This window comes from Bacillus sp. GW823-FHT06B01, assembly GCF_058952315.1.
Genome location: NZ_JBXAHR010000003.1, coordinates 1 through 56,447, shown reverse-complemented (window position 1 = coordinate 56,447; position 56,447 = coordinate 1). Strand labels below are relative to the sequence as shown.

63 protein-coding genes, 15 tRNA genes, 2 pseudogenes and 4 riboswitches are annotated in these 56,447 nt (G+C 35.9%); of the genes and pseudogenes, 18 read left to right on the top strand and 62 right to left on the bottom strand.

The window, feature by feature from the left end:
* Positions 1–171: 171 nt before the first annotated feature.
* Both AC1Q8N_RS13385 and AC1Q8N_RS13380 read left to right on the top strand, forming a co-directional pair.
* Entirely contained in the window at positions 172–1,161 is a 990-nt protein-coding gene (locus AC1Q8N_RS13385; protein WP_493521203.1) for an NAD(P)-dependent alcohol dehydrogenase, read from the top strand.
* A 510-nt stretch (positions 1,162–1,671) separates the two neighbouring features.
* Entirely contained in the window at positions 1,672–3,327 is a 1,656-nt protein-coding gene (locus AC1Q8N_RS13380) for a Na/Pi cotransporter family protein (protein WP_097844509.1), read from the top strand.
* A 34-nt stretch (positions 3,328–3,361) separates the two neighbouring features.
* On the opposite strand, the gene AC1Q8N_RS13375 is transcribed toward AC1Q8N_RS13380, so the two are convergent.
* A complete protein-coding gene (locus AC1Q8N_RS13375) occupies positions 3,362–4,360 on the bottom strand; it encodes a YhdH/YhfP family quinone oxidoreductase (RefSeq protein WP_493521202.1) in 999 nt (332 codons plus the stop codon).
* A 314-nt stretch (positions 4,361–4,674) separates the two neighbouring features.
* Here AC1Q8N_RS13375 and AC1Q8N_RS13370 point away from each other — a divergent pair, with 314 nt between their 5' ends.
* Positions 4,675–5,883 carry an LCP family protein gene (locus AC1Q8N_RS13370; protein ID WP_141520098.1) on the top strand — a complete coding sequence of 403 codons (1,209 nt, stop codon included), beginning with the start codon at positions 4,675–4,677 and terminating at the stop codon, positions 5,881–5,883.
* A 148-nt stretch (positions 5,884–6,031) separates the two neighbouring features.
* The gene (locus tag AC1Q8N_RS13365) at positions 6,032–6,472 is read left to right on the top strand and encodes a hypothetical protein (RefSeq protein WP_000642361.1); all 441 of its coding nucleotides are present in this window, start codon (positions 6,032–6,034) and stop codon (positions 6,470–6,472) included.
* Positions 6,473–6,505: 33 nt separating this feature from the next.
* Here AC1Q8N_RS13365 and AC1Q8N_RS13360 read toward each other — a convergent pair whose 3' ends face one another.
* From AC1Q8N_RS13360 to AC1Q8N_RS13315, 10 genes are all read right to left on the bottom strand, one after another.
* Positions 6,506–7,270 (bottom strand): sulfite exporter TauE/SafE family protein, encoded by a 765-nt coding sequence (locus AC1Q8N_RS13360; RefSeq protein WP_098080559.1) that lies wholly within the window; start codon positions 7,268–7,270, stop codon positions 6,506–6,508.
* Positions 7,271–7,303: 33 nt separating this feature from the next.
* Complete coding sequence (locus AC1Q8N_RS13355) at positions 7,304–7,783, bottom strand: DsrE/DsrF/DrsH-like family protein (RefSeq protein WP_098080561.1); 480 nt, start codon at positions 7,781–7,783, stop codon at positions 7,304–7,306.
* Between the two features lie 72 nt (positions 7,784–7,855).
* Entirely contained in the window at positions 7,856–8,152 is a 297-nt protein-coding gene (locus AC1Q8N_RS13350; protein WP_098080562.1) for a rhodanese-like domain-containing protein, read from the bottom strand.
* 14 nt (positions 8,153–8,166) lie between these two features.
* The gene (locus AC1Q8N_RS13345) at positions 8,167–8,526 is read right to left on the bottom strand and encodes a rhodanese-like domain-containing protein (protein WP_098642593.1); all 360 of its coding nucleotides are present in this window, start codon (positions 8,524–8,526) and stop codon (positions 8,167–8,169) included.
* A gap of 30 nt (positions 8,527–8,556) precedes the next feature.
* Positions 8,557–8,787, bottom strand: coding sequence for a sulfurtransferase TusA family protein (locus AC1Q8N_RS13340; RefSeq protein WP_098847897.1), 231 nt, complete (start codon positions 8,785–8,787; stop codon positions 8,557–8,559).
* Between the two features lie 26 nt (positions 8,788–8,813).
* Positions 8,814–9,944, bottom strand: a complete 1,131-nt coding sequence (locus AC1Q8N_RS13335) for an MBL fold metallo-hydrolase (RefSeq protein ID WP_098080566.1) — start codon at positions 9,942–9,944, stop codon at positions 8,814–8,816.
* 38 nt (positions 9,945–9,982) lie between these two features.
* Positions 9,983–10,543, bottom strand: a complete 561-nt coding sequence (locus AC1Q8N_RS13330; RefSeq protein ID WP_098204073.1) for a sulfurtransferase TusA family protein — start codon at positions 10,541–10,543, stop codon at positions 9,983–9,985.
* A gap of 241 nt (positions 10,544–10,784) precedes the next feature.
* Positions 10,785–11,048 (bottom strand): metal-sensitive transcriptional regulator, encoded by a 264-nt coding sequence (locus AC1Q8N_RS13325; RefSeq protein ID WP_000456206.1) that lies wholly within the window; start codon positions 11,046–11,048, stop codon positions 10,785–10,787.
* Between the two features lie 191 nt (positions 11,049–11,239).
* Entirely contained in the window at positions 11,240–11,824 is a 585-nt protein-coding gene (locus AC1Q8N_RS13320; RefSeq protein ID WP_098642594.1) for a DUF3238 domain-containing protein, read from the bottom strand.
* 131 nt (positions 11,825–11,955) lie between these two features.
* On the bottom strand, positions 11,956–12,540 hold the full coding sequence (locus tag AC1Q8N_RS13315) for a DUF3238 domain-containing protein (RefSeq protein ID WP_098080570.1): 585 nt from the start codon (positions 12,538–12,540) through the stop codon (positions 11,956–11,958).
* Positions 12,541–12,683: 143 nt separating this feature from the next.
* On the opposite strand from AC1Q8N_RS13315, the gene AC1Q8N_RS13310 reads away from it, so the two are divergent.
* Positions 12,684–13,157, top strand: coding sequence for a MarR family winged helix-turn-helix transcriptional regulator (locus tag AC1Q8N_RS13310; RefSeq protein ID WP_098048690.1), 474 nt, complete (start codon positions 12,684–12,686; stop codon positions 13,155–13,157).
* Between the two features lie 62 nt (positions 13,158–13,219).
* On the opposite strand, the gene AC1Q8N_RS13305 is transcribed toward AC1Q8N_RS13310, so the two are convergent.
* The 5 genes from AC1Q8N_RS13305 to AC1Q8N_RS13285 all read right to left on the bottom strand — a co-directional run bounded on the left by AC1Q8N_RS13305 (position 13,220) and on the right by AC1Q8N_RS13285 (position 18,189).
* A complete protein-coding gene (locus AC1Q8N_RS13305; RefSeq protein WP_098080115.1) occupies positions 13,220–13,606 on the bottom strand; it encodes a DUF2606 family protein in 387 nt (128 codons plus the stop codon).
* The gene (locus AC1Q8N_RS13300; protein ID WP_141520068.1) at positions 13,572–14,543 is read right to left on the bottom strand and encodes a trypsin-like serine peptidase; all 972 of its coding nucleotides are present in this window, start codon (positions 14,541–14,543) and stop codon (positions 13,572–13,574) included. The genes AC1Q8N_RS13305 and AC1Q8N_RS13300 overlap by 35 nt, the downstream gene beginning before the upstream one ends.
* A gap of 175 nt (positions 14,544–14,718) precedes the next feature.
* The gene (locus tag AC1Q8N_RS13295) at positions 14,719–15,990 is read right to left on the bottom strand and encodes a neutral/alkaline non-lysosomal ceramidase N-terminal domain-containing protein (RefSeq protein ID WP_098080113.1); all 1,272 of its coding nucleotides are present in this window, start codon (positions 15,988–15,990) and stop codon (positions 14,719–14,721) included.
* 108 nt (positions 15,991–16,098) lie between these two features.
* Positions 16,099–17,514, bottom strand: coding sequence for a stage V sporulation protein SpoVR (gene spoVR, locus AC1Q8N_RS13290; RefSeq protein ID WP_001202729.1), 1,416 nt, complete (start codon positions 17,512–17,514; stop codon positions 16,099–16,101).
* A 114-nt stretch (positions 17,515–17,628) separates the two neighbouring features.
* Complete coding sequence (locus tag AC1Q8N_RS13285; protein WP_048545762.1) at positions 17,629–18,189, bottom strand: nitroreductase family protein; 561 nt, start codon at positions 18,187–18,189, stop codon at positions 17,629–17,631.
* 232 nt (positions 18,190–18,421) lie between these two features.
* Between AC1Q8N_RS13285 and AC1Q8N_RS13280 the strand changes: the two genes are divergently transcribed.
* From AC1Q8N_RS13280 to AC1Q8N_RS13240, 9 genes are all read left to right on the top strand, one after another.
* Entirely contained in the window at positions 18,422–19,018 is a 597-nt protein-coding gene (locus tag AC1Q8N_RS13280) for a hypothetical protein (protein WP_048545764.1), read from the top strand.
* A 125-nt stretch (positions 19,019–19,143) separates the two neighbouring features.
* Positions 19,144–20,661: a spore germination protein gene (locus tag AC1Q8N_RS13275; protein ID WP_048545766.1), complete on the top strand. Its 1,518-nt coding sequence runs from the start codon at positions 19,144–19,146 to the stop codon at positions 20,659–20,661.
* Positions 20,658–21,740 carry a spore germination protein GerYC gene (gerYC, locus tag AC1Q8N_RS13270; RefSeq protein WP_098080111.1) on the top strand — a complete coding sequence of 361 codons (1,083 nt, stop codon included), beginning with the start codon at positions 20,658–20,660 and terminating at the stop codon, positions 21,738–21,740. The genes AC1Q8N_RS13275 and gerYC overlap by 4 nt, the downstream gene beginning before the upstream one ends.
* Before the next feature lie 12 nt (positions 21,741–21,752).
* Entirely contained in the window at positions 21,753–22,862 is a 1,110-nt protein-coding gene (locus AC1Q8N_RS13265) for a GerAB/ArcD/ProY family transporter (RefSeq protein ID WP_098080109.1), read from the top strand.
* Between the two features lie 45 nt (positions 22,863–22,907).
* Positions 22,908–23,417, top strand: a complete 510-nt coding sequence (locus AC1Q8N_RS13260) for a PCYCGC domain-containing protein (RefSeq protein ID WP_048545771.1) — start codon at positions 22,908–22,910, stop codon at positions 23,415–23,417.
* A gap of 120 nt (positions 23,418–23,537) precedes the next feature.
* Complete coding sequence (locus tag AC1Q8N_RS13255; protein WP_001195461.1) at positions 23,538–23,786, top strand: YhdB family protein; 249 nt, start codon at positions 23,538–23,540, stop codon at positions 23,784–23,786.
* 164 nt (positions 23,787–23,950) lie between these two features.
* Complete coding sequence (locus AC1Q8N_RS13250; protein ID WP_048545773.1) at positions 23,951–24,370, top strand: disulfide formation protein C; 420 nt, start codon at positions 23,951–23,953, stop codon at positions 24,368–24,370.
* 12 nt (positions 24,371–24,382) lie between these two features.
* Positions 24,383–24,835, top strand: a complete 453-nt coding sequence (locus tag AC1Q8N_RS13245) for a thioredoxin family protein (protein ID WP_000738449.1) — start codon at positions 24,383–24,385, stop codon at positions 24,833–24,835.
* Between the two features lie 72 nt (positions 24,836–24,907).
* Positions 24,908–25,123: a DUF1540 domain-containing protein gene (locus tag AC1Q8N_RS13240; RefSeq protein ID WP_001115398.1), complete on the top strand. Its 216-nt coding sequence runs from the start codon at positions 24,908–24,910 to the stop codon at positions 25,121–25,123.
* Between the two features lie 33 nt (positions 25,124–25,156).
* On the opposite strand, the gene AC1Q8N_RS13235 is transcribed toward AC1Q8N_RS13240, so the two are convergent.
* The 3 genes from AC1Q8N_RS13235 to AC1Q8N_RS13225 all read right to left on the bottom strand — a co-directional run bounded on the left by AC1Q8N_RS13235 (position 25,157) and on the right by AC1Q8N_RS13225 (position 27,210).
* On the bottom strand, positions 25,157–25,408 hold the full coding sequence (locus tag AC1Q8N_RS13235) for a hypothetical protein (protein WP_000834190.1): 252 nt from the start codon (positions 25,406–25,408) through the stop codon (positions 25,157–25,159).
* 102 nt (positions 25,409–25,510) lie between these two features.
* On the bottom strand, positions 25,511–26,275 hold the full coding sequence (locus AC1Q8N_RS13230; protein WP_098048703.1) for a L,D-transpeptidase: 765 nt from the start codon (positions 26,273–26,275) through the stop codon (positions 25,511–25,513).
* 68 nt (positions 26,276–26,343) lie between these two features.
* Entirely contained in the window at positions 26,344–27,210 is an 867-nt protein-coding gene (locus tag AC1Q8N_RS13225) for an SDR family oxidoreductase (RefSeq protein ID WP_048545777.1), read from the bottom strand.
* A 201-nt stretch (positions 27,211–27,411) separates the two neighbouring features.
* On the opposite strand from AC1Q8N_RS13225, the gene AC1Q8N_RS13220 reads away from it, so the two are divergent.
* Positions 27,412–28,713, top strand: a complete 1,302-nt coding sequence (locus tag AC1Q8N_RS13220) for an NCS2 family permease (RefSeq protein ID WP_000482728.1) — start codon at positions 27,412–27,414, stop codon at positions 28,711–28,713.
* A gap of 61 nt (positions 28,714–28,774) precedes the next feature.
* Here the strand turns inward: AC1Q8N_RS13220 and AC1Q8N_RS13215 are convergent.
* The 8 genes and pseudogenes from AC1Q8N_RS13215 to AC1Q8N_RS13180 all read right to left on the bottom strand — a co-directional run bounded on the left by AC1Q8N_RS13215 (position 28,775) and on the right by AC1Q8N_RS13180 (position 34,426).
* Positions 28,775–29,042 (bottom strand): annotated as a pseudogene (locus tag AC1Q8N_RS13215) (sugar ABC transporter ATPase).
* Between the two features lie 55 nt (positions 29,043–29,097).
* Positions 29,098–29,301: pseudogene (locus AC1Q8N_RS13210) on the bottom strand (hypothetical protein).
* Positions 29,302–29,333: 32 nt separating this feature from the next.
* Positions 29,334–29,984: an ABC transporter ATP-binding protein gene (locus tag AC1Q8N_RS13205; protein ID WP_098080105.1), complete on the bottom strand. Its 651-nt coding sequence runs from the start codon at positions 29,982–29,984 to the stop codon at positions 29,334–29,336.
* Entirely contained in the window at positions 29,985–31,217 is a 1,233-nt protein-coding gene (locus AC1Q8N_RS13200; RefSeq protein ID WP_098080103.1) for an ABC transporter permease, read from the bottom strand.
* Between the two features lie 9 nt (positions 31,218–31,226).
* Positions 31,227–32,300: an ABC transporter permease gene (locus AC1Q8N_RS13195; RefSeq protein ID WP_098080101.1), complete on the bottom strand. Its 1,074-nt coding sequence runs from the start codon at positions 32,298–32,300 to the stop codon at positions 31,227–31,229.
* Positions 32,301–32,387: 87 nt separating this feature from the next.
* The gene (locus tag AC1Q8N_RS13190) at positions 32,388–32,783 is read right to left on the bottom strand and encodes a hypothetical protein (RefSeq protein ID WP_141520067.1); all 396 of its coding nucleotides are present in this window, start codon (positions 32,781–32,783) and stop codon (positions 32,388–32,390) included.
* 198 nt (positions 32,784–32,981) lie between these two features.
* Positions 32,982–33,836, bottom strand: coding sequence for a patatin-like phospholipase family protein (locus AC1Q8N_RS13185; protein ID WP_098080097.1), 855 nt, complete (start codon positions 33,834–33,836; stop codon positions 32,982–32,984).
* Positions 33,837–33,964: 128 nt separating this feature from the next.
* A complete protein-coding gene (locus AC1Q8N_RS13180; protein WP_098080095.1) occupies positions 33,965–34,426 on the bottom strand; it encodes a MarR family transcriptional regulator in 462 nt (153 codons plus the stop codon).
* Positions 34,427–34,567: 141 nt separating this feature from the next.
* Here AC1Q8N_RS13180 and AC1Q8N_RS13175 point away from each other — a divergent pair, with 141 nt between their 5' ends.
* Positions 34,568–35,749: an MFS transporter gene (locus AC1Q8N_RS13175; protein WP_098080093.1), complete on the top strand. Its 1,182-nt coding sequence runs from the start codon at positions 34,568–34,570 to the stop codon at positions 35,747–35,749.
* 22 nt (positions 35,750–35,771) lie between these two features.
* On the opposite strand, the gene kdpDN is transcribed toward AC1Q8N_RS13175, so the two are convergent.
* The 18 genes from kdpDN to tenA form a co-directional block, all read right to left on the bottom strand.
* Entirely contained in the window at positions 35,772–36,926 is a 1,155-nt protein-coding gene (gene kdpDN, locus AC1Q8N_RS13170; protein WP_088110144.1) for a KdpD-like non-kinase potassium sensor, read from the bottom strand.
* 56 nt (positions 36,927–36,982) lie between these two features.
* On the bottom strand, positions 36,983–37,564 hold the full coding sequence (gene kdpC / locus AC1Q8N_RS13165; protein ID WP_048545788.1) for a K(+)-transporting ATPase subunit C: 582 nt from the start codon (positions 37,562–37,564) through the stop codon (positions 36,983–36,985).
* Between the two features lie 16 nt (positions 37,565–37,580).
* Positions 37,581–39,671 carry a potassium-transporting ATPase subunit KdpB gene (gene kdpB, locus AC1Q8N_RS13160; protein WP_141520066.1) on the bottom strand — a complete coding sequence of 697 codons (2,091 nt, stop codon included), beginning with the start codon at positions 39,669–39,671 and terminating at the stop codon, positions 37,581–37,583.
* 13 nt (positions 39,672–39,684) lie between these two features.
* Entirely contained in the window at positions 39,685–41,352 is a 1,668-nt protein-coding gene (kdpA, locus tag AC1Q8N_RS13155; protein WP_493521201.1) for a potassium-transporting ATPase subunit KdpA, read from the bottom strand.
* A 19-nt stretch (positions 41,353–41,371) separates the two neighbouring features.
* Positions 41,372–41,452, bottom strand: a complete 81-nt coding sequence (kdpF, locus tag AC1Q8N_RS13150; protein WP_098080087.1) for a K(+)-transporting ATPase subunit F — start codon at positions 41,450–41,452, stop codon at positions 41,372–41,374.
* Entirely contained in the window at positions 41,449–41,553 is a 105-nt protein-coding gene (locus tag AC1Q8N_RS13145; RefSeq protein ID WP_000887892.1) for a SipW-dependent-type signal peptide-containing protein, read from the bottom strand. Before AC1Q8N_RS13145 ends, kdpF begins: the two co-directional genes overlap by 4 nt.
* Positions 41,554–41,647: 94 nt before the next feature.
* Positions 41,648–41,793, bottom strand: a riboswitch (cyclic di-AMP (ydaO/yuaA leader).
* A 259-nt stretch (positions 41,794–42,052) separates the two neighbouring features.
* Positions 42,053–42,283 carry a hypothetical protein gene (locus AC1Q8N_RS13140; RefSeq protein WP_098080085.1) on the bottom strand — a complete coding sequence of 77 codons (231 nt, stop codon included), beginning with the start codon at positions 42,281–42,283 and terminating at the stop codon, positions 42,053–42,055.
* A gap of 14 nt (positions 42,284–42,297) precedes the next feature.
* Positions 42,298–42,684 (bottom strand): hypothetical protein, encoded by a 387-nt coding sequence (locus tag AC1Q8N_RS13135; protein WP_048545796.1) that lies wholly within the window; start codon positions 42,682–42,684, stop codon positions 42,298–42,300.
* Positions 42,685–42,777: 93 nt separating this feature from the next.
* A riboswitch (cyclic di-AMP (ydaO/yuaA leader) is annotated at positions 42,778–42,925 on the bottom strand.
* Between the two features lie 85 nt (positions 42,926–43,010).
* Positions 43,011–43,832, bottom strand: coding sequence for a bifunctional hydroxymethylpyrimidine kinase/phosphomethylpyrimidine kinase (gene thiD, locus AC1Q8N_RS13130; RefSeq protein WP_098080165.1), 822 nt, complete (start codon positions 43,830–43,832; stop codon positions 43,011–43,013).
* Between the two features lie 6 nt (positions 43,833–43,838).
* Positions 43,839–44,858 (bottom strand): thiazole biosynthesis adenylyltransferase ThiF, encoded by a 1,020-nt coding sequence (gene thiF, locus AC1Q8N_RS13125; RefSeq protein ID WP_098642603.1) that lies wholly within the window; start codon positions 44,856–44,858, stop codon positions 43,839–43,841.
* Entirely contained in the window at positions 44,851–45,621 is a 771-nt protein-coding gene (gene thiG / locus AC1Q8N_RS13120; RefSeq protein WP_000931990.1) for a thiazole synthase, read from the bottom strand. The genes thiF and thiG overlap by 8 nt, the downstream gene beginning before the upstream one ends.
* A gap of 2 nt (positions 45,622–45,623) precedes the next feature.
* Positions 45,624–45,827: a sulfur carrier protein ThiS gene (gene thiS / locus AC1Q8N_RS13115; RefSeq protein WP_001049512.1), complete on the bottom strand. Its 204-nt coding sequence runs from the start codon at positions 45,825–45,827 to the stop codon at positions 45,624–45,626.
* Positions 45,828–45,842: 15 nt separating this feature from the next.
* Positions 45,843–46,952, bottom strand: a complete 1,110-nt coding sequence (gene thiO, locus AC1Q8N_RS13110) for a glycine oxidase ThiO (RefSeq protein ID WP_098080083.1) — start codon at positions 46,950–46,952, stop codon at positions 45,843–45,845.
* The gene (gene tenI, locus AC1Q8N_RS13105) at positions 46,945–47,565 is read right to left on the bottom strand and encodes a thiazole tautomerase TenI (RefSeq protein WP_048545810.1); all 621 of its coding nucleotides are present in this window, start codon (positions 47,563–47,565) and stop codon (positions 46,945–46,947) included. Before tenI ends, thiO begins: the two co-directional genes overlap by 8 nt.
* 10 nt (positions 47,566–47,575) lie before the next feature.
* Entirely contained in the window at positions 47,576–48,577 is a 1,002-nt protein-coding gene (locus tag AC1Q8N_RS13100; protein ID WP_098080081.1) for an ABC transporter substrate-binding protein, read from the bottom strand.
* Positions 48,574–49,326: an ABC transporter permease gene (locus tag AC1Q8N_RS13095; protein ID WP_098080117.1), complete on the bottom strand. Its 753-nt coding sequence runs from the start codon at positions 49,324–49,326 to the stop codon at positions 48,574–48,576. The genes AC1Q8N_RS13100 and AC1Q8N_RS13095 overlap by 4 nt, the downstream gene beginning before the upstream one ends.
* Entirely contained in the window at positions 49,326–50,075 is a 750-nt protein-coding gene (locus AC1Q8N_RS13090) for an ABC transporter ATP-binding protein (RefSeq protein ID WP_048545814.1), read from the bottom strand. The genes AC1Q8N_RS13095 and AC1Q8N_RS13090 overlap by 1 nt, the downstream gene beginning before the upstream one ends.
* The gene (tenA, locus tag AC1Q8N_RS13085) at positions 50,044–50,739 is read right to left on the bottom strand and encodes a thiaminase II (RefSeq protein WP_000666832.1); all 696 of its coding nucleotides are present in this window, start codon (positions 50,737–50,739) and stop codon (positions 50,044–50,046) included. Before tenA ends, AC1Q8N_RS13090 begins: the two co-directional genes overlap by 32 nt.
* 82 nt (positions 50,740–50,821) lie before the next feature.
* Positions 50,822–50,924, bottom strand: a riboswitch (TPP riboswitch).
* 60 nt (positions 50,925–50,984) lie between these two features.
* Positions 50,985–51,096, bottom strand: a riboswitch (TPP riboswitch).
* A 269-nt stretch (positions 51,097–51,365) separates the two neighbouring features.
* On the opposite strand from tenA, the gene AC1Q8N_RS13080 reads away from it, so the two are divergent.
* Both AC1Q8N_RS13080 and AC1Q8N_RS13075 read left to right on the top strand, forming a co-directional pair.
* Positions 51,366–52,520, top strand: coding sequence for an SH3 domain-containing protein (locus tag AC1Q8N_RS13080; protein ID WP_048545817.1), 1,155 nt, complete (start codon positions 51,366–51,368; stop codon positions 52,518–52,520).
* A 5-nt stretch (positions 52,521–52,525) separates the two neighbouring features.
* Entirely contained in the window at positions 52,526–52,864 is a 339-nt protein-coding gene (locus AC1Q8N_RS13075) for a hypothetical protein (RefSeq protein ID WP_048545818.1), read from the top strand.
* Between the two features lie 228 nt (positions 52,865–53,092).
* Here the strand turns inward: AC1Q8N_RS13075 and AC1Q8N_RS13070 are convergent, their stop codons facing one another.
* From AC1Q8N_RS13070 to AC1Q8N_RS12990, 17 genes are all read right to left on the bottom strand, one after another.
* Positions 53,093–54,244, bottom strand: a complete 1,152-nt coding sequence (locus tag AC1Q8N_RS13070; protein WP_098048711.1) for a DUF3965 domain-containing protein — start codon at positions 54,242–54,244, stop codon at positions 53,093–53,095.
* Between the two features lie 295 nt (positions 54,245–54,539).
* Positions 54,540–54,959: a CBS domain-containing protein gene (locus tag AC1Q8N_RS13065; protein WP_048545823.1), complete on the bottom strand. Its 420-nt coding sequence runs from the start codon at positions 54,957–54,959 to the stop codon at positions 54,540–54,542.
* 129 nt (positions 54,960–55,088) lie between these two features.
* A tRNA-Glu gene (locus AC1Q8N_RS13060) sits at positions 55,089–55,160 on the bottom strand.
* Between the two features lies 1 nt (position 55,161).
* A tRNA-Asn gene (locus AC1Q8N_RS13055) sits at positions 55,162–55,236 on the bottom strand.
* Positions 55,237–55,244: 8 nt separating this feature from the next.
* Positions 55,245–55,321, bottom strand: a tRNA-Ile gene (locus AC1Q8N_RS13050).
* Positions 55,322–55,332: 11 nt separating this feature from the next.
* Positions 55,333–55,403, bottom strand: a tRNA-Trp gene (locus tag AC1Q8N_RS13045).
* Positions 55,404–55,409: 6 nt separating this feature from the next.
* Positions 55,410–55,482 (bottom strand) — tRNA-Thr (locus AC1Q8N_RS13040).
* Between the two features lie 9 nt (positions 55,483–55,491).
* Positions 55,492–55,567, bottom strand: a tRNA-Phe gene (locus tag AC1Q8N_RS13035).
* An 8-nt stretch (positions 55,568–55,575) separates the two neighbouring features.
* Positions 55,576–55,651: transfer RNA gene (locus tag AC1Q8N_RS13030), tRNA-Asp, on the bottom strand.
* A gap of 3 nt (positions 55,652–55,654) precedes the next feature.
* Positions 55,655–55,731 (bottom strand) — tRNA-Met (locus AC1Q8N_RS13025).
* Positions 55,732–55,753: 22 nt separating this feature from the next.
* A tRNA-Ser gene (locus AC1Q8N_RS13020) sits at positions 55,754–55,846 on the bottom strand.
* A gap of 59 nt (positions 55,847–55,905) precedes the next feature.
* Positions 55,906–55,998 (bottom strand) — tRNA-Ser (locus AC1Q8N_RS13015).
* Positions 55,999–56,018: 20 nt separating this feature from the next.
* Positions 56,019–56,091: transfer RNA gene (locus AC1Q8N_RS13010), tRNA-Ala, on the bottom strand.
* A 15-nt stretch (positions 56,092–56,106) separates the two neighbouring features.
* A tRNA-Pro gene (locus AC1Q8N_RS13005) sits at positions 56,107–56,180 on the bottom strand.
* A gap of 10 nt (positions 56,181–56,190) precedes the next feature.
* A tRNA-Arg gene (locus AC1Q8N_RS13000) sits at positions 56,191–56,264 on the bottom strand.
* Positions 56,265–56,267: 3 nt separating this feature from the next.
* Positions 56,268–56,356: transfer RNA gene (locus tag AC1Q8N_RS12995), tRNA-Leu, on the bottom strand.
* Between the two features lie 16 nt (positions 56,357–56,372).
* Positions 56,373–56,447: transfer RNA gene (locus AC1Q8N_RS12990), tRNA-Gly, on the bottom strand.

The window sequence follows — 56,447 nt, the reverse complement described above, 5'->3', positions numbered from 1 at the left end:
TCTATTTCAAAGTAATTAAACTAAAACATCATATATAAAAAAATGCAAAAGGCAGTGGATTCTCCAAAAATCACACTGCTTTTTGCATTGTATTGAAAGGTGAACCACTGTTCTATTTATTCATGTTGTTCGTATGATATTAACATATAGAACGAATTGGAGGAAATATTAATGAAAGCAATAGTATATACAGAATACGGTCTCCCCGACGTTCTTCAACTGAAAGAGATAGAAAAACCTGCTCCTAAGGACAATGAAATACTAGTAAAAATAAAAGCGACAACCGTAACAGCAGGAGATATTCGCTCAAGAAGTTTTACAGTTCCCTCTTCTGTTTGGCTACCTGCTCGCATTGCCCTTGGCTTTAAGCAACCGAAAAAACAAATACTTGGAATGGAATTGGCCGGTGAAGTTGAATCAGTAGGAAAAGACGTTACTCGTTTTAAAATAGGAGATCAAGTTTTTGCTGCTACCCAAGCAAATTTCGGTTCTTATGCTGAGTACATTTGTATAGCCGAAGATGGACCAGTATGTATGAAACCCTCCAATATAACCTATGAAGAAGCCGCGGCCATTCCAATCGGGGCACGTACAGCCTTATTTTTCCTGAGGAAAGCTAATGTTCGAAGCGGTCAAAACATTCTTATTTACGGAGCTTCTGGAAGTGTCGGAAGTTATGCAGTACAAATTTCCAAGTATTTCGGCGCAACAGTTACAGGTGTGTGCAGTAGCTCCAATTTAGAATTGGTCAAATCTCTAGGAGCTGACGAAGTAATTGATTACACCACAAAAAATTTTTCTACTACAGACGAAACTTATGATGTTATCTTTGAAGCGGTAAACAGGAGCTCCTTTTCAGAGTGTATTAAAATGTTAAAGGAAGATGGTACCTATATAAATATTGTTGAACCGTTACCAAGTGCTCAAATGTTCTGGACTAAATTGACAAGTCGCGTGAAACTCATATTAAGTCAAAACGCACCTGAAACTTCCGAAGCATTAAATTTCCTTAAAGAACTTGTTGAGGACGGTAAAATAAAAGTGGTCATTGATAGGCAATACAATTTTGAGGAAATTATTGAAGCTCACATATATGTTGAAAAAGGACATAAGAGGGGAAATGTCGTCATAACTATGGAGCATAATGACGATTCTAAATAAAGAAAAAACACTTTGCATAATTGTTAAAATGCAAGGAACCGAAAGTTTTTAACATAAAAAAGCAGAGCAAATTCATATGCGAATTGCTCTTTTTTATTGTTGCGAGCACCTCAAAAGAAAACAGTTTAAAACAATTTAATCGTTTTTTACTTTCATTAAATAAATCCATTTCAAACCTCCCCCGTTTCCCTACATATTTTTCTAACTTTAATCAAAAAATATGCAAAGAACCATCATCATAACAAAATAAAATTCCAATCCGCATACCCAGTTGGGTAGTTTCCCTTCACCTATTTTTACTATCAATAAATAGTGTGACAAATGTGACTTCTTTACAAACCAATTAGATATATCATCTAAAAAGCCAATTAAATCCAGGTGTTTCTTTAAAGGTTTGTAAACTTTTTATCACTTTGTAAATTTAGTGTAAATTTTACTGATAAACCGTTTACAGTGCCTCAAGGTTTAGTTAATAATTACATCGTACATGAAATTTAAGGAGTGGAATGCGTGGAATACAATATTCAAGATATGATCTTCCAGTTCATTGGTGGATTAGGTATTTTCTTATTCGGTATTAAATACATGGGCGATGGACTGCAACAAGCAGCTGGAGATCGTCTTCGCGATATTTTAGATCGCTTTACAACAAACCCACTTATGGGTGTACTAGCAGGTATGTTAGTTACTGTATTAATCCAATCAAGTTCAGGAACAACCGCTTTAACAGTCGGACTTGTAAGTGCCGGATTTATGACATTAAGACAAGCAATCGGTGTTATTATGGGTGCGAATATCGGAACGACAGTTACTGCATTTATTATCGGAATTAAAATCGGAGAATATGCGCTCCCAGTTATGGCAGTTGGAGCGATTTTACTATTCTTCTTTAAAAATAAAAAAGTACATTCTGTAGGTCAAGTTGTATTCGGTTTTGGTATGTTATTCTTCGGTTTAGAATTAATGAGCGCAGGTATGAAACCTCTTCGCTCTTTAGAGTCATTCCAAGAGTTAATGGTTAGCATGAGTGACAATCCAATTTTAGGAATTATTGTCGGTACAGTGTTCACTTTAATTGTACAAAGCTCAAGCGCAACAATCGGTATTTTACAAGAACTATTCGGTCAAGGTGCTATTGATTTACAAGCTTCTCTTCCTGTATTGTTCGGTGATAACATCGGTACAACAATTACAGCAGTATTAGCAGCAATCGGTACTTCAATTGCCGCAAGACGTGCAGCATTAGTTCACGTTATCTTTAATATTATCGGTACCATTATCTTTACAATTTTATTAGTACCATTTACAAGTTTAATCCAATATTTCCAAACGTCATTAAACTTAAATCCAGAAATGACAATTGCATTTGCACATGGAACATTTAACGTAACAAATACAATCATTCAGTTCCCATTTATTGCAGTATTAGCATGGATCGTAACAAAAATCATTCGTGGTGAAGATTCATCTATTAACTTCAAACCACAACATTTAAATCCAATCTTTATTGAGCAATCTCCAGCTATTGCTTTAACTGAAGCTCAAAAAGAGGTTGTGCGTATGGCTGAATTTTCATTACACGGCTTAAAAGAAGCGAATCAATATTTAAATACACAAGACAAAAAGCACGAAAACATGGCTACTCAATTAGAAGGAGCTATTAACAATTTAGATAAAAAAATTACCGAGTATTTAGTTTTACTATCAGAAAAGCCGCTTTCACCTTCAGACTCTGAAAAACACTCCGTTTTAGCTGGTGTTGTTGGAGATATTGAACGTGTTGGTGATCATGTAGAAAACCTAGTAGAACTTGTAGATTTCCAAATTTCAAACCGCGTTTCACTATCAGACGAAGCACTAGCTGAACTAAATGAAATGCTTGAATTAACGATTTCAACATTACAAGACGCAGTCGAAGCTTTAACAAACTTCGATACTGAACTAGCACAAACTGTTATTGCAAAAGAACGTAAAATCGACCAAATGGAACGTGTTCTTCGTAAACGTCACGTATTACGTCTAAACGAACGTAGCTGTTCAGGTGATGCAAGTATCATCTTCGTTGATATGGTAAGTAACTTAGAGCGTATCGGTGATCACGCTGTAAATATTGCTGATGGTGTTTTAGGTGAACAAGGTAAAATCAATTTAAAACAATCATTATAATAGAAAAGAGACGCTAACTTAAGCGTCTCTTTTCTTATTTCATATTTACAACCGTTCTTCCTTTTAACTTTCCTTGCAATATAAGTGTAAACTTTTCATCTAACTCTTCCAATGTACATTCTTCTGTATAAGATAGTAACTCATTATTTTCCCATTCACTTGCTAAGAGCGTCCACACATCTCTTCTCACATCCACTGGGCATTGCACAGAATCTATTCCTAAAAGACTTATGCCTCGCAAAATAAACGGATATACCGTTGTTTGTAATTCCTGCCCTGCCACATTACCGCATGTTGTTACACAACCACCATACTTTACCGTTTTTAAAGCTGTTTCTAGCATATGTCCACCTACAGTATCGATAACTCCAGCGTATATCCCTTTTAACATTGGCCTTCCTGATTCATCATACAATTCCGTACGATGAATCACTTGTTTCGCTCCTAGACGTAGTAGCATCTCTTCCTCTTCCATTTTCCCTGTCGCTCCTACTACGTTAAATCCTAGCTTACTTAAAATACTAACAGCTACACTCCCTACGCCGCCTGTTGCACCCGTTACTAAAACATCTCCCATACTAGACGTTATGCCTGCTCCAATAAGCTTATATACTGATAAAGCAGCTGTAAAACCTGCTGTCCCGTACATCATACTTTCCTTTAATGACATTCCCTCTGGTAAAGGGATGATCCAAGATGCTGGCACGCGAATATATTCTCCGAAACCACCAGAAGTATTCATACCTAAATCATAACCCGTTACGATGACTTGGTCTCCTACCTTAACGGCTTCATCTGCACTACTCACAACCATTCCTGCTGCATCAATCCCTGGCGTATGAGGATATGTTCTCGTAACACCTTTATTACCCGTGGCTGAAAGAGCATCTTTATAATTTAATGAAGAATAATGAACCTGTATTAATACGTCTCCCTCAGGTAAACTACTTACTTCTCTCTCTACAACGTTTCTTACAAACTGCTTACTTTCTGTTTCGTTCACAACGATTGCTCGGAATGATGTATGATTCATTATGCTCGCTCCTTTATCCGTAAATTTCTTCTTTATTATATAGAAGAAATAAGTAAACCTACTCATTTCTTCTTGGCTATATTTCAACAAATCTTACTTCTCTATTACTTTCTCACAATACATATTTTCATTTCTACTAAAACAACTTATACTTATTCTACATCTCAAAAATAAAATATAAAAAATCTGACTTTTTATAAATATATTGAATTTTTACGAAATGTAAATGATTTGTAATGTTTTTTTTCGTCAAATTTCATTATAATAAGTGGATATGAGTGTCGTATTTCAATTCAAATGAAGGAGTACAAGAAATGGAGCAAAACCCATCTTTGCAAGAAAATACACGCAGTAAACCGAAAAAAGGTAAGAAAAAAACAAAAATTATTATAAGCGTTATTCTATTCTTTTTAATAATAGGTGGCGGTTATACTTGGTTTTTAGTAAATAAAGCATCTTCTGCTGTTCGAAATGCCGCACACGATTTAGCACGCGGTGATAAATCTGATTTACGTGATAAAGCTGTAAAACCTATCGCAAATAACGTCTCTGTCTTAGTCATGGGTGTTGATGAAAGCGATGTCCGCGGGAAAGAATATGGTGAAGCTATAAGAACGGATGCACTATTACTTGCAACGTTTAATAAAGATAGCAAAACTGTAAAACTATTAAGCATTCCACGAGATACATATACTTATATCCCAGTGGAAAAGAAAAAAGATAAAATTACACACGCTCATGCATACGGTTCTACTAAAAACGGAAAAGATGGTGGACCCCAAGCAAGCATTGATGCAGTTGAAAAATTAATGAATGTTCCCGTTGATTACTTTGTAAAGTTTAACTTCAAGTCATTTATGAAAATTGTCGACGATTTAGGTGGTATTGAAGTCGATGTACCAGTTGAATTTACTGAACAAGATAGTAATGATACTGCTGATGCGATTCACCTGAAGAAAGGTGTTCAAAAGCTAAATAGTGAAGAAGCTCTTGCCCTTGCTAGAACGCGCCACATCGATAGTGATGCAATGCGTGGCCAACGCCAACAGCTCGTTATTGAAGCTATTTTAAAGAAACTAACAAGCGTTGGATCTGTAACAAAAGTTGGTAACATCATTGATGATATTAACGGCCAATTCGTTACGAACTTAACATTCGATGATATGCTTTCATTCTATAAGTACGGATCGGATTCGGAAATTGAGAAATTACAAATTCAAGGTGAAGACTGCTATATGGAAAAAGGTGACGATACATGTAGCAAATCTGCTGGTGGCGGCCGAACATATTACTACAATCCAGATAAAAAAGAATTAGCAACTGTTACAAACGAACTTCGTACTCACCTTGGATTACCTGCATATACAAAAACAGACTCTGATTCAAAGAAAACAAGCACAGAGAAAACAAAAGAATCTAAGTCGGAAAATTCAAGTGAACGTGAATCAAGTAACAATGAATCTAAAAATAAGAATAAAAATAGCAGTGAAGATACAGAAACATCATCTAACGACAATGAATAAAAAAGAAGCAGTTCTCTATGGAGGTAGAGTACTGCTTCTTTTTATTTCTTCGGAATTAAAAATCAGAACTTTCTAACTATCTTTTTTAATATTTTTAAATTATAATAAATAGTAGCAATCTATTCCAATTATCAGGGGGCTCATACATATGAAAGCTGCAGTAAAACATAACATCTCAGATTTTAAAGACTACTTAAAATCCAACGATATATACATGGAAGAAAATATAGATGAAAATGACGGTTCTGTTCATTTTTCGGTAGGATTAGAGACCGAAGCTGGCGCAAAAATTCAACTTATCGCTGCATTCCAAAACGAACATCCTACTGTGGATATATACTGCTTCAATGTTGCTCACGTACCTGATGCAACATCAACAAATGATATTTTGCATGTCATCAATGAATTAAACACATCTTACCGATTTGCAAAATTCACGTTAAATAAGCAAAATGCAATTGATATTTCAGCATCACTTGCATTCTCAGAACCAAATTTCAATCCAGCACTTGTCTTTGAACATACGAGAATGCTATATAAATTAGCAAATGACGAATATAAAAACTTAATGAAAGTTATTTGGGCATAAATAAAAGGATGGGCTGCAAGCAGCGCCATCCTTTTATTTCGATAACATATCAATCCACATCTTAACAGCAGTGCCTACAATCAAAATCGATAACATATATTGCAATGCTTTTTGATTGATCCTCTTCCCAACTTGAGCTCCAAGCGGCGCAGCAAAGATACTTGCAATCGCAATAATAAGAGCTGGAATTACAACTACTTGCCCAGTTATCACTTTTCCAGTCGTAATCCCTATTGAGGAAATAAACGTAATAGTGATAGATGTTGCTATTGTTGTACGTATCGGCAATTTTAAAATAACTAGCATAATAGGAACTAATAAGAAAGAACCTCCAGCACCTATAATGCCTGATGCGCCTCCTACAATAAACGCTAACAAGCTTGCTAACCATTTATTATATGTCACTTCACCACTATTATTTCGTTTCGGTACGAACATCATAATAGCAGCTATTGTTGCTAACGCTGCATAAACAACATTGACCGTATGTTCCGCTAATACGTTAGCACCAAAACTCCCTATGAAACTTCCTATTAATATACTTGCTCCCATATAAACAACTAGCGTTTTATCCATATCATTACTTTTCCGATAGGCCCATGCCCCTGCAAAAGTTGCAAAGAATACTTGAACCGCTGTAATACCACTTACTTCATGTGACGTATAACTAGTAAATCCTAGCAATACAGGAATATATAGGATCATTGGATAATTAATAATCGCACCGCCAATTCCAACCATTCCTGATATAAACGATCCTATAAACCCAATTATAAAAAGTAATACGACTAAACTCATCTTACATCCCCTCCCTTCTAAAAAGAAGGTGAACTAAATGAATAAGTTTACATTCCCATCCGAAGCATCTGCTAAATAAGCTCCTACTCCTGCAAACTCTACCCCTTCCATAATCTCTTCCTCTTTTAACCCTAATAAATCTACTGTCATTTGACAAGCTACAAGTTTAATCCCCTGTTCTTTCGCCAAATCGATTAAATCTGGTAAAGACATAGCATTATGTTTTTTCATAATACCTTTAATCATCTTTGGTCCCATACCCGCAAAATTCATTTTCGATAATCCCATCTTGTCTGCACCACGCGGCATCATTTTTCCAAATACTTTTTCTATGAAAGTTTTCTTCACCTTCACATGCTCATCTTTCCTTAAAGCATTTAATCCCCAAAAAGTATGAAAAATAGTTACCTTTTGATCATACGCCGCTGCACCATTTGCAATAATATAAGCAGCCATCGCTTTATCATAATCTCCGCTAAATAAAACGATTGTTGTTTTCTTCTGTTGTTCCATGTTGTTCTCCCTCCGATTACCTATAGGGGTATTTTATCATTTGTAAAAAGGCTCAAATCATTTATCTCTGTACTATACGATTTTACCTTCCCACGCTAACATACCACCTACCATATTGATTGCTTGAAAACCGTAGCTCTCTAAAAACTGAACTGCTCGTGCACTTCTTCCGCCAGAACGACAAACGATAATATATTCTTTGTTTTTATCCAACTCATGCATTCGAAACTCTAATAGTCCTAGTGGAATGTTACTTGCTTCTGGAATTTTCCCCTCGGCTATTTCTTCTACTTCACGTACGTCTACAATATTTACTGCTTCTTTACGTAACAATTTTTCTTCTAATTCTTTTACTGTCATTTCTTTCATTTTAAATTCCCTCCTCACAAACCATTCATACCACCTGAAACATTGATAACTTGCTGAAACCCTAATTTCTTTAATACTTTTGCTGCTTGCTTACTTCTCATCCCGCTCTGACAAATAACGATTACTTCCTTATTTTTATCTAACTGATTTGCTTTACTAACTAACTCATTTAACGGGATATTCTTAAACCCTTTCATATGATTTCCTCTATATTCACCTACTGTGCGAACATCGATAAATTGTTTCTCCTTTTTCCCCGCTATACTCTTTAATTCTTTTCCACTTATATTTTGAACATCTTTTACCGGTAAAAAACGTGAAATAACAAACACTGCAGCAAGTACAATGAAGAGCGTACTTAATATTGTATTCATATAACCAACCTCTCTACATTTATAAACATGCTACGCCTTCTTAATCCAAAACTTCAGCATATCAGCTTCTTCTACATGCTTTACGATGTCATGACCACTTTTATTTGCCCACGCTGGAATATCCTTAACTGACCCTTTATCCGTTACATGTACTTCTAACACTTCTCCAGTTTGTAAAGTATCCATCGCCTTCTTCGTTCTTACAATCGGCATCGGACATGCTAAACCTGTCGCATCTAATACTTGTTTTACATCCATCATCTATTCCTCCATTTTTTATTTATTTCTTATTCGTGAACTGCACAACGATTTGGACCAATCTCCATTTCACGCTCTTCATCTACACTCGGATGAATCTTCCCCATATTCGTTTGACGAATTTCTTCGTAAGCATTCGGCTGAGGTGGTAAGTTCTCCGTTACAGCTTTACGAAACTCTCCCTCACTCTCAATATTTAGTCCTGCATTATACGTAAATAAATCTTTTAACTTTGCGCTCACAACACCATTCTCATCCATTTCACTTATTTTTGAATAATGAGCTGGTAACACAATCAATTGTTGAGATAATACTTTATATCGGTTATATAGAGTTTCTCGTAAATCACTCACCCAATCCTCAGCCTTTCCAGCAAGATCTGGACGCCCGATTGAATCTACAAATAAAATATCGCCTGATAATAAATAGGAATCATCTACAATAAATGATGTACTTCCAATCGTATGCCCGGGTGAGTATAATGCATCAATTTCAATTTTAGTCCCCCCCACCGTAATGACAGATCCTTCAACGAGCGGTTTATATGAGAAAACAACTTCCTCCGCATCTTTTGGCGGTAACCAATACGTACCATCTACTTTTTCCGCTAACTTACGTCCTCCAGAAATGTGGTCTGCATGTAAATGTGTATCCATTACATTCGTAATCGTAACGCCATGCTCTTTCGCAAACTCTTCGTATGCTTCAATTGTTCTTACTGCATCAATAACTGCTGCTTCACCGTTGGAAACGACCATATAAGATAAACAGCCTTTTCCAAGGCGGTTAAATTGATATATACTCCCGCCATTTTTTAAATCTCCAACTTTTATAGGCTTTACATATTCACTCCATGCCTTCATACCACCAGCTAAATAATAAATATTTTCTAATCCAGCCTCTGTTAATTGCTCTGCCACAAATATAGAAGACCCTTCTTTTGCACACACTACTAAAACATCTTTATCTTTAGGTAATTCACTTACAATATGATCTACACCATCTAACAAATCAAAATACGGTTTATTTATAGAAGAAATTTGTTTCCCTTCAATTTTCCAATCTTCATAATCCGTCTCATTACGAACATCTAAAATAAATAACTCTCCGAATAAAACTTTCTCTGCAACATCTTTTGCTTGTAACGGTTTAACGTTCATCTCACTACCCCCATAGGTATATTTTCAGTTAAAAAATTTTATTTTCCCACATTTCCTTGCCACTCTAACATACCTGGAATGACATTTGTCACATTTAAATACCCTTTATCTTTCAACATTTGGCAAGCTACATCACTACGGTTACCAGTTCGGCAAATAACATATATTTGCTTCGTCTGAGCTAATGCTGCACTGTCTAGTTCGCCTAATGGAACTGAAATAGCCGCTGGAATATGACCAAAAGCGAATTCCGCCGCTTCACGAACATCTACTACAATACACTCTTCACCACTTAATAATATCTCTTCCAATTCCGAATTCGTAATCGTATGAGGATATTTCACTACTTCATTCACTTCATGCTCGTGTGCTTTTCTAACGTAATGCATCAATAGATCACCTTCGCGTTTCGTCCCGATATACTGATGACCTACTTTACTCGCCCAACTTTGTATATCTACAGTAGACCCTTTATCTGTTGCCTGAACTTCAATCACTTGCCCTGATGTCAAACCTTCCATCGCCTTCTTCGTCTTCACAATCGGCATCGGACAGGCCAAACCTTTACAATCTAAACTCATATCCACTTTTATACTCATAGTCGATTCCTCCATAATTTATCCCGCATTAACGGGCAGTAAGACCCCCACCTCAAAATTCAGCGAAAGCAAAGAAATTAGGCGGGAGTGGGGCTGCCCGTAAAAGCCCGATTGGTGAGGGCTGATAATCAGTGGGGGATGAACAAAAACCCCACTGATTAAAGTTTCACTTTATATACTTATACCTGTAGGGGTATATTAAAATGTTTTTGAAAATCTGTCAACACTTATGTTTGACAGATTATCGGCTTTTTACAAGTAATTGAACAGCTTCTTTAATTAACTCTTCATTTGAACCATTACCGCTTTCAAACTGCTCACGCAAACATTGCTCTAAATTCGTTCCCACAACAAGTCCAATTGTACGATCAAGTGCAGAACGAGATGCCGTTAACTGTGTAATAACCTCTCGGCAATCTTTTCCTTCTTCCATCATACGAAGCACACCACGAACCTGACCTTCAATACGTTTCAATCTATTTTTCATATCTTGATTATATTCCACTGTAAACCACCTCCGTATTTATAACTATATTATACATTACTTTGTAACTTTGTATAATACAATATACCCTATAGGGTACATTGTAAAGGGTTTTGTTTTTTGAAACCCTCTAAGGTATATTAAAAATACAAAAGCCACTGATTTTATTGACTTTTTCATTTCTCACCTACACTGCATTATTATCTTACTTCTTATAAACTCTTTGTAAAACTATAATCCATTTCTCCACCTAGTGCTGCAGCTGTATCACCAGTTTCTCTAAAATCATGTGTATATATTTTTTCAAATGAACCGAAATCTACTTGCTTATAAAATTCGAAACAAGGGAATCCATCATGCTCTCCTTGCATATCAATACTACCATCCTTTTTCACACATACATGTAATACATAATCTACAGGAGGTGCATATATATTTAACGGATTACTTGCACTCGCACTCATTTTAAATTGCACACTATCAGGGTTCCATACGATATTCGTGCACACAATATTTTCAGTACTCGCTTTTCCTGTTCTTTTATTCACAGAACCATCTGGATTCGTAATCTTCTCTGTCGTAATACCTGTGTTCGCATATGAAAACACTTCTTCTTTATAAAAATCCACTACTACCTCTTGCTCAACTCTAGAGCGCATAGTATTTACCGCATGTGGTGTAAATTCACGGGAATCACCTTCAAATTGAATTATTTTTCCTGTTTCCATATCCTTTCTCGGTTCTGTCCAAGGCATTGGAATAAATACGTTAGCTCTAATTTTTACGATATTAGTCATAAAAAACACCTCTATAATTCTAATTTTATACACTGCATTATTTAATCAAAAACACTATTTCAGCCATATAATTAAAATCTTTCTTTTTTACGTTGGCTACTTCCTTCTTACAAATGATGCTATATTTATAGCTAGATTTTCGTTTTAAAACTATATTCCATTTCTCCAGCTAATGCTGCTGGGGCATCATTTGTTTCTCTGAAATCATGTGTATATATTTTTTCAAATGAACCAAAATCTATTTGTTTATAAAATTCATAGCAAGGGAAACCATCATGTAAACCTTCAATATACACAATGCCACTTGTATTCACTCGTACAGCTAAAAAATAATCTGCTGCGGGTGCCGCCGCATTTAACGGATTACTTGCACTTGCTCTCATTTCAAAGGAAACCTCATCCTCGCCCCATGCAATATTAGTGCATACAATGTTTTCTGTACTTGTTTCTCCTTTTTGATACTCAATTGAGCCATCTGAATTTGTAATTTTCACAGTAACGATGCAAGCATCTACATATATGAAAATTTCTCTTTTATAAAAATCAACAATCACTTCTTGTTCTAATCTTGAACGCTTTGAATTTACAGCGTACGGTGTAAATTCACGTGCATCTCCGGCGTATTCAAAAACTCTTCCTGTTGCAGCATCCTTAATAGGTTTCAGCAACGCATACGGTGCAAATACACTCCCTCTAATTTTTACGATATTAACCATATGAAACCTCCGTTAACTCTATTTATATAAATTATTATTTGTACTATACAGGATATAGTCAATTTGATTGACTATATCCTGTATAGTACAATAGGTTTCATATGTAGTCAACTTAATTGACTATAGTTTCGGAGGTTATATACATGAATCATCAAACATTTAACGAACTAGACCTTACTTCACTTTTATCATTATCTTTCAGTACATTAATTACTGAACTGCATGACAGATTAAGTGAATTGGGATTTGAAGATATTAGGCCAGCACATGGTTTTATGTTCAAACGCATTCTTCCTAATGGAGCAACAGGTATAGAATTAGCTGAGTATTTAGGGGTTTCTAAGCAAGCTGTAAGCAAAATGATCGATTCTCTTGAAAACAGTGGTTATGTCACGCGCAAAAAACATCCTACTGATAAAAGAGGCAAAATCATTATTTTAACCGAACGTGGTTTAGCCGTAATGAAAGCGAAAGAAGAAATAGTAGCTGAAATAGAGCAACGATGGATTGAAAATATAGGCGCTGAACGAATGCAAATGCTCAAAGAAGACTTAACAACATTCGTTACTAAAGAAAACACAGGGAAATTATCATCAAATATACGACCCGTTTGGTAAACAAAAACTCCATATAAAAACGAATCCATTTTGATTATTCTTTTTCAAAATGGATTCGTTTTCTACAATACTATATTTATTACTCTCGTTTCATCTCTATCATTAACCCTAACTATTTGCGTCTCACCATTTGGAAAAAATATGATATAATTTCCCTTTCTCACATTCCTCCAAATAACTTTTCCTTCTTCATCCGTTCTCCCTATGGAAATCCCAATTTCTTTACTGGGCTCAGGTGATGCATCTTTCATAAGTATAATTTCAAAATCTTTTACCGACTGTTTCTCTTTATTTTTAACATGAAAAGTTACGGAATCAACAACCTTACTATCATTCTCCTCATTATTTGCTATAGAACCAGAAATTATAGTTATGACCAGTACACAACATAAAATCCATATAAGCTTACTATATTTATTCAGACCATTTTTTAAGATTATTAAAGACATTGTCTGTTACCCGATTTCCGAAATTCCAAGAATTACTTCCTGCTGTATGGACAGCTATTACTGTTGCACCCGTACGAGAATAGTCATGATATACAGGTGCTCCACTTTGACATCCATAAGTGTCCATCCTATACGTTAAAATTCTAGGACTTGTGCCTTCAATTGGCCCATAATCTGTCCACATAGTATATGCTTCATTTCCTAATTTATCACATGGATACCCTGGGACTACTGCAAGTAAACCTTTTGGTGATTCTACATTAGTAGTTCTATATCCTAACCAACCCGTATAATCCCCAGGAGATCCATCTAGCCTAATAGCTCCATAATCAAATTCCGAATCTCCGTCATCAGTCCATCCACTTACTGAATAGAGTTTTTTCCAACTAAAGGGTAGATACGGTGCCTGGTTTCCATTTCGACCAGGAGTCGCAATAACATTTGTTGCCCATCCACCAAGCTTTTTATCGTAAATACAGTGTCCAGCTGTAAGCACTGTATCTTTACTAATCAATGCTCCTGTACACCCATAAACCTCTTGTCCATTAAACTGAATTACTAAATGCACCATAGTCCGATAAGGATACAAAGTTGTATCAATAACTCTAATTCGATCATCTCTTCCTATTACAGAATGTGTAAGGATATTAGATGAATATTTAAAGTTAGTGTCTCTTAATAAATATCCCCAATCCTCTCCTCGATGTTTACGACCTTCAAAAGGATCTGAAATAAGCTCTCTCCTATCTTCATCCTTAATACGCAAAGAATGTTCTTCAAACAGCACCCTGTCTCTCTCATTTGAAACTGATGTCCAAGGTACATCTTCTGCATACACCTTCTGATTCACCAAAAATACTGTACAAAAAAAGATAAAAAGAACACCAAAACTATAAAGAGCCAACCTACATCTTATAGAAATAAAGCTATCCAACATAACTTACCTCCTATACAAATGATAGCGAACAATTGAAGATCCCCTTTATAAATTCTAGTTTTTCTTTTTTTAGAAGTCAATGTAATTAATAATGATTATCATTATTAATTACATTGACTTAACAAAATCAAACAATGAGTCATATTCTTTACTCTGCGTTCAAAAATATGTCTCATTAAAGGTTCCCTTTATTACATAAACCCGTAACCTTCTTCACAATCAGCTCCGCAGTATTCTCCTCCGGTGGCATCAACAAGTTTGTAACCGTTCCATACACAATAGGGTTTAATTCCACTTCATACCCACCATATGCAAACTCTTCCTTTGTCGGTAAATAACCAATATATCCATTCGTATATCCACCAAAGAAAGCTAGTTCATTTTGAAGACTCTCTTTCACTTCTAACGCGGTTTCTGAAAAAGGTTCCATCGGTATACCAAAGAACATGCCATCATTAACTTGAAACAGTTGAACTTCTAAATCAATACGTAACTCCCGAATACCTTGCTTATATTTCTTTAAAACGATAGTAAGCCATTCATCCGTATTCACACCCCACTGCTTCTCTGCCAATTGAGCCATGCTTCTTATCTCATTCATTTCAGGAATATCTTTCAACTTCATTTGCATCGTACTCGAAACTGTTCTTACATTTACAATTGGGCTATATGTAACTGTTGGCAACATCGTTAATACATGTCCACTAAGTGTGTAAGCCATTTGCTTTACTGCTTCCCTTGAACCGCGATACTTCGCATTTACATTACCAGCAGCTCCTTGCACAATAATAACAGGACAGTTTACGATTTTCTCAAGAATCTCCCTCGTCATTCCAGGATAATCCGCTGATAATACATCGCTATCACCTTTTAAAACATTCGGATGCGCAGTACAAAATACTACAATCCCAGATAGCTCCTTCGTTTCAGCATCTCTTATGGCTAACATACCAATTCGTTTATCTACAATACCCTCTATATTTGTTCCCATCTTTGCTCTTCCATCAGATGTTCTCTCTCTTCGGTTTATCCCTATATCACCTATCGTAACACCCCAACCAACTTCACATAGCTCCAAGTTATTATTTGCAGTAACAGCACCATGCACTACATTATTTAGTAAAATCGTTTTATACGACTTTACTAAAGATTGCTCACCAACAGTTTCCGGACCAGAGTGTGTATGTGTATAAACAACTGTTATTCGCTCAAATGGCACATGAAGTCTACTCGCTACTTGCTCACGAATCATATTCGTATCTTCTACTAACATCCCAATATTATCGATGCTTATAAACACAGTTTTCATTTCATCTTTTTCAAATACAAAAACGGTCCCATAAATACGCTCTTCAATATTATTTATTCCTGTCTCTCTATGGTATCCAACAAAATCAATACCGACAGGCGGCGTAATATCCACCTTACATACCCCTATTTTGCTCATTTAAATCGCTCCATTTCTATATATAACTCCCTTTTTTCAAGAATAGCATATTTGACCTTGTTCCAAATAAAAAAGAACGGACATAGCATTCTATGTCCGTTCTTTCCATCACACATACTTCCGATGCACCATCTTCCCATCATAAGAAAACACAACGCCCTTACTCTCCACAATCGACTCCATATGCACCGTTCTTCCCCATAATTGATGAAGGTATGGCAATACTTTTTCTAAGTATTTTAAATCGAGCTCGATCCCTTCGTAACTATGTTTAATGTACAATTCTCCGTTCTTTAAGTAGTCCCCGTCTTCTACTACTAAGTACGGGAAGCCGCCATTTGTTCGCATATTTACGAGCTGATCACGCACATGTTCCCACTCTTTATCTATTACTTTATATTCTTTTCCTTGGCGCTGGAATAAGTACATATCTTCTCTCATTACGAGATCTTTATTTAAATAGTTTCTTAAGAACGATACATCCCATTCGATTTCGCGTACTTCAAAGATTTTGTCACGACCAGATCCTGGTTTAACGCCTCTTCGTTTCATTTCTTCTGTCGGATTGTTGTAGCGTTCTTCAATATCTTCAAACATTTTAATACCGAGGTAGTATGGGTTAATACTTGTTTTTGATGGCTGAACTACACCTGCATTAAGCTTTGCGAATTCAATCGCTTCAGAAGATGTTAAGTCCATTTCACGGAGTATGCGTTGATGCCAGTACGAAGCCCAACCTTCGTTCATGATCTTCGTTTCAAGCTGCGGCCAGAAATATAACATTTCCTCGCGCATCATCGTTAATATATCGCGCTGCCACTCTTCTAGCTCACGGCTATATTCTTCAATAAAGAGAAGTAAATCTTTTTCTGGCTGCGGTGGGATTTTCTTCTTTTTATGCATATTAGGTCGTTCCCTCTTTTTGTTTCGATCATCTAAATTCCATAAATCATCGTACTGTGATATCTTTTTCTTTTCTACATCCTCTTCTAAATCTCCAATACTCCAAGCAAGTTTCGGACGCATAAGCGATGGATCAATATGTTCTTGAATGGCAAGCACTGCATCCAAGAACGTTTCTACCTCTTCTCTTCCATACTTATGTTCATACGCCTTCACACGATCTGCTGTCGCTGCCATACTCTCCACCATATCGCGTTTCGTATTAGAGAAACGAATATTATTTTTGAAGAAATCACAGTGCGCTAAAACGTGCGCCACGATTAATTTATTTTGAATTAAAGAATTCGTATCTAATAAAAAGGCGTAACATGGATTAGAGTTAATAACGAGTTCATAAATTTTACTAAGTCCTAAATCGTATTGTAATTTCATTCTGAAAAATTGCTTTCCAAAACTCCAATGCGAAAACCTCGTCGGCATCCCATATGCACCAAATGTATAAATAATTTCCGCTGGACATACTTCATAACGCATTGGATAAAAATCAAGCCCAAATCCAGTCGCAATTTCCGTAATTTCCGCAATCGCATATTGCAGCGCTTTATCTTCACTTGCTCTCATTATTTTCCCTCCTTACACTTTCCCTTAAGAAAGTGTATGATGAGGAACAAGCTTTCATGAGGATTGATTGCATAATAAAAAGACATCCTCATAAAAACGAGAATGTCTCATCTATTAACCTTCAATAATCTCCATCTTCTCCGTAATCGATGTACGAGCTTTTCCTTCTGGTGCTTTATCGAAATAGCCAAGGTGAAGAATTCCAACGATGCGTTGACCTCTTGTTAAACCAAGTCCTTCTATAAATAATGGATTGTAGTTTAATCCGCCTGATTTCCAAACGCAACCTAAGCCACGTTCCCAAGCAAGTAGTTGGAAGTTTTGCATAAATGCACATGTTGCAGCGTAATCTTCGTCGCGTTGAATTTGACGTGGATCTTCATTAATATAAACAACAATTTGTGCAGGCGTGCTTAAGAAACGATCTGATAAAATTTTACCGCGTTTCGCTCTTTCTTCTTCTGTGAAAGAGTTTAATACTGCGTCTACTAATTTTTTGCGACCTTCTCCAATGTATAATTTACAATTCCATGGTTCACGGTGTTTATGATTTGGTGCCCACGTTGCGTCGTTTAATAGTTCAATTAATAACTCTTTATCTACAACTTTATCTGTGAATGTACGTACAGAGCGTCTTTCTTTAATCACATTTGCGATGGAAGTATATGTAGTCATATTTTTCTCTCCCTTATTTTCATCTATATGTATACGTTTGTTATTGATATTGATTTTCAATTTCGATTATACCTTAGTTTTTTACTATTAATCAATGTTTTATGTTGGAAAACTTCCAAAAACGTCATTTTATACTGTGAATAAAAAAACTTAACTTATTCACAAGTATTTCACATTTTATGGAAATGATATGTGTACAGTTTTCCACATTATCCATCTAGGAGGAGTTTATATGTACAAAAAGATCGCAGTAAGTATGACCATGGCAACATTATTATTCGGGGCAACCGTCTTCCCTACTTTCGCTGCCACGCCAAAAGAAGTAACATTGCACCATCATAAGCCTATTTCAGAAGAAGAAATGCAGTCGCTCGAAAAGCTCGGCTATAACAAACATGAAATTTGGAAAGCTGCTCATATTGCAAAAATGAGTAAAAAAGAAATAAAAGACGTTTTAGCTTACTATAAACAAAATAAATCTTGGGAGAAAACAGCCCAGCATTTCGGTGTAGATCCAAGTAAGTTGAAAAAGCATCATATGAATAAAGAGACAAAAAAAGCACTGCTGCAAGAATTAGCAAATATGCAAAAAGCTACACCAGACGGACTCAAACAAAAAATGAAAGAATATAATATCGGATTACGTCAACTCACAGTATTAACAATCATCTCTCAAAAAAGTAATACCCCTCTCGATGATGTACTAAAAATGAAAAGAGATGGAATGGACATTAAGCAAATTGCAGAAAAACTAAACGTGAAAAAAGAAGATATACGAGCAGAAATGATTAAATTAGTGAAGTCTATTAAAGAAAAGAACACAAATTAACATGCCAAAAAGGAAGAGATATTTAATACTCTTCCTTTTCTTTATGAACTTTCAATTTTCAAGTATAAATTCCCGTCTTTCCCAAAAACTAACATAAGTAAATGATATATGTCAGGGGTGAGAAAATGTTCGGTTTATCATCTAAGAAATCCAAAAAGACTAATACAAAAACAATTTGTTCTATTCCAGAATTTATAAAAACCATGAAAGAATCTAGCGATTTTTCCTCTTATAATGTCATAGAGGATGGGGCATTATGTTTGTTTTATTATAAATCCACAGTAGAATCACTTATTATTAATCGATTCATTTTAACACCTATCAAAAAAGAATTAGATCGCATTCAAAATATAAATGACATAGCAAATATCGTCACACTTGAGGAGATTATCATCAATCCTTCTATTGATGATATACGTGAAAAACTATTAGGTGGCCATGTACTCTTGCAGCTAAAAGTTGATTCCCAAACAGCCGAATATGCACTGATTCGTGCTGAAAGTTTAGCTTTAGGTACACGATTATATAACGACACAGAAAATGAATATAGTGTCATCGGTCCCAAAATTGGATTCGTTGAGAATATTGATACGAATATACATTTACTTCGGCGAAGCATTGTAACAGAGCAATTGGTTTTCAAAGAAGTTATAGTTGGCTCTATATCAAAAACAAAGGTGATAGTTGCTTACATCGAAGGCATTACAAATGAACAACACATCAATACTGCAATGCAGCGCTTACAAGATGTTGACTTTGATGTTCCTTTTGATGCAACTATGATTGAACAGTTTATTAGCGATAATAGTAACTCACCCTTCCCTGTTTTACTACCTACAGAGCGGTTAGACCGCTCTGTGTACGCATTACTGAATGGAGGCGTTGTTATTTTAACAGACGGTTCACCTTACGCATTAGCTGGACCAGCGACGTTACTTGATTTCTTCGTCTCGCCAGAAGATTATTATTTACCATGGATAGCAGGCTCATTTCTTCGAATGGTTCGCTTTTTCGGAGCAGCATTCTCGCTATTTTCATCAGCTATTTATACAGCTGTATTAACGTATCACTATCAAATGATTCCTGTGGATTTACTAGGTCCGATTATTTTTTCAAGAGCTAATGTACCCTTTCCGCCCATTTTAGAAGCACTTTTTTTAGAAATCACAATCGAATTGCTCCGTGAAGCTGGAGCACGATTACCTACAAAAGTTGGACAAACAATCGGCATCGTTGGCGGTATTGTAATTGGCCAAGCATCTGTTCAAGCTGCTTTAACGAGTAACATTTTATTAATTGCAGTTGCTTTATCAGCACTCGCTTCTTTTACAACACCAACTGTAAAAATGTCTTCTACTATCCGGATACTACGATTTCCACTTATTCTTTTAGCTGGTGCATTTGGGGGCTTAGGTCTTATTGTAGGATTCGTACTCATATTAGCTCATTTAATTCGCTTAAAATCACTTGGATCACCTTATTTATTACCTCTATATCCATTTCGCGGTTTAGGGACAGCAGAAGGACTCTTTCGTCTTCCATTTAGTCAAACTGCAGGACGTGCATCTTTTCTAAGACCAAAAAAGAAATGGCGCTATGATCCAAACAAAGCGAAAGAAAAACATGACGGTGAAGAGAAATGAAAAATATTTTATTATGCTTTTCCATTATCATTTTAATTTTTCAATCTGGTTGTACAGAAACAAATATAGTTGATACACAGCGAATGATTCACGTAGGTGGATTCGATATAATGAAAGATAAAAAATTTCGCGGAACAATTTTATATCCCGATTACACAAAAGGAGTACAATCGAAACCAGAAACTCAATCAACTCATGCAGGTACAATTGAAACAATCTCTTCCCTTCTAAACGCCAAATCTCCACATACGATCGCTGTAGGTCAAATGCGTGTTGTCCTATTTGGACAAGCATTTGGTGAACATGGACTTGGAGATGTTATTAACAACTTACAACGTGATCCTAACATTGGCCGTGATGTGCAGCTAGCACTTGTAGATGGTTCAGCAGAAGAATTACTGAAACATGTCAGAATAAATGGATCACTTTATTTATCTGATTTATTGGAGCAAAATATAAAAAACGAGACAATCCCGCGGACAGCTTTAAATATTTTTTTATATAACTTCTATTCATCTGGATGCGATCCATTTCTTCCTTACATTCAAGTATCAGAAGACAAATCTGCTTCCATTAAAGGACTAGCTTTTTTAAAAAAGGATAAAGTGGCTATGTATACAGATAAGAAAAGGTCTTTTTTATTTAAATTACTCATTAATCCAACGAAAAATGGGCGTTACGAAGTTCCGATACGTCAAGGTAAACATAAAGGATTGATTGCTACTCAAAACTTATCTGGAAAAAGTGTATGTTCTCTTTCACCAAACGGTGATATTCCGAAAGTTAACATACACTTAAAATTAAATGGACTCATAAAAAATGCTCCTAGTTGGCTTGATTTATCAAAGAGTGAAAATGTAACTTACGTAAAAAGACATGTAGAAAAAACACTTGAGAAGGATTTAAACGAATTAATACAAACATTCCAAGAAAAAAAAATCGATCCAATCGGTATACGTGAAGAAATTCGTAGTCATTCAAGAAAATGGAGCATGAAACAAATTCAAGATATGTATCCTAACGTAGACGTTGCTGTCAATGTAAAGATTAATGTCGTACAATCTGGTATCGGAGAATAGTGAGGTGCTATCATGACTGGACAAGATAAAACACATACAGTTTCCCCGTATTTCACATTCCTTCTATTACACTCTCTTCAAATTGGAGTAGGGGTGTTAGGATACCAAAGGATTATTGCGCAATTTGCCGGTTATGACTCTTGGATTTCTCTTATTATCGCTGGTATTGCAACTCATATCGTATTATTTTGTATGCTGAAAATGTTAGAAAAAGATAATGATTTAATGAATATCCATACGACATGTTTCGGAAAGTGGATTGGAAAAATTTTTTCCGTATGCTTTGCCGCATATCTTTTATTATTTTGCCTTACTGTTCTTCGTACATATATTGAAGTGATTCAAGTTTGGGTCTTTCCTACAATTAAACCGTGGAAATTAACCTTACTATTTTTACTTGTAGCTTATTACATAATTAGGGGTGGCTTTCGTTCTGTAACAGGAATGTGTTTTTGGGGCGTCATAATACCGATTTTCGTCCTGCTTTTCTTAGTTTTCCCAATGAAATATGCACATGTTCGTAACATTTTTCCAATTCTTACTCATTCGCCTTTAGACATTTTAACTGCAGCGAAAGCATCTGCATTAGAATTTCTTGGATTTGAAGCAATCCTTGTCTTTTATCCATTTATTAGAAAAGGAAAATCGTTAAATAAATGGGCACATGGCGGTATTGCTTTTACAACAATTCTATACGTAATACTAGCCATCGTTTCCCTTATGTACTATAGTCAAGGGCAACTACACCATACCATTTGGCCAACATTAACGATGCTAAAAATCATTAAAGTTCCTTTCATCCAAAGGTTTGAGTACATTATTATTTTCTTATGGTATCTTATTATTTTACCTAATCTTTGTTTAACCATTTGGTCTTCTTGTTGTATTAGTAAAAAATCGTTTCACATACCATTTAAAATCACACTACCATTATTTATCGCAGTCATATTTATTTCATCCTTATTTTTCACAAACCGCGAAAGTATCAATGCATTAAATACGGTACTATCTCAAGCTGGTTTATATATTGTATACGCCTATATCCCAATTTTATTTCTATTCCATTCAGTACGATGGCGTTTCAAAAATCCGTCGAAAAAATCTTCAACCGATACACCATAATCTCTGATACAATTTGAGTAATACATTTGTAAAGGGGACAAGCGTATGAAGAAATATGTATTTTCTTTACTTGCAGTACTAAGTTTAATTCTTGCTGGTTGCGGAGCTACTAGTACAAATGAAAAAAAATCATCTGAATCAAAAGAAGAGCATGACCACGCATCGCATACTCAGCAAGCTGACATTCAAGAAAAAACAAAAGGAGTCGACACACTTCCTACCTTCCTAGACAAGCTTGATCCACAAATGAAAGATATATACACTGTCGCTGGGCAAAATGCAGAGCTATTAGATTGGATTCCATGTTACTGCGGTTGTGGTGAGAGTGTAGGACATAAAAATAATAAAAACTGCTTTATTCGTGAAATGAAAAAGAATGGTGAAGTTGTTTGGGATTCCCACGCAACGACTTGTGTCAATTGCCTAGAAATCGCAGTTGAATCTGCTTCCATGAAACAAAAAGGAAAATCAACGCTCGAAATTCGCAACTATATTGACAATAAGTATAAAGAAGGATACGGAAAACCAACACCTACGCCAATGCCAAAAGCTTAAAAACGAGGATACACCTCGTTTTTTCGTTTCATTCACTTTTTTTCTTAACAAATTCTTTCAAGTGTATTTCTCCTTACTTGTCACACACTATATATAACTCCTCAGTAAGGAGGGTACACAGTGCAAACATATAACGACTATGACAAAGCTCTCTATTACACGTATAGCTGTAATTGGGATAAATTACTCGTTCTTATGGTTCAAACGAACGATCAACTATTTTCTAAGCGTATTGAACATTTTTTACACGCTTATCAATACAGTAAAGAAATGCCAGAAGTTGATAAACAATTGCAGCTCCTATTTCAATATATTGACCATGCATCCCAAAAGTCACATATAGAAGAAGTAGAGCAAATTCAAATGTAAAATATAGCGCTATTCTCTTCAGGAGAATGGCGCTTTTTTAAATATCGATATCAATAAAAGTTTTTCCTTATAAAACTTTTATTGATAAACATATTTTTTCTTTCTTTTCTGTGCCACTTCATACTATAATTTAGTATGTAACTATTATAAGAGAGGTATAAAATATGGGACGAGAAAAAAAGCAAGAATATGCTTTACTTACCGCATGGGGAGCTTCTTTTATCGCTACACTAGGAAGTCTTTATTTTTCCGAAATCATGAAATTTGAGCCTTGTGTACTTTGTTGGTATCAACGTATTATTATGTATCCATTCGTTTTATGGCTTGGTATCGCTGTAGCAAAGAAAGATTATCGCATCGCAAGTTATTCTTTACCAATTGCAAGTATTGGTGCTTGTATTTCTTTATATCACTATGCAATTCAAAAAGTCGCTGCATTTTCAGCAGCTGGAGCAGCTTGCGGCCGTGTACCTTGCACCGGAGAATTCATAAACTGGTTTGGTTTTATGACAATCCCGTTTTTAGCACTTATCGGCTTTATTACAATCGCTGTTTGTAGTTTTATTGTAATAAAAAACAAATAAGGAGATGAACAAATGAAAAAAATGCTTATATTTGGTGGTATTATTATCGCCTTGTTTGTAGCAATTTTCGCTGTCACACAGATGGAAGAAAAAAACGCTACTAGCCAAAAAATTGATAATCCTACTGATAGTAAGACCAATGGCCCTGACTACTACACAAATAAAATCTCTCTTTCAGATCTTCAAAAGAATTTAAAAGAGAAAAAAGAAGAAACAGTATACTTTTATCAAACATCTTGCGTTCATTGTCAAAAGCTATCTCCTGTCGTAGTACCAATGGCTAAAGATTTGAACGTCGATATGAAAGTTATGGATATTGAAAAACTAGATGTTCCTTGGGATGAATATAAAATTAAAGGAACTCCAACAATCATTCACTTTAAAGATGGCAAAGAAGTAAGCCGTATTAGTGGTGAACAGCCGGAAGACAAATTAAAAGAATGGCTTGAGCAAACGAAGAAATAACGAGAAAAGGAAACTCCTTCTACACATGAAATGGGCGTAAAGTCCCAAACTAATGTATAAGGAGGGGGTTTTATGCCAGAAGTGAAATGCTCTGTTTCCAATTGCTCATTTTGGGGACAAGGTAACTTTTGTCAAGCTAGTGCAATCATTGTTCAACCAGATGCACAAGAAACTGGTTCAGATACAAATGATTCATATACAAGCGCGGTTTTAACAAACGAGACGCTAGAAAGTTCTGTAACAACGAGTGTAGAGACTTGTTGTCATACATTTAAGCCAAAATATTAAGCAAAAAAAGCATACGAGTATTCGTATGCTTTTTTACATTCCTCTCCAAAAATCATGCATGATAAAAAAGTACAAAATAACGAGAACAACTGTCCCACATAAGGTAATGCGCCGATATATACTCTTCTCTCCTTCTCTTGCTTTCACAAATGCCCAAATAAATCCGAAGAACAATATTAAATCAACATATGGAACATAAAAAGAAAAAACGAGAAACGCATACAAATACACGATAAATAAACAGGTCGTTACTAAGAAAATTTTAAAAGCAAATTCACTTTTCATAATGTAACCGTCCCCCTATCTGTACTGTATTATATTCAGCAAAATACAATAGTTGCAGTTAAACTCGAAGTAGAAATAAGCTACCGTCTATAATACGGTAGCCTATAACGGAACATTATATTTCCGTTTATATATATTACTTAAAACCGAAGAAGGAATTTGCTCATAACGAATTTTTTCTCCTGTTTCATCCACAATATACAAATTGTTTCCTATATAATATATTCCATCTTTTCGTTTTGAATACACTGGATATCTTTCGTTTGGCAATACCGTTTTCACTTTTGTTAACTGCCCATTTGGTTCTTGCCAATATATATCGGCACGGTCTACTAACGTAAGCATGCCAATTTGCTCTTCTTCTACTTTACGACCATTCCAGCTCACAACGCGGTAACCAAGCTTATTCGCTTCATATTCGGGGCTCGTCTGAAAGCGAGAAATGATCACTTTTGTTTGCAATTGGACTCGGTCATATAACCATTGTATATCCCTGTCATGCATGCGAATACAGCCATTCGATTCTCGGCTTCCAATCGTCCATTCCCGATTTGTTCCATGAATCGCGTACTCCTTTTTATCCAAACCTAACCAACGCGTACCGAGAGGATTATTCGGTGCACCCCCAGCTATTTTTTTTCGATGATATTCTTTATTTTTAAATTTAGTTATAATACAAAAACTACCTTCAGGCGTAGGTGTACGGTCTCTTCCAGTTGTTACGGAGAATGTCTTTGTATAATTCCCATTTTCAAAAAAAGATAATTGGTTTGTCGTAAGATTCACTAATATTAGATGATCTGTATCAGCAAAAGCACTAACCGGTAGGATGAAAAATAATAGTATGACGAAACATAATTTTTTCATCTATATCCCTCCCCTAGCGCTCAATATAATAAGTGGAATTAGCTTTACTTTGCTCTTATAAATGAAAACTATCCATTTACAATAACGCCCCCATTTACATGTATCATTTGTCCGGTAACATAGGATGAATCGCCAGACGCTAAGTATACGTATGCTGGCGCTAATTCATATGGTTGACCAGGTCTTTGCATCGGGACATTGCTTCCAAACTGAGAGACTTTCTTCTCATCAAAGCTTGACGGGATAAGTGGTGTCCAAATTGGTCCCGGCGCAACACCATTTACACGAATTCCTCTTTGCACTAACGACTGAGAAAGTGATCTTGTAAAAGCTACGATTGCTCCTTTCGTTGCCGAGTAATCAATTAATGTTTCATTTCCTTCATATGCAACGATAGACGCCGTGTTTATAATGACATCGCCTCGCTTTAAATGAGAAAGTGCTGCTTTCGTAACGTGAAAATAAGAAAAAATATTAATACGAAAAGTCTTTTCTAGCTGTTCTGCTGTAATATACTCTAATCCTTGCTGCGGATATTGCTGCGCGACATTATTTACTAAGACATTCAAACTACCTAGCTGCCGAACGGTCTCTTCTACAATATCTTTGCAATGCTGTTCATTACTTAAATCACCCGGCAACAACACACACTTTACCCCTTCTTGTTCTACATGTTGTTTCGTCTCATTTGCATCTCCATCTTCATCTAAATAAGCAATCGCGATATTTGCTCCCTCTTTTGCAAAAGCGATGGAAACAGCTCTTCCAATCCCACTGTCTCCTCCTGTAATTAATATATTTTTTCCTTTTAACTTTTCACTTCCTTTATAATTTGGATCTTCAAACTGCGGAAGTGGATTCATTAATGATTCAATACCAGGCTGTTTATTTTGATGTTGCGCAGGCATTGTTACAAAGTTTTTTTGCTGTGGCATAGCTTCTTTCAACTCCTTTTCCTTATAATGCGCACAATAAAAACTGAAATTCGCACATCGGTTTACGATTAATATTCGAATTTAAGACACAAAATATGAATTGTTATAAACTTTTTATGCAAAACTATTGCAAAATAGTTAAAAAACGAATATTATATATAACTGTTGTGAAAATTATTCGTAAACAGAAAGGATGTTTATATGTTTAACCTTTCAAAACATAAAACTTCTATTAAAACTGAAATTATGGCAGGTATTATTACCTTCTTAACAATGGCATATATCATTGTGGTAAACCCTGTTATCCTTGGGGATGCAGGTGTTCCATTTGAACAAGCATTTACAGCAACAATTATCGCTGCTGTTGTCGGAACATTATTTATGGCAATCTTTACAAACTTACCAATCGCAATCGCACCAGGTATGGGATTAAATGCTTACTTCTCTTACTCTGTTGTAAAAGCTCATGAAGGCATGACTTTCGCAATTGCATTCTCTGCTGTATTCGTAGCAGGTATGATTTTAATTTTGTTATCATTCACATCTTTCCGTACAAAATTAATGGAAGCAATTCCTGAAAACTTAAAACATGCAATTACTGCTGGTATCGGTCTTTTCATCGCCTTTATCGGTTTACGTTTAACAGGTATCGTTACAAAAAACGAAGCAAACTTAGTTGGACTTGGTGATCTTCACTCTGCTCCAGTACTACTAGCATTAGCTGGACTTGGAATTACAATTGTCCTTATGTCTTTAAATGTAAATGGTGCACTATTTATCGGAATGCTATTAACTGGTATTATCGCTTTCTTCACAGGACAATTAACATTCTCAAACGGTGTTACATCAATGCCTGGATTACCAGAAGGAATTATCGTTTCAAATCCAATAACTGCTGTATCTGATGTAATTAACTACGGATTGTATGGCGTTGTATTTTCATTCTTCCTTGTTACATTATTCGATACAACAGGTACATTACTTGGCGTAGCTCAACAAGGTGGATTTATGAAAGATGGAAAGCTTCCAAAAGCTGGACGAGCTCTTCTATCTGACTCATTCTCAGCAACAATCGGTTCTATGTTCGGAACAACACCATCAACAGCTTACATTGAATCATCTGCTGGTGTTGCAGCTGGTGGTCGTACTGGTTTAACAACTGTTACAGTAGCTGTTTTATTCGCACTAGCAGCATTCTTCGGACCATTAGTAAGTGCTGTTTCTGGTGTATCAGCTATTACTGCACCATCATTAATTATCGTTGGTAGTCTTATGATGGGATCAGTTCGCCACATTGATTGGGATGCATTTGATGAAGCATTCCCAGCATTCTTAGTAATATTAAGCATGCCACTTACATCAAGTATCGCAACAGGTATTGCACTTGGATTTATTTCATACCCACTTATGAAAGTGGCAAAAGGTAAGTTCCGTGCTGTTCACCCACTTGTGTATGTATTTGGAATTTTGTTTGCTTATCAATTGATATTCTTACCACATTAAAATCCCTCATAAAGAGGGATTTTTTTATATATAAAAAAGTAGCGCATCGGAATTCGATGCGCTACTTTCCTTTTGCAACAACCAAACGAACTACTTTCAAAACAAGAAGTAAAAGACCGTTCACTGTCGCTGCAATCCCTAAAAATACCGCTATCATCAGCTCTCCCATTCCGTTATTCCATACAAACATAACAGAAGAAATGAATGCCAAAATAAACAATATTAAGTATATATTTAATAATAGGCTTCTCATATGATTTTTTTGAAAGAAGAAACGTAATTACTAACGTCATAATGATCACAAAATATACTGCAAATAAGAAAATCATATGAAAGCCTCCACTATTCCTAAACTATGAAAAATATAAAAGGAGTTAAAACTTATTAATATTTTTCATTCACCTGTAATTTTTTACTATACTTTTGAATGAAAATTGATGAAATAACCATTACCATCCCTATACTACACCCGATAAGCTGATCTAGTAGCATTTCATCATGAATGAACTAGCGCAGTAAAAATACACCACCAAAAATAAGCAACATAGTAAATCCAGTATGTCTAATCCCTTTATATACATTTTCCATATGTATCACCACTCCACATAATTTTATCCATATTACACCATATATCCATCAAGCAAACGTATTGTCCTCTGGCAGTGTGCAGCTACCTTTTGATCATGTGTAACAACTAGCACCGTTTTTCCTTGTTTATGAATCTCTTTTAAAATGCTCATAATTTTTTCTCCGTTTTCCTGATCGAGAGCACCAGTCGGTTCATCAGCAAGTATAATTTTTGTATCTTGTGCTAATGCCCTCGCTATCGCTGTCCTTTGCTGTTCTCCTCCAGATAATTCGTGGGGATACTTGTTAATATGTCTCTCCAGCCCTACCATCTCAAGCATTTCTTTTGATATTTGTATACGTTTCTTATGAGAAATTTTTCTATATATAAGCGGGAGCATTACATTTTCAATAACTGTATAATCATCTAGTAGCGAAAAGTTTTGAAACACAAATCCAACTTCCTTATTTCTATACTTATGATAGTTTGACTTTAATGTACTCGTATCCACGCCATCTAAAAAATACTTTCCAGTAGAGGGGCTATCAATTAAGCCAATAATGTTAAGCAAGGTTGATTTCCCTGAACCAGATGGTCCCATAATGGCTATCATTTCGCCTTTTTCTATTGTAAGATTAATATCTTTTAAAGCACTAAAATTATTCTTTCCGTATCCCTTAGCCACATTTGCGAGCTGAATCATCTATAACACCTCTTTCATATATGTATTTTTTATTTTTAGTACATTGAAATAAATGATTGCATATATAACGAGGATCATTACAAGTGATAAAGCACCTATAACAACCAATGATTCTATAGAGACTTGTAACGTTCCAAAGAAAGATACTATACTATCTTCTAGCCCTTTTTGAATTTCAATTACTCCGCTATTCTCCCACTGAAAATACATAATTCCTATACATATAGATAAAACGAATAACAACATATACTCAATAACAAACGGAAGACATAGTTGAAAAGTACTTCCTCCTAATGCTGATTTAATAGAAATGTTTTTACGTTCCATATAAAGCGTGGCCATTGATGTTAATAAAATAGATATAAATGAAAAAGATAAGACTGTACCGCTTAATAATAAGGGATATGACATATTATCAATGCCTTGCTTTTCATTTTCTAATAATTTATTCGGATTTGTAACATAATACGAATAGCCCTTACCTTCTGTTACCTTTAATACTTTCTTTTGAAATTCATTTATATTTATCTTCTCATTTGTTTCTATAATTAACCCATTGTATAAAAGTTCTACACTATAGAACTCTATTTCTTCTGTTCCAATTGGTAAAATCGCCATGTCATCTAATAATGTAATACGATTATCCGATATTTCACCGCTTCGAGGATATGTAAATGCTGAATTTTTTTCTAAAAAGCCAATTACTTTTAGTTTCATTTTTCCAGATGGTATGATATCACCAATAGATGCCTTTCCTTTATAATTAGCCCCTAATATAACAGGTCTACTATCAAATACTGATTTATGAAATTCCGATTCCTCAAAATATCTTCCTTGTGAAATTGGTATATGAAAGTATTTATTAATATCTTTATCAACAATAAGAGTCTTTATCGTTCCATTTTCTTCTTTTAAACTAAGTGAATAGTTACGGAACAAATAATTAGTTTTATTTGTTATTGGTATCGTATTAGATAACCCTTGAATGAAATGTTGATAATCACTTTTCGCTTTTTCTTCGCTAAACAATGTGATATCTTGCGTCGCATAAAGTTCATAGAAATTTTTATGAGTCGATAAATTATTTGCTAACATCATCATTTTTCGATATCCTGAAAGATTACTAACAAATTCTATTGCTGAAGAAAATGCAATAATTAAAGAAATTACTATAATCAAACTTGGTAACAACCGTTTTTTTACAGACCGTATAGAATCAAATATAAAAAGCATGAAGACCTCCTACGTTCTTAAATGTTTTCCGGGATATATATTTATAATGTGCTTGATTGGAATTACAGTAACAAAAATTGTAAGAAAAATTACAAAAACAACATTGCATATCAATACATATAGTGTTAACGGTTTTACTAAGTATGTCTGAAAATAAGTATGAATTGTTCCCGAAAATATTTCTAACGTAATAAAAACTACGAACATCGCTGTGAGAGAAATAAACAAAATTTGAATATATAGTTCGCAGTAAATAGATATATTAGAAGCACCTACTGCTTTTTTTAATGAAATCTCTCTTTCTTTTTTATAAATCCAAAATAAAACCGCAGAAATTCCAGAAACAATTGCAACAAGAATGAATTTATAATAATACTTATTTGCTGGATCTATATGTGTCACATGTAGTTCCTGAAGATCTCGTTCATTCAGTATTTGAACATCTCCCGAAAGCACTTCTTTACTCCTACCCATAAACCTTTTTATTTCGTTATGAATAGATGATGTAGGATTAACAACTGTTAATTGTAATTGTTTACTCGCGATAATACCTTTTTTAGATATAGTAGGTAAGTTTTGAAGTGGAACGTATATGCCTGCTACACCGACGTCACTGTCTTTTCTCGATATAGTTCCTATTTTTTTATATGTATCATCAAATTCATATAACTCCTCTACATTCGTTTGATCGCCAACAACCATATCGTTTACATTTTCACGATGAAAATATTGTCCTTCAGAAATATATGGCTTCCAATAATAATCATCTTTTAAGTTCACAGCTATGATCTTTGTTGCCCCTGAACTATTTAATGCTTTTAAATGCTCTACGTAAATATCACTTTTAACAAAAGTATCTTGTATGAAGGGAATTATCTCTTCCAATTCAGTTGCATTCGCTATCGGAACAGTTAAAATTTGATTCTTCTCTGGAAAACCGATTTGAAAAGCAGATATAAAGTTTCGTTTAGACTCTGTTAAAAGTGCGGCTATTGATATAGAAAGAAAAGAAATAAAAAATGCCATAAGAAGAATGACTGAAAACAGTTTGTTGTTTTTTATATTTTTAAAAGCTAAATACATGTCTCTGCTCCTTTTAGATAAGAAGGAGATGATGAACATCCCCTTCTCCTTATCCAAATATTTATAAAGACAACTGTTTAATGCTTTTTACCACTGTAATCGTAAGTTACCATTACTATCAAAAGTACCTTTGTGTGTATCTTCTTGATAGTCATTATTCTCATTAGCATAATGCTCAGAGTATAGTCCTTTTGCACCAAAGGAGTTATATGCACCATTACTCACAGTTGCGTTTAATGCTCTTCCAGATTCATGGGATCCTAATTTGTCTGAAGCGCTTTCAATATATGAATTATTTCCATTTGATTTAATAAAAGAAATTGCTACTGAACAACGAGATGCATTTTGATTCGTAGTAGTTTGAGCTCTGTAAGATAGTAGGTTACCGCTTTTGTGACCGCTTAGAGTTGGATAGAATGCACTTGTTGAGATTGATGTTGCTAATAATACTAAAGTCGTAATTGAAAAAACTTTTCCTTTCATTAACAATCACCTCATAAATTTAATAGTTTAGTAGCGCTACATCATCATAATATCCTTCAAATAAATTCTCCTCAATAAGACACCCCTATGTTTTACAAACTCTTTAAACACTTAAACATTTATACATTTTTCAAAAGTAACGGATAAGCAAGCAATACAAAAAAGGCTGCAGAGAATTTCTTCTCCACAGCCTAATACTTATTCTTGCAAGAACGCCTTTAAATCTGCAAACTGTCTCTTTGCATCTTCATAGCCTTGCTCATATAAACTTTGTAATTTTGCTGTATCTTTTTCCATACGATCTACTTGAAGCGGCACTTCTGGGCGAATAACAAATAAATTCCCAGCTTGCTCTTCTTTTTCAATGTAGTGAAGTGTTTCATTATATACTTCATAACGATTCAACATCGTGTTCACAAGGTTCGGATATTTTTTATATGCTTTCGCTGCCACCCATCCAAACTTTGACTTTTTCTTCGCGTAACCATGATTTCTCGTTAAAATAACGACTGATTTTTCAAACCCATCTTCCTGTGCTTTACGAACTGGAATTGGATCAGAAATCCCGCCATCTAATAACTGCTTACCACGGTAATTTACTACTGGTGCAATGAAAGGTAATGAACTAGATGCTTGTAATAAATTTAGTGCATCATCATTCGTTCCTTCTTTTTCAAAATAAACAGACTGTCCTGTTTCACAATCCGTCGTTCCTACAAGGAAACGCTCTGGGCTATTAAAGTATGTTTCAAAATCAAACGGTACATGCTTTTCTGGAATTTCATGAAAAATGAAATCCATATCAAATAGCTGACGTTTTTTCCATAAGTTTTTATATGACAAATATTGTGGGTGTGATGCATAATCAATATTGACCGTTTTATTTCTATTTCTTTGTCTGGAAAGATACGACGCTGCATGACAAGCACCAGCTGATACACCAATTACATATGGAAAATATAAATCTTGTTCCATAAAGTATTCTAATATCCCGCCCGTATATACACCACGCATACCGCCGCCTTCTAATACTAACCCCGTATTTTCAAGCATGTTATTCTCTCCTCTTTATATATTGACTCTTTAATTATTCACCATGTTAAGTATCTTTTTCTATTATATATGAGTTTTTTTAGAAATTATATTCAAAAGGCTTGAAATAAAGGAGTTTTTTCTTCCAATTATATTCCCAAATGACCGGAGACATCCTTTATAAACCTTTGAATAAGATCTTGTTCTTCTTTCGTATATCCATCTAAAAGTAATAGCCACTTTTCTTCAGCTTGTTTATGCAATTTATCATGAGCTTTATATATTTCATTTCCACTTTCCGTTAAGCGGAAGAAAATTTCTTTTTGATTATCTAACATTTGCATCTTCTCAACGAATTGCTTTTGAAACAACTTTGTACAAATTTTAGAGATTGCACCCTTCGTCATTCCCATTTCTGTCGTAATAGCAGTTACATTCATCAGAGCATTTTTTCCGATACACTCGATAACATGTAATTCAGATAAAGACATACCACTTATACCTGTCTCACGAAGAAATTTTTCATTTTGTCCTTTCAAATGTTCTTCTTTTTTATGCAAAAGTGTACGAATGTCCGAAAGTATTTCCATTTGTTTCGTTGCATGATCCAATCCGTTCGCCCCCCTAAGTTTCTAAAGAAACAATTTAACTATATACCATTTTAAAATCATTTTTTCATATTTACAAGTGAGAAAATCATGTTAAAATAATTTTAGTTTCCCAGGAAACCAAACAACAAGGAGGTTAATATGATGAAAAAATCCAAACTCAATTTCATTTTATATGTTGTCTGTATGAGTGCCTTACTCGGTTCCTTCGCTCAAAATATTTACACACCTATCTTGCCTATGATTCAAGCTTCTTTTCACACTTCTATTTATCTTGTAAATGTAACAGTTTCACTTTTCACATTCGTTCTTGCAATTATGCAGCTCATATATGGACCTTTAATCGATACAAAAGGGAGAAAATATGTCCTTATCCCTAGTTTAATCATTAGTACAATTGGTTCAATCGGATGTGCTTTTTCGGCGAACGTTTATTTATTTCTATTTTTTAGGGCTGTTCAAGCTATAGGAATAGCAGCTATCCCTGTAGTTGCAGCAACGATTATCGGTGATTTATTTGAAGGAAAAGAGCGCGGAGAAGCGATGAGCCTATATCAAATGTTACTTGCTCTCGCACCTGCAATTGGCCCTCTTATAGGTGGTTATCTCGGCAGTATAAATGGCCATTTATCCGTATTTTTGTTTCTATCTACACTTGGCATTCTCTTATTAATTATAAACATTTCACTACTTCCAGAAACAAAACCAACTGTAATTAAGCAACCGCAAGCAAAAAAGAAGTACTCGTTTATCTTAAAAAATAAAACTGGATTTTCTATTACTCTTATTGGCTTCATTCAATTTTGTATTTACTTTTGCTTCCTCGTTTTTTTACCAAGCATTTTAACAAATTCATTTCACTTAACTGCAAGTAAAATTGGTCTTATATTTGTACCGATGTCCCTTTCTATTATGTTAGGAAGTTATTGCTACAAGCTTTTGCAAAAACGCCTCACAACAAAGCAAGCTTTATTCATCACTAGTTTCTTCAATATTATATGTGTCACTTTATTCTCTTTCACATATAGCATCAATATCTCATTCATCATTATCGTTACATCTTTATACGGTTTTAGTATGGGACTTTCTATGCCAACTCACACTACTTTATTAACGGAAGAATTCGTACAAGAACGCGCAACTGCTATCGGTATGTACAACTTCATCCGCTATCTCGGTATGGGCACAGGGCCAGTTGTAGGTGGATTTCTTGTATTTAATCAAAATTACTTTTGGATTTTCTTCCTAGGTGCAATTACATTTCTATTTATCATTTTATGCGCAATGAAAATGCTACGTTTTCAGGCTGTACAAAAAGCAAAATAGAGACCTATAGATGGTCTCTATTCTAAACTCTTTGATCCGCAACGATATGAATATCAATGTACCTCGTTTCTCTCATAATTTCATTTACAATTGAACCTTTTCGAATTTCTTCCCATCTTGTTCTTGCTGATTGTCCGAGTAAAATTTGCGTTACTTGTAGTCTTTTCGCGACTTCAATAATAACATCCGCTGGCTTTCTTCCTTTTGCCTCTTCTAAAACAAAACTCGCATCGAATTGATTCGTTAGCAACTTCCACTCTTCAATCGTTTGCCTTTTCCCTGCTGAAAGGGACTCTATATTTTCCCTTTCAACATTTAATACATACAATTCAGCATTTAACCGATCCGCCATACGCCAACCTCTTCGTATTAACTTCTCTGCTGTTGAACTGTATTGTACACAAACGAGAATTTTTTCTTTCACACCAATCGGTTCTATAACGGTTTGGCTAATTTTCTCGTCCATATCATCGGCAACTTCCCGAAGTGATAATTCTCTTAGTGCCCCTAAATTATTAAGCGTGAAGAAATTTTGTAAGCTTTGCTCTATTTTTTCTTCCTTATATATCTTCCCGTCTATTAATCTCTTCCTTAATACTTCCGGGGTTGCATCAACGAGCTGAATTTCATTTGCTTTTTGTAAAATAAAATCTGGAATACGTTCTCGCACTTTAACATTCGTAATTTGAGCTACAATGTCATGTACGCTTTCTAAATGTTGAATATTAAACGCTGATAATACGGATATACCAGCGTCTAGCAATTCCTGTACATCCATATAACGTTTCTTATTTTTAGATCCAGGAATATTACTATGCGCAAGTTCATCCACAACAACTACTTGTGGTGCACGTTTTATAATTCCTTCTACATCGAGTTCATAAAATACTTTCCCTTTATAATCTATTTCTTTTAAAGGAACTTTTTCTAAATCAGCAATTGCTTCTTCTGTCTCTTTTCTTCCATGCGTTTCAATTAAACCAATTACAATATCCATACCGTCTTTTTTCATCTCTCTGGCATCAAAGAGCATTTTATAACTTTTTCCTACTCCTGGAGCCGCTCCTACATATAACTTTAACTTCCCACGATTCTGCTGACGAATATATTCTAAATACTCTTCTGGTGTTCGCCTTTGAAAAGTTGGTTTATAGTCATCTGCATACAAAATACTCACAACCTTTCTTTTGAAACAACACTACCTCAATCCGTTAGATTGAGGTAGCACTGTTACTATTTCAGTAATTTCTGTAATTCTAAATTTAACTTTAAAACGTTCACGCGGTTCTCTCCAAATAAGCCAAGTGCCGCACCTTCCGTTTGATCTTTAATCAACTGATTTAACGTTTCTTTCGGAATATTCGTTATTTTTGAGATACGGTCCACCTGTACCGAAGCTGCCTGTGGGCTAATGTCAGGATCAAGCCCTGAACCTGAATTCGTCACTAAATCGATCGGTACTTCTGTCACTGGAACGCTCGGATTTTGTTTCTTCCACTCTTCCATACTTTTTTCTACTCGTTTCTCTAAATCTGGATTAGACGGTGCATAGTTATTTGAACCAGATGCTTCTGCCTTATATTCAATACTTGAAACACGCCCATGAAAATAACGTGGGTCTGTGAAATTTTGACCGATTAATGTAGAACCAATCACTTCATTTTTATCATTATATATTAGACTTCCATCCGCATTATCCTTCATTACCGCTTGTGCAATACCAGTTACAATAAGCGGGTATACAAGGCCGCACAACACTAAAAATGTAAAAGTAATACGGATGATTGGTGATAGTATACTTTGTTTCTTCTCCATCTTTTTCCCCTCTTCCTTATATGAACAAGCCGACAATTATATCAATTACTTTAATTCCAATGAACGGTACAATAACCCCGCCAAGTCCATAAATAAGTAAGTTTCGGCTAAGTAGTGCATTCGAACTCATCGGTTTATATGCGATACCTTTCATCGCTAATGGAATAAGTAACGGAATAATAACTGCATTAAATATTAATGCTGATAAAATCGCTGACAGCGGTGATGTTAGTTTCATAATGTTTAATGCTTCCATTTGCGGAATCGCAAGTGTAAACATTGCTGGAATAATTGCAAAATATTTTGCGATATCATTCGCAATACTAAACGTCGTTAACGCACCACGCGTCATTAACAATTGCTTACCAATCCCTACAACCTCAATAATTTTTGTCGGGTTCGAATCTAAATCAATCATATTCGCTGCTTCTTTCGCAGCTGTCGTACCACTATTCATCGCTAATCCAACGTCAGCCTGCGCTAATGCCGGCGCATCATTTGTACCATCACCCGTCATCGCTACAAGTTTCCCTTTATCTTGCTCTGCTTTAATAACCGCAATTTTATCTTCTGGCTTACACTCAGCAACAAACTCATCTACCCCTGCTTCTTTTGCAATCGTTGCTGCTGTTAACGGGTTATCACCTGTACACATAACCGTTTTAATCCCCATTTGACGCAATTGCTCAAAACGCTCACGCATACCTGGCTTTACTGTATCCTTTAAATAAATTAAACCGTAAATACGATTATCCACTGCAACTACAAGTGGTGTCCCGCCCTCTTTGGAAATGAAATCCGCTTTTTGATTTACATCTTTTGGAATTATTCCACCTTGTGATTGAACCCATTCAATCACGCTACCTACAGCACCTTTTCTCACTTTCGTTCCGTCCTGTAAATCGACACCACTCATTCTCGTTTCTGCTTTAAACGGAACAAACTCACCTTGTTCTGCAATTTCTCGATTATATGATATAGATTTCATTTTTACATATTCTATAACTGATCGACCTTCTGGTGTTTCATCTAAAACTGAACTAATCGCAGCCCATTTTCCTACTTGCTCAATCGTTTCATTTCCTACAGGAAGCAATGTATGAGCCATTCGGTTCCCGAAAGTAATCGTACCTGTTTTATCTAAAATGATTGTATTAATATCACCCGCAGCTTCTACTGCTTTACCCGACATCGCTAACACATTGAACTTTGTCACGCGATCCATCCCGGCAATACCAATTGCTGATAATAAACCACCAATTGTCGTTGGAATTAAACAAACTAACAACGCTACAAGTACAGCTGTCTCAATTTGAAACCCTAAATAGTTTGTAAAAATCGGCAACGTCACAACAACGATTAAGAAAATAAGCGTTAAACTCGTTAATACTGTATTTAAAGCAATCTCATTCGGCGTTTTTTGACGAGCAGCTCCTTCTACTAACGAAATCATTTTATCAATAAATGATTCACCAGGATTACTCGTAATGACAATTGTAATCTCATCACTGACGACCATCGTCCCGCCTGTTACGGAACAAAAATCGCCGCCCGCTTCTTTTATTACAGGAGCTGATTCCCCTGTAATCGCAGATTCATCAACAGACGCTAATCCTTTAATTACTTCCCCATCACTCGGAATCATTTCTCCTTGTTTTACAATAACAACGTCATCTTTTCTCAGATCAGTCGCTGAAACTTGAACAATTTCTCCATTTTCTTTTACAACATTTGCAAACACATCTTTCTTCGACTGTTTTAAAGAATCGGCTTGCGCTTTCCCCCGTCCTTCCGCTAACGCTTCTGCAAAGTTAGCAAATAAAACTGTAAATAATAGAATGAGAGAAACTGTTATATTAAACCATCCTGGTACACTACTAGAACGACTTGGAAGAAACGATAAAATGAACGTAATGATAAATCCAATTTCTACAACAAACATAATCGGATTCTTTATCATGACTTTCGGATTCAATTTCGCAAAGGATTGCTTCATCGCGTGTTTCACGATGTCACGATCCATCGTTTTCGCTTGTCTAACTTCATCTTCTACAGCATGTATTTGTGAATCATTTACTCTCTTTTCTTTTACTACTACCGGTCTCATCATTTACCCTCCATTACTTCAATGTAAGAAATTCTGCAATTGGGCCGAGTACTAACATCGGGAAGAATGTTAATGCACCGACAATTACAATTGTTCCGATGAAAATGCCGCCAAATAAACTATTATCCGTACGGAACGTTCCGACTGTTTCTGGTACTACCGTCTTTTCTTTCAATGAAGCTGCAACAGCTAGCATCGTAATTAAACTGAAATAGCGCCCTAAAAACATAACTAAGCCAGTTGTAATATTCCAAAACGGTGTATTATCCGCTAACCCTTCAAATCCAGATCCGTTATTCGCAGCTGACGATGTGTATTCATATACCACTTGCGTTAAACCGTGGAAACCAGAATGAGAAATGGCATCCGTTCCTAAACTTGTTGAAAGAGCTAATGCTGAAAACCCTAAAATAAGCAGTGGATGAAATAGTATCGTTACCGCAATTAATTTCATTTCCTTACCTTCAATTTTCTTACCTAAAAACTCTGGTGTCCGTCCAACCATCAATCCAGATATAAAGACTGCGATAATCGCATACATAATAATGTTCACAAAGCCTGCCCCAACGCCGCCATACACTGTATTTAACATCATATTTACGAGTGGTACTAACCCGCCAATTGGTGTTAACGTATCATGCATCGTATTAACGGCTCCTGTTTCAGCAGCTGTCGTCACTGTTGCGTATAGGGAAGAAAATACTGTTCCAAATCGTACTTCTTTTCCTTCTGTACTCCCTTGTACATGTTCGATGCCCATTCCATTTAACGCTGGATTCCCATGTAATTCAGATGTAGTAATCGTTATAAATCCTAGTAAAAACACCATGAATAGTGATACGAAAAGGATACGACCTTGTTTTTTATTTCCTACCATTCGTCCGTACGTAAATGGAAGTGCTGTTGGCAATAACATCATAAGCATCATTTGTAAAATATTACTCATTTGCCCTGGATTTTCGAAAGGATGTGTAGAGTTTGCTCCGAAAAATCCACCGCCGTTATTTCCGAGTTCCTTAATGGACACGAATGATGCAACAGGCCCACGTAATATACTTTGCTTTACCCCATCGATTGTTTGTGCTGTAACGGCCCCGTCTAACGTTTGTGGTACACCAAGTGCGACAAAGACTAGTGCCGCAATAAATGCGATAGGAAGAAATACTCTCGTTAGTGCTCTCGTAAAATCAACGAAAAAGTTACCGAGTTCCTTCCCAGCAAGCCCTCTTATAAACGCCATTACAAGTGCTAACGTCGTTGCTGGTGCTGCAAACATTAAAAATGTAATTCCGATTAATTGTGATAAATAAGATAAACCATTTTCACCGCTATAATGCTGTAAGTTTGTATCAGCCATAAAACTAATTGCTGTATTAAAAGCAAGCGTAGGCTCCATCCCTTCAATGTGTGCTGGATTTAATGGCAATACTCCTTGTAGTCTGAAAATGAAATATACGACAACAATCATAAATCCATTTAATAAAACTAATGACAATGCGTACTGTTTCCACGTTTGATTGTATTCTTTTACACCCGTAATTTTAAAAATAAGTTTTTCAAAAGGCCCGAATACTTTATCTAACTTTTTACTACCTTGAAAGGCTTTCTCTAAATAAATCCCCATTGGCTTTGCCACAAGAATAAACAACAGCATGGTAATAACAACTGCGACCCAAATCATAATGAATGATTCCCCCTAATTAAAACTTTTCTGGATTTATTAATGCATACACTAAGTACACCGTAATTGCTGCAACAATAGCCGATAAGGCAACCGTCATGATTGCTTCCCTTCTTTCACAACTTTATCTGACCAACTTGCAAGACTTACCATCGATGCAACTAACACAACAAAAATCCCGATCATTACAACATCTAACATAGCCACTCCTCTTTTCTGTAAAAATTTACCATCTAATTATCAAAAAAAGAACACTAAGCTCTACTTAGTGTTCGAAATGAACAACACAAAGTAAACCTCCTCTCTAAACGCTTACGAGGTTAGCTGTCGGATTCGGGCCTAAAGAGTAGCCCTACTTTCAAAACTGAAAGATTCACCCCAAGTGACGATGCACAAAATTGGTTCCCCCGCTCCATTTCTGGAACTCAGCGATTTTAGGTTTTTTTGGAAATTTTATGAATGATTTATGAGAGTAAATATACTCCTCTATATTTAACTTGTAAAGAGTCAAATTACTGAAAATAAGAAAATATTCATCTATTTAAACGCTTACATTGAGTGTTATTAATATTATTTCATCTGTTTTCTCGTCTTTTCTTTCTTTTTCACAGAAATGATCTTTTAAATACGAAATAAAAAGAGCGAATGACATGAAGTGCATAGCTTGTTGCACTTAGCATTCGCTCTTTTTTTTCACTATTTATTCTCCACGCAAAAACGCGCGCAAATTTCTCCCACGAATATAAACTTGTAACAATTCTGCATGTAGCTGCTCATATTCGATAACATCTGTTTTTAAATATAAAGCATCTTTCGATGGCAATATGATATAGGGCCTTGGAAAAATGGGATCAAGCACCACCAATTCTTGAACTCGCTCTACTGATACGGCCCAACGATTCGCTATATCTCCTAGTAACAACACCTTCATCTTTTTCCCCCGCCCTATTCAAAAAATAAAAAAGAAATATTATCACAATTCGTAAACACGACAAATGTAGCTCCAATTGTTTCATAGAGCCTCGCTGGATATCGTTTATTCCTTGTAACAACAGTAATAGGTGCTTGAAAAGAAAAGTGAATGTGTTCTGTGAAGAAACTAATGATTGGAAGCTCATCCCCTAGTAAAATCACCTTCTTAATACACTCACAAATACTAGTAAAATCTTGCGCCTTACTACAGCTATAAGTCCAATCAAACCCACAATTCCTAACTTCAGCAGCTATCTCTTCATTTGCTGTAAAAATAATTAACTCATGTTGAAATGCTACTAAATCTCTTAAACTATTTACCTTGCTTTCTTCCCCAACACAAATAAGTGTTAGTTCCATGTACCTCATCCTCCTTAGCATAAAAGAAATCCAACATAGATTGATATTCCCCTATACTAATCAGATCGATGAAGTGATGTATCCATCATGGCACCGTCCTCTCTCAAGACGCTTACGAAGTTAGCTGTCGGATTCGGACTTTGAGAGTAGCCCTACTTTCAAAATTGAAAGATTCACCCCTAGTGACACTGCACAAATTGGTTCCTCCGCTCCATATAATTGGACTCAGCGTATTACAAAAAATATATTCTGGCTGATATATTACTCCTGTAATTGGAAAAAGTAAATAGAAAAAAAGCCAGTTACAAAACTGACTTTCCACTTACTTATACACGCGTTTTATTCACTTTATATGCAAAATGATTCGTCGGCCCATGACCACTTCCAATATTCAAAGGCTCTTCAATTGCTATACTAATAAATCGTTTAGCTTCTTGAACTGCCTGTTCAATCGAGTATCCTTTCGCAAGTCCTGCTGTAACCGCTGAAGCAAATGTACACCCGCTTCCATGCGTTTGCTTTGAAGGAATTCGTTCACTTCTAAATTCAATAAACGTTTTCCCATCAAAGAGTAAATCAATTACTTCATTACCTTGATACTCTGCATGGCCGCCCTTCATAAGTACGTATTTCGCACCTAATTCATGCAATACTTTCGCAGCTTCCTTACTATCTTCAACATTATGAATTTCCATCCCAGTTAACACTTCTGCTTCAGGAACATTCGGCGTTACAACTGTTGCTACTGGTAATAAATGTTCTTTTAATGCTTGTACTGCTTCTTGTTGTAATAATGATGCACCACCCTTGGCAATCATAACAGGATCTAGTACAATATTATTCCACCCAAACTTATTAATATGTTCTGCTACAATTTGAATAATTTCACTGCTAAATAACATTCCTAGTTTCACAGCATCTGGTGTTAAATCCGTACCAATTGAATTCAGCTGTTCCGTAATACCTTCTAACGGAACTGGATACACCCCTTGAACTCCAAGCGTATTTTGAGCAGTAATTGCCGTAATAGCCGTCATCCCATACACACCAAGCTCTTGGAAGGTTTTTAAATCTGCTTGAATGCCGGCACCGCCTCCACTATCAGATCCTGCAATCGTTAAAGCTTTATTCACTTTCATCCCACTCATCCTTTTCTATCCAAAATAGCGATGATAAATTGTTTTTGCTTCGCTTATATCTTTCGTTCCATGTACAAGTACCCGGCCATCTTTAAAAGCAACTAATCTCTTTTCCTCCACAGAAAATGATAATAAATATGGATTTACATTCAAATCATTCACACGATCTTTCAGCAACTCTTTATATCGTTCAAAATCCATTTCTTCTTTATGAGGTGGTCTAATTTGAACTGTATTTCTCCCGCATAAAACCGCTGTTTTCGATGTATTTTCTTTATTTAAATACGGGTATATTGCATTCTCTCCGCACGAAGGACAATTATGCTTACGAAGCTTTTGCACATTCATACATGAGTATTCATTCTTCCATACATCAAACGACACAAGTCCATCTCGAAGTGATTCGTAATCTTCCACTAACAATTTAAGAGCTTCCGTAACTTGATGAGAAACGACGAGAGATACAGCAGGAGATATAATGCCCGCTGTATCACATGTCGCCCCGCCAAGCGGAATCGATTGTAATAAACAAGATAAACATGGCGTTTTACTAGGAAGAATTGTGTAAGAAAGGCCGTAACTCCCTACACATGCTCCGTAAATCCATGGAATGGAATACTTTTGTGCTATATCATTCACAATAAAACGCGTTTCGAAATTATCAGTTGCATCAATAATTACATCAACCTTTGTCACGAGTTCTTCTAATTCCTCAGCTGTTACATCTTGAACGAGAGCTTCTACTCTTACTTCACTATTAATTTCTGCTAGACGCTTCTTTGCCGCTACAGCCTTCGGTAGATTATTCTCTACATCGCTCTCTGCATACAATTGTTGCCTTTGTAAATTACTCCAATCGACATAATCTCGGTCAACAATCGTTACTGTGCCAACACCTGCTCTTACAAACATCTCTGCATTTGCACTACCTAATGCACCTGCCCCGATAATGAGTACATGCTTTTCTCTTATCTTTCGTTGCCCCTCTTCTCCAATTGGAGAAAATAATTCTTGGCGAGAATATCGATTATTCAACTACGCTCATTCCTTCTAAAGGACTACTTGCTGTTGCACAACGTTTACGTGCAATACGCCCCGCTTCAAATCCTAATCGTCCTGCTTCAATACTTAACTTCATTGCTTGTGCCATTTTTATTGGATCTTTTGCTCCCGATACAGCAGTATTTAATAACACACCATCCGCTCCTAATTCCATCGCAAATGCCGCATCAGCTGGACTACCGATACCAGCGTCAACGATAACTGGTACTGTCGCTTGTTCAATAATGAAGCTTAAATTTAACGGATTTACAATACCAAGTCCTGAACCGATTGGTGATGCTCCTGGCATAATTGCATGCACACCTAGTTCTTGTAATTTACGTGCTAATACAACATCATCAGATGTATACGGAAGAACGATAAATCCTTCTTCTAGTAACATTTCAGATGCCTTTAACGTTTCTACTGGATCAGGTAATAACGTTCTATCATCACCAATAACTTCTACTTTGATCATATCGCAAAGCCCCGAAGCTTTTGCTAATTTTGCAATACGAACAGCTTCTTCAGCATTTTTTGCTCCAGCTGTATTCGGTAATAACTTATATTTTTTTACATCAAGTTTCTCTAATAAATTAGGCTGCTTTGCATCAAATATATCCATACGACGTACTGCGAACGTTAAAACCTCAGCCTCAGATACATCAATTGCCTTTTGCTGTACATCAAAATCAGGGAATTTCCCTGTTCCTAATAAAAGTCTAGAATGAAATGAAAATGGTCCAATGTTTAACATAATCAACCGCCTCCTACGAAAGTTACAATCTCAATTTGGTCTCCATCAAAAACAGATGTATCTGTATGATCATCTTTTTGTAAAATATCTTTATTACGCTCTACTACTACAATTCTGTTATCTAACTCTAAATGTGTAAGTAGCTCAGCTACTGTTTTTACACTCTCTGGCACTTCCATTTGATTACCATTAATTTTTAAATTCAAACTTCCATCCCCTTTCTAAACCGGTTTAGAAAGCAATGAATCTAGCAAGTGATTCTCCTGCTTTCCTTCTATTAAATCAGCTATATACTGACCAGAAACCGGGCTTAATAAAATGCCATTTCGATAATGTCCAGTACAAGCATATAAACCTTTTATTTCTTCATGCTCTCCCATATAAGGAGCTTCGTGATTTGATTGTGGCCTTAATCCTGCCCATGTGCTTTCCCACTCTGCTTCTTTTAAAGCTGGCAATATTGTATAAGCACGCTCTAATATAGAAGTAATACTTTCTGGTTGCACTGTTTTATTAAACGTATGAGGCTTCATCGTTGCTCCAATTACGTAACGTCCACCACGCTTTGGGGCAATGTAAAATCTTTCTTGGAAAATAGGCGCCTTTAAAAGTGGTTTTCTACTTCTTACCGCTACTACTTCTCCTTTAACTGGATATGTACCCCATTCGCGGTGAAAATAACCTAGTAACTTCGTGCTCCATGAACCACCCGCAATCACAACTTTCTCGCATGCTATAATACCTTCGCTCGTCACAATCCCTGTCACTTTATTATTTTCAATACGAATATCGAACACTTCTGTCTGTTCATATATATCAGCACCCGAAATTGATGCGGAATGTGCGAATGCTTTCGTAAGCTCTGGTGCAATAACATGACCATCTTTTGGATAATATACAGCACCTATAATTGACTCAGATAGACACGGCTCTTTCTCTCGTAAAAGGTCTCCCGTTAGAAAGTAAGAATCTTCACCTGTTTTCTGCTGCCAATCCATAATGTGAAGAATTCTTTCCTTCTCATTTTCATTTTGGGCAATGCGATAAATGCCCTTCTCTTCATACCCAATATCGATGCCTGTTTTTTCACGTAAAACTGCTGCAAGTTGTGGAAATATAGCACGGCTTTCTCTCGCAAGTTCAAATAGTGGGTCATATGCATCCCATTCCGCCTGAACCCCAAGTAAACCAGCGGCTGCTTTCGAGGCTTCAGATGCAATTCTTTGCTTCTCTATAATCGCTACTTTATGTCCTCTTTCTGCTAGAAAATGTGCAACTGAACTACCGATTACACCACCGCCAATTATCGCTACATCATACTTCTTACACATGTTTTTCCGCCCACTTTCTTATTGATTCCTTATAAGATTTCGCTTTGCTATACGGGTTACTACTACTTATAATCCCAGACATAACAGCAATACCACTGACACCGTTAGTAAGAACATCCCCTGTGTTTTCCGTGGTGATTCCTCCAATTGCTGTAATCGGTATGGATAAACACTTTGCAATGTCTGAAACTTCTTCAAGCCCTCTCGCTGGCACACCTTTTTTACAATCTGTCGGAAATACATGACCATAGACGAGTGAATCCGCTCCATTCTTAAATGCATCGATTGCCTCTTCTAAAGAATGTACAGAATAGCCGACATGCAAATAAGAAAACTTTTCTTTCACTGACCTTACATTTGCGCTTCGATATCCTAGCTGCACGCGCGGAATGTTTAATAAAATAGCGATATCAATTCGATCATTTATCACTATTTTTGATGCCGGAAAGCCTTTCTTCAAAAGACTTTCCACACCTTCATACAAATCCTTCGTACTTTTCTCACGCTCACGAATATGCAAATAGTCAATCTCACTTTCAATTTGCATCGCTACATTCACTAACTCTTCGAATGACATGTGACCATTTGAGATTACATGAAGCTCATTTTTCATATTCATTCGCCTACTTTAAAATATTTTCGAATAACTCATCGGCCGGAACGATTTCTTTCGTCATTCCTTTATCTTTCAGCCATTTATTTTGTTTCTCCCATGACTCTTTTGAATCCGATAAGAATGGTTCATCTTTCGTTTCCATCTTCTCTAATAAAATTTTCATACTTTCTTTTTCAACTTCTGGTACAAGCGGGAAGTTTTCTTTTTCTTGATGATTTAATAAAATATTTAATGCTTCATCCGGATTTTTCTTCATGAAATCATAGCCTTTTTTCGTACCACGTAAGAAGGCTTGCAACGCTTCTTTATCTTTTTTCAACGTTTTATCACCTGTTACAAATACAAGCTCATGATAGTTTGGTACACCGTAATCAGCTGGATTAAAGTATGCTGGTTCATGACCTTCATGACGCATAACAGGTACTTCATGGTTAATATATGCCCCTGTTACCGCATCCACTTTTTTCGTAATTAGTGCCGGTACTAAATCAAAGCCAACATCGACTACTTTCACTGTATCTGGATTACCACCAGCTTCTTTTACCATAGTTTTTAAATACATCTCACTTAAAGGTGTTCCAGAATAGCCAACTGTTTTCCCCTCTAAATCTTTTGGCGATTGAATGCCTGCTGATTTCAGCGATACAACATGATTTAATGGTGAACGTACGACAGCTCCAATTGATTTCACTGGAATTTGTTCATTTGCTTTTGCCATGACAACGTCTGGCTGATAATATAAGCCAACCGTTACTTTTCCTGCAGCTGCTAAAGTTAATGGATCAGTCGGATTGGAAGGGAATTTAATATTCACCTTTACTCCTTCTTCTTTAAAGTAGCCTTTTTCAATCGCCGCATAAATAAAGCTATGTACCGCATTTGGGTACCAATCAAGCATGACTGTTATTTCTTTTTCTTTTTTATTCTTATCTGATGCAGAATTACTAGAACATCCAGCAATCATTGCAACGAATAATGTCAACACAAAGATGCGTTTTAAAAATTTCATGAATGCTTCCTCCAACTAATAAATTTCTTTTCTAAAATCGAAATAAGTATGACGAAGAAAATAGCTAATAATGATAACAATACAATGGGTGCAAATACACCTGCGCCGTCTAACTGCGTCATCATTCTTTTACTGAAATACCCTAGCCCAGCTTGTGCACCGAGCCATTCACCAATTGCTGCCCCAATTACACTAAGCGGAACTGCAATTTTTAAAGCTGAGAAAAAATAAGGAAGAGCAGACGGCAATTTTAATTTAAGAAAAACATCTTTTTTCGTTGCCCCATACGTAACTAATAGCTCCTCCCATTCTTTTTTCGTACTGCGTAGTCCATCATACGTATTGACCGCGATTGGGAAAAACGTAATTAAAACAGTAACAACAACCTTACTCCAGATCGTATATCCAAACCATAAAACGAAGAGCGGAGCAAGCGCTGTAATCGGAACCGTTTGTGAGGCAACTAATAGTGGATAAAATGCTCTCTCCATCCAATTACTCGCATTCATTAACATCGCTAGCCCTACCCCAAGTACGATAGAAATAGCCACACCTATTAAAACGACCGATAAGGTTGCCGGCAAATGAACCGTAAATAATATATCTTTTAGTTTCCAGATCTTCATCACAATTGCAGACGGTGACGGTAAAATGTACATTTCGTCTACAATTCTTGCGCCAATTTCCCACATGACAAGTAAAATACTAGAAAGTGTAAGGGCAGGTAATAGCTCCTTCAACCGGTTCATCATACGAGTACCTGCCTTTGTAACATACTAAGAAGCTCATCTTTAAGCGCTAACACTTCAGGCTTATATAAATCTTTTCTTATTCGATTACAATCAAGTGGTACAACCCTCTCGGTTAAAGTAGTTATCGGTTGCTGCTCTACTACTAAAATTCGATTAGAAAGAAACAACGCTTCTTCCACATCATGAGTGATAAATAAAATTGTTTTTTCCCACTCTTTCCATTGTTCAAACAGCCATTCTTGCAAAGATGCCTTCGTTAAAGCGTCCAACGCGCTAAACGGTTCATCTAACAACAATATCTCCCCGCCTGTTAATAAAGTTCGAATAAAAGATACGCGTTGTCTCATACCACCAGATAAATCTTTCGGATATTTTGTCTCATACCCTTGTAAGCCAAATTTATGTAACAGTTCCTTTGCCTTTATTTGTGCTTCTTTCTTCTGTACACCTTGGCACTCTAGCGGTAGGGCAGCATTCTCAATAATCGTTCTCCATGGCAGGAGCATATCTTTTTGGGGCATATACCCTACAGGATGGCTCTTTATTTCTGTCAGCTCTATCTGTCCCGTACTTGCTTCTTCTAAACCTGTAATAAGGCGAAATAGAGTACTTTTGCCGCATCCACTCGGTCCAATAATACTTACAAACTCTTTATCTTGTATAGAAGCATTTAATTCATTGATGATTGGTTTCTCATCATAATGAAAAGAAACATTATGAAACTGTAGTATGTTCTTGCTCCTCAAATCCCCACATCTCCTTACGATAGGACATATCCCAGAATAAATATTCAAATCGACTGGAATATAGGAATATCTCCTCTAATCGATCTAGCTCTTTGTCAGACTTTCCAACTGCCATTTCATTTAATAAATCTATTAACCAAATACAAAGGCTACCGTATTCTTCTGAACTATATCCTTGAATCCACTCACCAAAGAACTCATGATCTCTTGCTCCAGGAATATCGTTTAAACGCTTTCCAATTTCCCAGTAACTCCACATACATGGAAGAAGTGCTGCTATTAATTCCGCAAGTGTGCCATTTTGAGATACAGACATCATGTAATTTGTATAGGCTAAATTTTTAGCAGATGGTTTTGCAGATTCTATCTCCTCTATAGAAATACCAAGTCTTTTTGCATATTGTTTATGGATCGTCATTTCTCCATTTAATATGCCATCAATTTGTTCAGCAAATTTCCCCATTACTTGTGGATTCGTTGCTTTTACAACACCAATCGCATATAGCTTTGCATAATCTAACAAATATAAATAATCTTGAATAATATAATACTGAAACTTATCTTTTTCTAATGTGCCATCTCCCATACCTACTACAAACGGATGATTATGGCTCATCTCCCAAACTGGTTGTACAGTTTCTAATAATCTATCGCAAAATTTCATTTCGCTATCCCCTTTCAATTTATATATCTAAATAAAAAACCACTTCTAAATAAGAAGTGGTTACAGCAAATAAAATTATAATTTATTCGTTGTTCCACTTCCCTTCGCTAGTATTACCTAGATCAGGTCTGTAAGGGTTAAGGATTATTCCTCTCTCAGCACAACAAGCACCCCTAGTGGTTTCAATATGAAATTTTCAAACAAAAAAGCCCCGTTTCTATACGCAAAGAAACGGGGACTCATTATTAGTGTCCGAATTGCTTCCCTACGCTAGCATAATCTAGATCAGGTAATGAAAAGGATCAAAGGCTTACGGCCTACTCTCAGCTGGCAACACCAGCTCTCCTAGCAAACTATGAAATTAACACTGTCAGTATAACATCGTAATAAGACACCATCAACTGTTTTAATTTTCCCAATTGTCAACGAAATAACAAAACTATATAATACTTATATTCTATGTTAGAAATTATTATCCTAATTAATTGGATAAAAAGGAATCATTATCCTTAAAAAATTTATTTTTATATTGAGTTCATATTACATTTATGTGAATACACCCACTATATTATATCTTTATACTATAATAAAATTACAACTATACAACTAGAGGAGGTCTCTATTATATGAATATGAAAGCTACTGCTTTAACAGCAACTACTGTCGCAATTGCCTCTTTACTTCCTTCTATGGGAGAAACAAATGTACAAACAGCCAACGCTGAACAATTATCTAATGTGAAAACTGGATATGTCAAAGTCGATCAAGTAGCCTTACATACAAAAGATAACGCAAATAGCTCTTCAATTGATACAATTCGCTTTAATACGAAAGTGAACATACTTGAAACAACTAATGGCTGGTATAAAGTATCTGTTAATAATAAAGTAGGTTACGTACAAAAAGATGCTATTCTACTAAAAAACAAACTTCAATCTAATAATCAATACATCGTTAATGCCAATGCATTAAACGTTCGTTCTGAACCTAATTTAGAATCTTCAATTTTAGATGTATTACCAAATGGGAAATTCGTTACCATTCAAGAAGAACAAGGCGAGTGGTATAAAATTTTACATAATGGCAAAACAGGTTACGTACAAAAAGCATTCGTGTCTAATGGTTCACAGCCGTTAGTAAAAGGCATCACAGTTCAAAATAATACGAAATACACAGTTGCAACACCTAAACTTAATGTACGTGGCAACGCTAGTACAAGTAGTGCACTACTTGGTTCATTACAAAATGGTACACAAATACAAGTAGTGGAAACTGTAGGAACTTGGTATAAAATTCGTTTTGGCACAGGATACGGATACGTAGCAAAACATTATGTGATGCAAAATCAATCACAAGCTCAAACGGCTCAAACTACTTCCATTCCAGCAGTTTTCAAATTCCCTACTCAAGGAAGAATTAGCTCAACCTTTGATATACGCTGGGAACAAATGCATTATGGTATAGATATTGCAGCTCAAGGTAATGTCTCAATCCAGGCGGCAGCTGCAGGTAAAGTTGTGAAATCATATTATTCAGCTAGCTATGGCAATGTTGTGTTCATCGCCCATCAAATAAACGGGAAATTATATACGACAGTCTATGCACACATGAAAGATCGCACTGTACAAGCTGGTGATCAAGTACAAGCTGGACAATTAGTAGGTCATATGGGAAACACAGGTCATTCATACGGGCAACATCTTCATTTTGAATTACACAATGGAGAATGGAATTTTGAAAAAACAAATGCAGTAAACCCACTGCCATATTTAGTTAGGTAAATTGTATGCAACGCAATATCAATATACCTCTCTTAATTGAATACTTCGCCTTTTTAGGTTTAATCTGTTGTTTAATCATTTACAATACAAACACTGTATTTTTATCTATTATCATTACTTTTGTTGCTTTAGAAATTATGATGGAATCCTTTCAAGTACAACTAAAACAAAAAATTGCTCATATATATAACGCCATCTTTCTATTAAGTGCCCTAATAACAAATATTATTAGTAATGGTTTTTATTTATCTACCGTATTTCCTGTATTCTTTATGGCTGTTTTATTATTCATAGCTAGATACATTCATGTCCCTAATACAAAAAAACACGAACAAGAAGCTTAGAAAGAGGAGACACTGTGTACCGATCTTTCAAAGATAATCCGATAAAATATATATTGAATTTATACACAAAAATAAATACTTTTTTTGGTATACAAGGAAGTAAAACGGCACAATTTCTCCTTTATGGAATGTTATTTCTCGTCTTAATTGCATTTTCCTTGCTTTACTAATAAAAAAAGGATCTCATATAAACTTGAGATCCTTTTTAATTTATATAGAAAATGCTCTTTATCCGCAAGCATATTTTTCATAAATAAAGCTAAGATTATATTTTTTCTCTAAGCTCATTCTTTGTTCATCATCACACCAATAGAACAGAATATCATGAATTGTTGCATAACGTTTATTTTTAAGAAATAGTTTAAAGAATGATGGTAAACAATCATGTAATTGTATAAATATATAATTGCGTAATATTTCTTCTTTATATTCAATGCCCTTACAAATATACAGCAATTCTTCACAATAATATGCATGTTGTGGAACTTGAATCATTTCGAAAAATGGTACATATGATAATAACTTCCCGATAAAATGATCATATCGATCCATTATTCCTATCGTCATATGCTCCATCATTTCTTTCATTACATATAAATAATCATCTACATGAGTAGTTTTCAATGGGTCTAATCGATCTGAAATTTGAGAAAGTACAGCTCTTTGACAAGCTAACACCGCTTGACTAGGTCCATAATATGATAGGAAGTCTGTACACTTACGATATTTTCGTAATAGGTCATGTGTGTATAAGTCATACACAAACGTATTACAATACATCGCTAGACTCATCATATCACTATTTAATTGCTCTTTTGATAGTAATTTAGCTCTCTTACACATATAAAAGAATGTAAATTCCAATACTTCTTTATGAGATAATAGATGTTTACAATCCTTTATACATTTCTCATTAAATTTAACCCTATCCCAAATTTCTACATCCCCATCAGTCAATTCACCAATACGATATTTAATAATTAAATAGTTTAAAGCAACTGCTTGCGTCAAAAGATCCCACGTTTCATATTCCAATGAAGTGTGAACAAACTCAGCTAGTCCTTGAGTTATCATAAAAGTATTTGCTTCTTCATACCAACCAATCTCTTGGCATAAGCGAAGAATACGTACTAGAGTTGGAATTTCATCTTTATGAAACTGCGGCAAATTTTTTACTTTATCCATTCCATATACGATAAATGCTGCTAAATTTTCTTCTTTATAAAATTCTTTTTCTTTCCACACTAATATAGTTCGTTCTTTCCCTTCACCTTTCGGATGACAAGGTACAAGCAAAGAAAATAATTCAGCGAAATTATTTGGTTCTATATATGTATCTGTAACCAAATTCCAATTTGGATCGCGCTGTACAGCCCTCATATAATTCCCCTTCCCTTTTGTCTACATAGGAAATATTAATCCATTATTACATCATTAACAATGAATATTGTTATATTCGAAATCTTTCATAATACTTATATCTATCAGTATATCATTTTTTCTCTTATTTAAAATTAGGAATGACAAATTTAAATAAACTGTCGAAATTACTAACTGTATACTTATATTATATAATGTCTCAGATACATCATGCTAACATATTAGTTTAATCCATATACTAGAATAATGCATCTGATTTTTATACGTAACTTATCCGACTAATGAAAGACTCTCTTCATTCCAAATGCTCCGAAATTTCACTTAAAGCAAATCCAGCTTGATCATCTGCGGATTCTCTTATAGCTAAATCACCTAGTGCTAGCATCCCAACGAGTTGACCATCCTCAACTACTGGTAATCGTCTAATTTGATACTGTGCCATTAACTCTGTAGCTTTTTCAATAGAATCATCTGGAGAAACTGAAACAATGTTTGTTGTCATTACATTTGTAATTTTATTAGATCCAGGATGTTTCTCAGCAATCCCACGAACAACTAAATCTCGGTCTGTAACAAGCCCAACAACTTGCTCATTTTCAACAACTGGAATCAATCCAATCGATTCTTCTTTCATCTTTACAGCAGCCTCATATACATTGTCTAGCGGTGTACAATGTACAACATGAGTACTCATAAAATCTCTCACTCGTGTCATTTTTGTCTCCTCCTTTTTATACATACCATAGCTTTTCCTAAATCCCTTTATTTATTTCAGGAAAATCAGTTGATAAAGGAGGATTCCACAAAATAAAAAAGAGTCAGCATATTGCTGACTCTTTTTTTATGACCCGTACGGGATTCGAACCCGTGTTACCGCCGTGAAAGGGCGGTGTCTTAACCACTTGACCAACGGGCCATGGCTCCGCAGGTAGGACTCGAACCTACGACCGATCGGTTAACAGCCGATAGCTCTACCACTGAGCTACTGCGGAATAATATATGGTGGGCCTAAATGGACTCGAACCATCGACCTCACGCTTATCAGGCGTGCGCTCTAACCAGCTGAGCTATAGGCCCATACACTTTTACAGGGGCAGTAGGAATCGAACCCACACTGGAGGTTTTGGAGACCTCAGTTCTACCTTTAAACTATGCCCCTAAAGGATGCCGACTAGAGGACTTGAACCCCCAACCTACTGATTACAAGTCAGTTGCTCTACCAATTGAGCTAAGTCGGCATAAAAAAATGGTGGCTCGGGACGGAATCGAACCGCCGACACGAGGATTTTCAGTCCTCTGCTCTACCGACTGAGCTACCGAGCCAACATAAATGGCGGTCCCGACCGGGGTCGAACCGGCGATCTCCTGCGTGACAGGCAGGCATGTTAACCACTACACCACGGGACCATTTGGTTGCGGGGACAGGATTTGAACCTGCGACCTTCGGGTTATGAGCCCGACGAGCTACCGTGCTGCTCCACCCCGCGACAATATAATGTTTTAAAAAAATGGAGGAGGTAGAGGGATTCGAACCCCCGCGCGACTCTCGCCGCCTGTCGGTTTTCAAGACCGATCCCTTCAGCCGAACTTGGGTATACCTCCATGAAGGAAAAAAACAAAAATTTTATTATTATATGTATCTAAACCATTTAAAAAGAAAATGGAGGAGGTAGAGGGATTCGAACCCCCGCGCGATTCTCACCGCCTGTCGGTTTTCAAGACCGATCCCTTCAGCCGAACTTGGGTATACCTCCGAGACATATAATAAATAAAGTGGAGCCTAGCGGGATCGAACCGCTGACCTCCTGCGTGCAAGGCAGGCGCTCTCCCAGCTGAGCTAAGGCCCCATGTTTTTGGGAATATCGGGAAGACAGGATTTGAACCTGCGACCCCCTGGTCCCAAACCAGGTGCTCTACCAAGCTGAGCCACTTCCCGTTAATAAAAGCGCGCCCGAGAGGAGTCGAACCCCTAACCTCTTGATCCGTAGTCAAACGCTCTATCCAATTGAGCTACGGGCGCATATGGTGCCGAGGGCGGGGGTCGAACCCGCACGGTGGTCACCCACCGCAGGATTTTAAGTCCTGTGCGTCTGCCTGTTCCGCCACCCCGGCATGTCATATTGAAAATTGGAGCGGAAGACGGGATTCGAACCCGCGACCCCAACCTTGGCAAGGTTGTATTCTACCACTGAACTACTTCCGC

What these genes read in the sequence shown, in the direction of transcription:
- AC1Q8N_RS13385 (WP_493521203.1), top strand. Translation starts at nt 172, where the DNA reads ATGAAAGCAATAGTATATACAGAATACGGTCTCCCCGACGTTCTTCAA.
- AC1Q8N_RS13375 (WP_493521202.1), bottom strand. Translation starts at nt 4,360, where the DNA reads ATGAATCATACATCATTCCGAGCAATCGTTGTGAACGAAACAGAAAGT.
- AC1Q8N_RS13370 (WP_141520098.1), top strand. Translation starts at nt 4,675, where the DNA reads ATGGAGCAAAACCCATCTTTGCAAGAAAATACACGCAGTAAACCGAAA.
- AC1Q8N_RS13365 (WP_000642361.1), top strand. Translation starts at nt 6,032, where the DNA reads ATGAAAGCTGCAGTAAAACATAACATCTCAGATTTTAAAGACTACTTA.
- AC1Q8N_RS13360 (WP_098080559.1), bottom strand. Translation starts at nt 7,270, where the DNA reads ATGAGTTTAGTCGTATTACTTTTTATAATTGGGTTTATAGGATCGTTT.
- AC1Q8N_RS13355 (WP_098080561.1), bottom strand. Translation starts at nt 7,783, where the DNA reads ATGGAACAACAGAAGAAAACAACAATCGTTTTATTTAGCGGAGATTAT.
- AC1Q8N_RS13350 (WP_098080562.1), bottom strand. Translation starts at nt 8,152, where the DNA reads ATGAAAGAAATGACAGTAAAAGAATTAGAAGAAAAATTGTTACGTAAA.
- AC1Q8N_RS13345 (WP_098642593.1), bottom strand. Translation starts at nt 8,526, where the DNA reads ATGAATACAATATTAAGTACGCTCTTCATTGTACTTGCTGCAGTGTTT.
- AC1Q8N_RS13340 (WP_098847897.1), bottom strand. Translation starts at nt 8,787, where the DNA reads ATGATGGATGTAAAACAAGTATTAGATGCGACAGGTTTAGCATGTCCG.
- AC1Q8N_RS13335 (WP_098080566.1), bottom strand. Translation starts at nt 9,944, where the DNA reads ATGAACGTTAAACCGTTACAAGCAAAAGATGTTGCAGAGAAAGTTTTA.
- AC1Q8N_RS13330 (WP_098204073.1), bottom strand. Translation starts at nt 10,543, where the DNA reads ATGAGTATAAAAGTGGATATGAGTTTAGATTGTAAAGGTTTGGCCTGT.
- AC1Q8N_RS13320 (WP_098642594.1), bottom strand. Translation starts at nt 11,824, where the DNA reads ATGACTAATATCGTAAAAATTAGAGCTAACGTATTTATTCCAATGCCT.
- AC1Q8N_RS13315 (WP_098080570.1), bottom strand. Translation starts at nt 12,540, where the DNA reads ATGGTTAATATCGTAAAAATTAGAGGGAGTGTATTTGCACCGTATGCG.
- AC1Q8N_RS13310 (WP_098048690.1), top strand. Translation starts at nt 12,684, where the DNA reads ATGAATCATCAAACATTTAACGAACTAGACCTTACTTCACTTTTATCA.
- AC1Q8N_RS13305 (WP_098080115.1), bottom strand. Translation starts at nt 13,606, where the DNA reads ATGTCTTTAATAATCTTAAAAAATGGTCTGAATAAATATAGTAAGCTT.
- AC1Q8N_RS13300 (WP_141520068.1), bottom strand. Translation starts at nt 14,543, where the DNA reads ATGTTGGATAGCTTTATTTCTATAAGATGTAGGTTGGCTCTTTATAGT.
- AC1Q8N_RS13295 (WP_098080113.1), bottom strand. Translation starts at nt 15,990, where the DNA reads ATGAGCAAAATAGGGGTATGTAAGGTGGATATTACGCCGCCTGTCGGT.
- spoVR (WP_001202729.1), bottom strand. Translation starts at nt 17,514, where the DNA reads ATGAGAGCAAGTGAAGATAAAGCGCTGCAATATGCGATTGCGGAAATT.
- AC1Q8N_RS13285 (WP_048545762.1), bottom strand. Translation starts at nt 18,189, where the DNA reads ATGACTACATATACTTCCATCGCAAATGTGATTAAAGAAAGACGCTCT.
- AC1Q8N_RS13280 (WP_048545764.1), top strand. Translation starts at nt 18,422, where the DNA reads ATGTACAAAAAGATCGCAGTAAGTATGACCATGGCAACATTATTATTC.
- AC1Q8N_RS13275 (WP_048545766.1), top strand. Translation starts at nt 19,144, where the DNA reads ATGTTCGGTTTATCATCTAAGAAATCCAAAAAGACTAATACAAAAACA.
- gerYC (WP_098080111.1), top strand. Translation starts at nt 20,658, where the DNA reads ATGAAAAATATTTTATTATGCTTTTCCATTATCATTTTAATTTTTCAA.
- AC1Q8N_RS13265 (WP_098080109.1), top strand. Translation starts at nt 21,753, where the DNA reads ATGACTGGACAAGATAAAACACATACAGTTTCCCCGTATTTCACATTC.
- AC1Q8N_RS13260 (WP_048545771.1), top strand. Translation starts at nt 22,908, where the DNA reads ATGAAGAAATATGTATTTTCTTTACTTGCAGTACTAAGTTTAATTCTT.
- AC1Q8N_RS13250 (WP_048545773.1), top strand. Translation starts at nt 23,951, where the DNA reads ATGGGACGAGAAAAAAAGCAAGAATATGCTTTACTTACCGCATGGGGA.
- AC1Q8N_RS13245 (WP_000738449.1), top strand. Translation starts at nt 24,383, where the DNA reads ATGAAAAAAATGCTTATATTTGGTGGTATTATTATCGCCTTGTTTGTA.
- AC1Q8N_RS13240 (WP_001115398.1), top strand. Translation starts at nt 24,908, where the DNA reads ATGCCAGAAGTGAAATGCTCTGTTTCCAATTGCTCATTTTGGGGACAA.
- AC1Q8N_RS13235 (WP_000834190.1), bottom strand. Translation starts at nt 25,408, where the DNA reads ATGAAAAGTGAATTTGCTTTTAAAATTTTCTTAGTAACGACCTGTTTA.
- AC1Q8N_RS13230 (WP_098048703.1), bottom strand. Translation starts at nt 26,275, where the DNA reads ATGAAAAAATTATGTTTCGTCATACTATTATTTTTCATCCTACCGGTT.
- AC1Q8N_RS13225 (WP_048545777.1), bottom strand. Translation starts at nt 27,210, where the DNA reads ATGCCACAGCAAAAAAACTTTGTAACAATGCCTGCGCAACATCAAAAT.
- AC1Q8N_RS13220 (WP_000482728.1), top strand. Translation starts at nt 27,412, where the DNA reads ATGTTTAACCTTTCAAAACATAAAACTTCTATTAAAACTGAAATTATG.
- AC1Q8N_RS13205 (WP_098080105.1), bottom strand. Translation starts at nt 29,984, where the DNA reads ATGATTCAGCTCGCAAATGTGGCTAAGGGATACGGAAAGAATAATTTT.
- AC1Q8N_RS13200 (WP_098080103.1), bottom strand. Translation starts at nt 31,217, where the DNA reads ATGCTTTTTATATTTGATTCTATACGGTCTGTAAAAAAACGGTTGTTA.
- AC1Q8N_RS13195 (WP_098080101.1), bottom strand. Translation starts at nt 32,300, where the DNA reads ATGTATTTAGCTTTTAAAAATATAAAAAACAACAAACTGTTTTCAGTC.
- AC1Q8N_RS13190 (WP_141520067.1), bottom strand. Translation starts at nt 32,783, where the DNA reads ATGAAAGGAAAAGTTTTTTCAATTACGACTTTAGTATTATTAGCAACA.
- AC1Q8N_RS13185 (WP_098080097.1), bottom strand. Translation starts at nt 33,836, where the DNA reads ATGCTTGAAAATACGGGGTTAGTATTAGAAGGCGGCGGTATGCGTGGT.
- AC1Q8N_RS13175 (WP_098080093.1), top strand. Translation starts at nt 34,568, where the DNA reads ATGAAAAAATCCAAACTCAATTTCATTTTATATGTTGTCTGTATGAGT.
- kdpC (WP_048545788.1), bottom strand. Translation starts at nt 37,564, where the DNA reads ATGGAGAAGAAACAAAGTATACTATCACCAATCATCCGTATTACTTTT.
- kdpB (WP_141520066.1), bottom strand. Translation starts at nt 39,671, where the DNA reads ATGAGACCGGTAGTAGTAAAAGAAAAGAGAGTAAATGATTCACAAATA.
- kdpA (WP_493521201.1), bottom strand. Translation starts at nt 41,352, where the DNA reads ATGATTTGGGTCGCAGTTGTTATTACCATGCTGTTGTTTATTCTTGTG.
- kdpF (WP_098080087.1), bottom strand. Translation starts at nt 41,452, where the DNA reads ATGACGGTTGCCTTATCGGCTATTGTTGCAGCAATTACGGTGTACTTA.
- AC1Q8N_RS13145 (WP_000887892.1), bottom strand. Translation starts at nt 41,553, where the DNA reads ATGTTAGATGTTGTAATGATCGGGATTTTTGTTGTGTTAGTTGCATCG.
- AC1Q8N_RS13140 (WP_098080085.1), bottom strand. Translation starts at nt 42,283, where the DNA reads ATGAAGGTGTTGTTACTAGGAGATATAGCGAATCGTTGGGCCGTATCA.
- AC1Q8N_RS13135 (WP_048545796.1), bottom strand. Translation starts at nt 42,684, where the DNA reads ATGGAACTAACACTTATTTGTGTTGGGGAAGAAAGCAAGGTAAATAGT.
- thiD (WP_098080165.1), bottom strand. Translation starts at nt 43,832, where the DNA reads ATGAGTGGGATGAAAGTGAATAAAGCTTTAACGATTGCAGGATCTGAT.
- thiG (WP_000931990.1), bottom strand. Translation starts at nt 45,621, where the DNA reads ATGTTAAACATTGGACCATTTTCATTTCATTCTAGACTTTTATTAGGA.
- thiO (WP_098080083.1), bottom strand. Translation starts at nt 46,952, where the DNA reads ATGTGTAAGAAGTATGATGTAGCGATAATTGGCGGTGGTGTAATCGGT.
- tenI (WP_048545810.1), bottom strand. Translation starts at nt 47,565, where the DNA reads ATGAAAAATGAGCTTCATGTAATCTCAAATGGTCACATGTCATTCGAA.
- AC1Q8N_RS13100 (WP_098080081.1), bottom strand. Translation starts at nt 48,577, where the DNA reads ATGAAATTTTTAAAACGCATCTTTGTGTTGACATTATTCGTTGCAATG.
- AC1Q8N_RS13095 (WP_098080117.1), bottom strand. Translation starts at nt 49,326, where the DNA reads ATGAACCGGTTGAAGGAGCTATTACCTGCCCTTACACTTTCTAGTATT.
- tenA (WP_000666832.1), bottom strand. Translation starts at nt 50,739, where the DNA reads ATGAAATTTTGCGATAGATTATTAGAAACTGTACAACCAGTTTGGGAG.
- AC1Q8N_RS13080 (WP_048545817.1), top strand. Translation starts at nt 51,366, where the DNA reads ATGAATATGAAAGCTACTGCTTTAACAGCAACTACTGTCGCAATTGCC.
- AC1Q8N_RS13075 (WP_048545818.1), top strand. Translation starts at nt 52,526, where the DNA reads ATGCAACGCAATATCAATATACCTCTCTTAATTGAATACTTCGCCTTT.
- AC1Q8N_RS13070 (WP_098048711.1), bottom strand. Translation starts at nt 54,244, where the DNA reads ATGAGGGCTGTACAGCGCGATCCAAATTGGAATTTGGTTACAGATACA.
- AC1Q8N_RS13065 (WP_048545823.1), bottom strand. Translation starts at nt 54,959, where the DNA reads ATGACACGAGTGAGAGATTTTATGAGTACTCATGTTGTACATTGTACA.